The 57,671-nt window shown below is 61.1% G+C and carries 44 protein-coding genes and 4 pseudogenes (2 of these 48 cut by a window edge); 25 read left to right on the plus strand and 23 right to left on the minus strand.

Annotation, left to right across the window (positions count from 1 at the left end; all coding sequences use genetic code 11):
- Together ACIQAL_RS07145 and ACIQAL_RS07150 are read right to left on the minus strand one after the other, a co-directional pair.
- On the minus strand, positions 1–1,616 hold the 5' portion of the coding sequence (locus ACIQAL_RS07145; protein ID WP_401144025.1) for a multidrug ABC transporter permease/ATP-binding protein. 79 nt of this gene lie to the left of the window's left edge; only the first 1,616 of its 1,695 coding nucleotides appear in the window; the start codon lies at positions 1,614–1,616; the stop codon falls past the left edge of the window.
- A gap of 50 nt (positions 1,617–1,666) precedes the next feature.
- Entirely contained in the window at positions 1,667–2,140 is a 474-nt protein-coding gene (locus tag ACIQAL_RS07150; protein WP_401144027.1) for a sigma-70 family RNA polymerase sigma factor, read from the minus strand.
- 774 nt (positions 2,141–2,914) lie between these two features.
- On the opposite strand from ACIQAL_RS07150, the pseudogene ACIQAL_RS07155 reads away from it, so the two are divergent.
- A pseudogene (locus tag ACIQAL_RS07155) lies at positions 2,915–4,661 on the plus strand (OPT family oligopeptide transporter).
- A gap of 480 nt (positions 4,662–5,141) precedes the next feature.
- The gene (locus ACIQAL_RS07160) at positions 5,142–6,098 is read left to right on the plus strand and encodes an alpha/beta hydrolase (RefSeq protein WP_401144029.1); all 957 of its coding nucleotides are present in this window, start codon (positions 5,142–5,144) and stop codon (positions 6,096–6,098) included.
- Positions 6,099–6,385: 287 nt separating this feature from the next.
- On the opposite strand, the gene ACIQAL_RS07165 is transcribed toward ACIQAL_RS07160, so the two are convergent.
- Together ACIQAL_RS07165 and ACIQAL_RS07170 are read right to left on the minus strand one after the other, a co-directional pair.
- Positions 6,386–7,309, minus strand: coding sequence for a Gfo/Idh/MocA family protein (locus ACIQAL_RS07165; RefSeq protein ID WP_401144031.1), 924 nt, complete (start codon positions 7,307–7,309; stop codon positions 6,386–6,388).
- Between the two features lie 25 nt (positions 7,310–7,334).
- Positions 7,335–8,555: a XylR family transcriptional regulator gene (locus tag ACIQAL_RS07170; RefSeq protein WP_401144032.1), complete on the minus strand. Its 1,221-nt coding sequence runs from the start codon at positions 8,553–8,555 to the stop codon at positions 7,335–7,337.
- 164 nt (positions 8,556–8,719) lie between these two features.
- Here ACIQAL_RS07170 and xylA point away from each other — a divergent pair, with 164 nt between their 5' ends.
- From xylA to ACIQAL_RS07195, 5 genes are all read left to right on the plus strand, one after another.
- Positions 8,720–10,036: a xylose isomerase gene (xylA, locus tag ACIQAL_RS07175; RefSeq protein ID WP_401144034.1), complete on the plus strand. Its 1,317-nt coding sequence runs from the start codon at positions 8,720–8,722 to the stop codon at positions 10,034–10,036.
- Positions 10,037–10,296: 260 nt separating this feature from the next.
- Complete coding sequence (xylF, locus tag ACIQAL_RS07180) at positions 10,297–11,298, plus strand: D-xylose ABC transporter substrate-binding protein (protein WP_341963962.1); 1,002 nt, start codon at positions 10,297–10,299, stop codon at positions 11,296–11,298.
- Between the two features lie 194 nt (positions 11,299–11,492).
- A complete protein-coding gene (gene xylG, locus ACIQAL_RS07185; protein ID WP_401144036.1) occupies positions 11,493–13,067 on the plus strand; it encodes a D-xylose ABC transporter ATP-binding protein in 1,575 nt (524 codons plus the stop codon).
- Positions 13,064–14,200 (plus strand): sugar ABC transporter permease, encoded by a 1,137-nt coding sequence (locus ACIQAL_RS07190; RefSeq protein ID WP_166595157.1) that lies wholly within the window; start codon positions 13,064–13,066, stop codon positions 14,198–14,200. The genes xylG and ACIQAL_RS07190 overlap by 4 nt, the downstream gene beginning before the upstream one ends.
- Before the next feature lie 150 nt (positions 14,201–14,350).
- The gene (locus tag ACIQAL_RS07195; RefSeq protein WP_341963959.1) at positions 14,351–14,794 is read left to right on the plus strand and encodes a hypothetical protein; all 444 of its coding nucleotides are present in this window, start codon (positions 14,351–14,353) and stop codon (positions 14,792–14,794) included.
- A gap of 80 nt (positions 14,795–14,874) precedes the next feature.
- On the opposite strand, the gene dusA is transcribed toward ACIQAL_RS07195, so the two are convergent.
- Positions 14,875–15,876: a tRNA dihydrouridine(20/20a) synthase DusA gene (dusA, locus tag ACIQAL_RS07200; RefSeq protein WP_401144535.1), complete on the minus strand. Its 1,002-nt coding sequence runs from the start codon at positions 15,874–15,876 to the stop codon at positions 14,875–14,877.
- Positions 15,877–16,447: 571 nt separating this feature from the next.
- Between dusA and tal the strand changes: the two genes are divergently transcribed.
- Complete coding sequence (gene tal, locus ACIQAL_RS07205; protein ID WP_401144038.1) at positions 16,448–17,374, plus strand: transaldolase; 927 nt, start codon at positions 16,448–16,450, stop codon at positions 17,372–17,374.
- A 102-nt stretch (positions 17,375–17,476) separates the two neighbouring features.
- On the opposite strand, the gene rssC is transcribed toward tal, so the two are convergent.
- Both rssC and rssB read right to left on the minus strand, forming a co-directional pair.
- Positions 17,477–17,959, minus strand: coding sequence for an anti-sigma factor antagonist RssC (gene rssC / locus ACIQAL_RS07210; protein WP_037009276.1), 483 nt, complete (start codon positions 17,957–17,959; stop codon positions 17,477–17,479).
- Positions 17,959–19,140, minus strand: coding sequence for a two-component system response regulator RssB (gene rssB, locus ACIQAL_RS07215; protein ID WP_401144041.1), 1,182 nt, complete (start codon positions 19,138–19,140; stop codon positions 17,959–17,961). The genes rssC and rssB overlap by 1 nt, the downstream gene beginning before the upstream one ends.
- 266 nt (positions 19,141–19,406) lie before the next feature.
- Between rssB and ACIQAL_RS07220 the strand changes: the two genes are divergently transcribed.
- Positions 19,407–19,706: a PilZ domain-containing protein gene (locus ACIQAL_RS07220; protein ID WP_166595153.1), complete on the plus strand. Its 300-nt coding sequence runs from the start codon at positions 19,407–19,409 to the stop codon at positions 19,704–19,706.
- Positions 19,707–19,816: 110 nt separating this feature from the next.
- On the opposite strand, the gene ACIQAL_RS07225 is transcribed toward ACIQAL_RS07220, so the two are convergent.
- Positions 19,817–20,518, minus strand: a complete 702-nt coding sequence (locus tag ACIQAL_RS07225) for a VacJ family lipoprotein (RefSeq protein ID WP_166595152.1) — start codon at positions 20,516–20,518, stop codon at positions 19,817–19,819.
- A gap of 204 nt (positions 20,519–20,722) precedes the next feature.
- Here ACIQAL_RS07225 and ACIQAL_RS07230 point away from each other — a divergent pair, with 204 nt between their 5' ends.
- On the plus strand, positions 20,723–21,358 hold the full coding sequence (locus ACIQAL_RS07230) for an HAD family phosphatase (RefSeq protein WP_401144043.1): 636 nt from the start codon (positions 20,723–20,725) through the stop codon (positions 21,356–21,358).
- Positions 21,359–21,466: 108 nt separating this feature from the next.
- A complete protein-coding gene (locus ACIQAL_RS07235; RefSeq protein ID WP_166595150.1) occupies positions 21,467–21,730 on the plus strand; it encodes a DUF4404 family protein in 264 nt (87 codons plus the stop codon).
- A 144-nt stretch (positions 21,731–21,874) separates the two neighbouring features.
- Here ACIQAL_RS07235 and queF read toward each other — a convergent pair whose 3' ends face one another.
- Both queF and ACIQAL_RS07245 read right to left on the minus strand, forming a co-directional pair.
- Positions 21,875–22,705 carry an NADPH-dependent 7-cyano-7-deazaguanine reductase QueF gene (queF, locus tag ACIQAL_RS07240; RefSeq protein ID WP_401144045.1) on the minus strand — a complete coding sequence of 277 codons (831 nt, stop codon included), beginning with the start codon at positions 22,703–22,705 and terminating at the stop codon, positions 21,875–21,877.
- Positions 22,706–22,790: 85 nt separating this feature from the next.
- Positions 22,791–23,297, minus strand: coding sequence for a plastocyanin/azurin family copper-binding protein (locus ACIQAL_RS07245; RefSeq protein WP_401144047.1), 507 nt, complete (start codon positions 23,295–23,297; stop codon positions 22,791–22,793).
- 160 nt (positions 23,298–23,457) lie between these two features.
- Between ACIQAL_RS07245 and ACIQAL_RS07250 the strand changes: the two genes are divergently transcribed.
- A complete protein-coding gene (locus ACIQAL_RS07250) occupies positions 23,458–24,138 on the plus strand; it encodes a heavy metal response regulator transcription factor (protein WP_341963905.1) in 681 nt (226 codons plus the stop codon).
- Positions 24,138–25,496 carry a heavy metal sensor histidine kinase gene (locus tag ACIQAL_RS07255; protein WP_401144049.1) on the plus strand — a complete coding sequence of 453 codons (1,359 nt, stop codon included), beginning with the start codon at positions 24,138–24,140 and terminating at the stop codon, positions 25,494–25,496. Before ACIQAL_RS07250 ends, ACIQAL_RS07255 begins: the two co-directional genes overlap by 1 nt.
- Positions 25,497–25,672: 176 nt before the next feature.
- Here ACIQAL_RS07255 and ACIQAL_RS07260 read toward each other — a convergent pair whose 3' ends face one another.
- The 3 genes from ACIQAL_RS07260 to ACIQAL_RS07270 form a co-directional block, all read right to left on the minus strand.
- Positions 25,673–26,917, minus strand: a complete 1,245-nt coding sequence (locus ACIQAL_RS07260) for a lipoprotein-releasing ABC transporter permease subunit (protein WP_401144050.1) — start codon at positions 26,915–26,917, stop codon at positions 25,673–25,675.
- 65 nt (positions 26,918–26,982) lie between these two features.
- Positions 26,983–27,666 (minus strand): lipoprotein-releasing ABC transporter ATP-binding protein LolD, encoded by a 684-nt coding sequence (gene lolD / locus ACIQAL_RS07265; protein ID WP_166595144.1) that lies wholly within the window; start codon positions 27,664–27,666, stop codon positions 26,983–26,985.
- Between the two features lie 7 nt (positions 27,667–27,673).
- Positions 27,674–28,924 (minus strand): lipoprotein-releasing ABC transporter permease subunit, encoded by a 1,251-nt coding sequence (locus ACIQAL_RS07270; RefSeq protein WP_401144052.1) that lies wholly within the window; start codon positions 28,922–28,924, stop codon positions 27,674–27,676.
- Between the two features lie 126 nt (positions 28,925–29,050).
- Here ACIQAL_RS07270 and ACIQAL_RS07275 point away from each other — a divergent pair, with 126 nt between their 5' ends.
- Positions 29,051–29,638 (plus strand): PilZ domain-containing protein, encoded by a 588-nt coding sequence (locus ACIQAL_RS07275; protein ID WP_401144054.1) that lies wholly within the window; start codon positions 29,051–29,053, stop codon positions 29,636–29,638.
- 40 nt (positions 29,639–29,678) lie between these two features.
- Positions 29,679–30,401, plus strand: coding sequence for a glycerophosphodiester phosphodiesterase (locus ACIQAL_RS07280; RefSeq protein WP_401144056.1), 723 nt, complete (start codon positions 29,679–29,681; stop codon positions 30,399–30,401).
- 42 nt (positions 30,402–30,443) lie between these two features.
- Here the strand turns inward: ACIQAL_RS07280 and sthA are convergent, their stop codons facing one another.
- Positions 30,444–31,838 (minus strand): Si-specific NAD(P)(+) transhydrogenase, encoded by a 1,395-nt coding sequence (gene sthA, locus ACIQAL_RS07285; protein WP_401144057.1) that lies wholly within the window; start codon positions 31,836–31,838, stop codon positions 30,444–30,446.
- 507 nt (positions 31,839–32,345) lie between these two features.
- Here sthA and ACIQAL_RS07290 point away from each other — a divergent pair.
- The gene (locus ACIQAL_RS07290) at positions 32,346–32,912 is read left to right on the plus strand and encodes a chalcone isomerase family protein (protein ID WP_341963900.1); all 567 of its coding nucleotides are present in this window, start codon (positions 32,346–32,348) and stop codon (positions 32,910–32,912) included.
- 1 nt (position 32,913) lies between these two features.
- Here ACIQAL_RS07290 and ACIQAL_RS07295 read toward each other — a convergent pair whose 3' ends face one another.
- The gene (locus ACIQAL_RS07295) at positions 32,914–37,044 is read right to left on the minus strand and encodes a dermonecrotic toxin domain-containing protein (RefSeq protein ID WP_401144058.1); all 4,131 of its coding nucleotides are present in this window, start codon (positions 37,042–37,044) and stop codon (positions 32,914–32,916) included.
- A 372-nt stretch (positions 37,045–37,416) separates the two neighbouring features.
- On the opposite strand from ACIQAL_RS07295, the gene ACIQAL_RS07300 reads away from it, so the two are divergent.
- The gene (locus ACIQAL_RS07300) at positions 37,417–38,706 is read left to right on the plus strand and encodes an MFS transporter (RefSeq protein ID WP_166595137.1); all 1,290 of its coding nucleotides are present in this window, start codon (positions 37,417–37,419) and stop codon (positions 38,704–38,706) included.
- Positions 38,707–39,162: 456 nt separating this feature from the next.
- On the opposite strand, the gene ACIQAL_RS07305 is transcribed toward ACIQAL_RS07300, so the two are convergent.
- Positions 39,163–40,626 (minus strand): glyceraldehyde-3-phosphate dehydrogenase, encoded by a 1,464-nt coding sequence (locus ACIQAL_RS07305; RefSeq protein ID WP_401144060.1) that lies wholly within the window; start codon positions 40,624–40,626, stop codon positions 39,163–39,165.
- Between the two features lie 169 nt (positions 40,627–40,795).
- Between ACIQAL_RS07305 and mfd the strand changes: the two genes are divergently transcribed.
- The 4 genes and pseudogenes from mfd to ACIQAL_RS07325 form a co-directional block, all read left to right on the plus strand.
- A complete protein-coding gene (gene mfd, locus ACIQAL_RS07310; RefSeq protein ID WP_401144062.1) occupies positions 40,796–44,248 on the plus strand; it encodes a transcription-repair coupling factor in 3,453 nt (1,150 codons plus the stop codon).
- A 9-nt stretch (positions 44,249–44,257) separates the two neighbouring features.
- Positions 44,258–44,794, plus strand: coding sequence for a CsiV family protein (locus tag ACIQAL_RS07315; protein ID WP_401144064.1), 537 nt, complete (start codon positions 44,258–44,260; stop codon positions 44,792–44,794).
- 175 nt (positions 44,795–44,969) lie between these two features.
- Positions 44,970–45,338, plus strand: a pseudogene (locus ACIQAL_RS07320) (helicase); the annotation flags it as partial.
- Positions 45,339–45,371: 33 nt separating this feature from the next.
- A pseudogene (locus tag ACIQAL_RS07325) lies at positions 45,372–47,513 on the plus strand (DEAD/DEAH box helicase); the annotation flags it as partial.
- 159 nt (positions 47,514–47,672) lie between these two features.
- Here the strand turns inward: ACIQAL_RS07325 and ACIQAL_RS07330 are convergent.
- The gene (locus ACIQAL_RS07330) at positions 47,673–49,337 is read right to left on the minus strand and encodes a VRR-NUC domain-containing protein (RefSeq protein ID WP_401144066.1); all 1,665 of its coding nucleotides are present in this window, start codon (positions 49,335–49,337) and stop codon (positions 47,673–47,675) included.
- Positions 49,338–49,489: 152 nt separating this feature from the next.
- On the opposite strand from ACIQAL_RS07330, the gene ACIQAL_RS07335 reads away from it, so the two are divergent.
- Entirely contained in the window at positions 49,490–49,987 is a 498-nt protein-coding gene (locus tag ACIQAL_RS07335; protein ID WP_401144068.1) for a nucleoside 2-deoxyribosyltransferase, read from the plus strand.
- 306 nt (positions 49,988–50,293) lie between these two features.
- Here ACIQAL_RS07335 and ACIQAL_RS07340 read toward each other — a convergent pair whose 3' ends face one another.
- Both ACIQAL_RS07340 and ACIQAL_RS07345 read right to left on the minus strand, forming a co-directional pair.
- Complete coding sequence (locus ACIQAL_RS07340) at positions 50,294–50,500, minus strand: hypothetical protein (protein WP_166595130.1); 207 nt, start codon at positions 50,498–50,500, stop codon at positions 50,294–50,296.
- Positions 50,501–50,571: 71 nt separating this feature from the next.
- A complete protein-coding gene (locus ACIQAL_RS07345; RefSeq protein WP_166595129.1) occupies positions 50,572–51,474 on the minus strand; it encodes a LysR family transcriptional regulator in 903 nt (300 codons plus the stop codon).
- Between the two features lie 122 nt (positions 51,475–51,596).
- Between ACIQAL_RS07345 and ACIQAL_RS07350 the strand changes: the two genes are divergently transcribed.
- Positions 51,597–52,676, plus strand: a complete 1,080-nt coding sequence (locus tag ACIQAL_RS07350; protein ID WP_401144536.1) for an AbrB family transcriptional regulator — start codon at positions 51,597–51,599, stop codon at positions 52,674–52,676.
- 320 nt (positions 52,677–52,996) lie between these two features.
- On the opposite strand, the gene ACIQAL_RS07355 is transcribed toward ACIQAL_RS07350, so the two are convergent.
- The 4 genes and pseudogenes from ACIQAL_RS07355 to ACIQAL_RS07370 all read right to left on the minus strand — a co-directional run.
- A complete protein-coding gene (locus ACIQAL_RS07355; protein WP_401144071.1) occupies positions 52,997–53,614 on the minus strand; it encodes an LpxA family transferase in 618 nt (205 codons plus the stop codon).
- Positions 53,611–54,855 (minus strand): AGE family epimerase/isomerase, encoded by a 1,245-nt coding sequence (locus tag ACIQAL_RS07360; protein WP_401144073.1) that lies wholly within the window; start codon positions 54,853–54,855, stop codon positions 53,611–53,613. The genes ACIQAL_RS07355 and ACIQAL_RS07360 overlap by 4 nt, the downstream gene beginning before the upstream one ends.
- Positions 54,856–55,028: 173 nt before the next feature.
- Positions 55,029–55,892 (minus strand): methyl-accepting chemotaxis protein, encoded by an 864-nt coding sequence (locus ACIQAL_RS07365; RefSeq protein WP_401144538.1) that lies wholly within the window; start codon positions 55,890–55,892, stop codon positions 55,029–55,031.
- Positions 55,887–56,756 (minus strand): annotated as a pseudogene (locus ACIQAL_RS07370) (MCP four helix bundle domain-containing protein); the annotation flags it as partial. The gene ACIQAL_RS07365 and the pseudogene ACIQAL_RS07370, both read right to left, overlap by 6 nt.
- A gap of 80 nt (positions 56,757–56,836) precedes the next feature.
- Here ACIQAL_RS07370 and ACIQAL_RS07375 point away from each other — a divergent pair.
- Positions 56,837–57,325, plus strand: a complete 489-nt coding sequence (locus tag ACIQAL_RS07375; protein ID WP_401144074.1) for a GFA family protein — start codon at positions 56,837–56,839, stop codon at positions 57,323–57,325.
- 183 nt (positions 57,326–57,508) lie between these two features.
- Positions 57,509–57,671 carry the 5' end (the start) of an FAD-dependent oxidoreductase gene (locus tag ACIQAL_RS07380; protein WP_401144076.1) on the plus strand. It continues 1,391 nt past the right edge of the window, so only the first 163 of its 1,554 coding nucleotides appear in the window; it begins with the start codon at positions 57,509–57,511; its stop codon lies beyond the right edge, outside the window.

The following is a 57,671-nucleotide window of genomic DNA, read 5'->3' on the forward strand; positions in this document are numbered from 1 at the left end:
TCACCCTGCAATTCGCTGAGCTGACCGGACTCCATCTTCACCAGACGGTCTGCCAGATCGAAATACTGGTCGTCGTGACTGACGGCAAACACGGTGATCCCGGCCTGCTTGAACATCGGCAACAGCTCGCGGTAGAAGAAGCGGCGGAACAACGGGTCCTGGTCGGCGGCCCACTCGTCGAGCAAGAGAATGTCGCGTTTCTCCAGCACCGCCAGCAGCAGCGCCAGACGCTTGCGCTGCCCTTGGGAGAAGCGCGTGTCGAGCAGATGGCCGTTGCCGATCTGCACCTTGTGCTTCATGTGCAGTTGGTCGAGCCAGTGATCGATGTGCTCGGCAGCGGCGTTTTCGCCGTCGGCACCCAGCAGTTGCGAGAACAGATGAAAGTCAGTGAACACACTCGCAAACAGGTGCCGATAGGCGAGCCAGTCGTCCGAACCGATCACTTGGCCGTCGATCAGAATCGCCCCTGCCGAGGGGCGATACAGGCCGCTGAGCAGGCGCGCCAGGCTGGATTTTCCGCTGCCGTTGCCACCCATCAGGAACACCGTTTCGCCACGGCGCAACGTCAGGTTCACCGGGCCCACATCGAAACCGGGCTCATCGCCCTGCGCCGGGTAGTGGTATTCGACGTCGCGCAATTCGAGGGTTTGCCAGTGGCCGACAATGTGGCTCGGCGCGATCTCGAAGCTGTCGTGATGCTCGGCCAGCGCCAGGGATTCGACCTTGTCCAGCGCCACGCGGCCAGAGATTTGCGCCGGGATCGCGGCGACGGCCAGCACCAGCGGCGTGCGCATGAACAGCACGGTCAGCGCGTAGGTCGCGGCCACTTCGGTCGGTGCCCAGCCCAGGCCGTTGGCCAGGTAAAACGCCAGGCCGATGGTGCCGAGAACCATGATGTTTGCCCAGTTGCTCGCCAGGCCGTGGTAGCGGTCCGCGAGGGTGAAATGCTCGCGATAGCGCAAGGCGGCGGCGTCGAAGGTTTCTTCGTACAGACGACGTGCGCGGTCACGATTGAGGGTCAATTCCTTGCGCCCGTCAATCACGCCTTGATAGCTCTGGTACAGCTTGTCTTCGGACTCACGCAGCGCGCGGATGTGGGCGTTGAGTTTGCCCACCAGCAGCCAGCCGACGCCGAGGGTGAAGGCCATCCAGCACAGCGTGGTGATGAACAGCGACGGCGACAGCCAGGCCAGGTAACTGAAGGCGGCAACGCTCAACACGGTGCCGTAGATCAGGTCTGGCAACTGCACGAACGCCATGGTCACGGCACGAATGTCGCTGGACAGGCTGGCAAAGATTTTCGCCCCGCCGATGGCTTCGATGCGCTCGATGTTGGTGTCGAGCAGGCGCTTGACCATCACCCGACGCAGGCCGTAGACGAAACGATGGCCGAGCGCGGTCAGCGACAGCGACGCCCCGGATGCCAGCGCCAACAGCAGGACCAGCATCAGGCCGAACTGCCACAACGCGGTGCCCAGACCGTCGTGGGTGCTGATCATGCGCTGGTTGACGAAGGCGATCACACCCACGCTCAACAGGCCGCTGCTGATGCTCAACAGCAACACCATCGCGAGTGGCCAACGGTATTGCTGGAAGACCAGACGAACTAATTTCATGGATGACTCCGGGCAGTGAAAGCAGAAAACAAAGGGTGAAGCGTCGGCGGCTAAAGCTCGCCCAGCCGGGCGCGGCAATGGGACAGGGTGTCACGCAGCAGGAAGTTGACCATCGTCGGCGAGGTGCCGATCACCTTGGCCACATCGCGCTGGGTGTAGCCCTGAATCTGGCTGAGGTTGAAGACGATGCGCATGCGCTTGGGCAGTTCGTTGAGGGCGCCGACCAGTTGGTTCAGCGACTCGCGCCCGGCGAGTACGCGCTCGGGTGAGACCTCGAAACGCGGCGGCTCGTCCAGCTCGGTTTCGGCGCCGTGGTTGCGCTCCAGCCGCTGACGACGCAGGCGGTCGATGGCCAGGTTGCGCACCACGCGGAACATATAGCGGGCAGGCTCGATAGACGACAGATCGCTTTCGAGCATCTTCAGGAACGCGTCCTGCACGACGTCTTCGGCGCGGGCACGGCAGCCGAGGAATTTGGCGGCCAGCCGCAACAGCCCCTCGCGATGGGTGTTGTAAGTGCCCATCAGCGCGTCGAGACGAGGATCTATCGGGACACAAGCCCCGCCCACACAGGAGGAGCGAAGCCTTGTGGGCTGGCTCATTGCAGGTTGAAAACCCATCTTGTCTGGCATCCCTGGTGTCAAAGAGACGCGAAGGATAACGCAAACGATTCTCATTGCAACGTAAGAAATTTTACCGATTGGTGAAACTTTCGTTATAAGCACATGGTCGTTTTGTTGTTCGACAAGTGGCGGCGAAATGCTGGCAAACGCTTTTTAAAATTATGATTCAGAAGGATTTTTGTCGTTTAAAAAACGTTTTGATGGTCGCCTATTTCCTACGCGGCAGCAATTTTGGGGGCGTGAAAATCGTGTCATTGGCGACACATTTCATAGCGGACTTGCGACGGGTGTCGCATGCCCTCTGGGAGGAACACAGTCTTGCCTCTGCCCGAAGGGCGTAGGAGCTGGCTTGCCTGCGATCTGGCGCGCAGCGGCAGCAAGCCCGGTAAACGCGGTGCATCAGATTCACCGCGTTGTGTGGTTTTACGACTGCTGCGCAGCCGATCGCAGGCAAGCCAGCTCCTACGGCCTCCGGCCAGAATCAAGAGCTTGAACCGTGCCGCTAACTCGCTTCTGATCAGAGGGCGTGACTCACCATGGTAGTAAGCCACGCTCTCTGCGCAGCAGTCGCAAAACCTCAATGTGGTGCCTCTGACACACCGCAGACTCCACCACTGCTGAACCTTTCCCACCCCATGACGCTCATTAGTCCTGACACCGACCACAGGACGCTCCATGGGCCAATACGCCGCGACGCCCCCTTCTACCCTCCGCATCGAGCGTGAACTGAGCCTGCGTGCCGTGTTGACTGGCGCTGTGCTGGGCACTCTGCTGACGCCTTCGAACGTCTATGCCGGACTGAAAATCGGCTGGTCGTTCAACATGTCGATCATCGCGCTGCTGGTGGGTTTCGGAATCTGGCAAAGCCTCGCCCGTCGCAATCACCGGCAGCCGCCGTGGACCCTCCATGAGAGCAACATCAACCAGACCGTCGCCTCGGCCGCCGCGTCGATCATCTCGGGCGGGCTGGTGGCGCCGATCCCCGCGTACACCCTGCTGACCGGCCAGCAACTGGACCCTGTGCCGATGATGGAGTGGGTGTTTTCGGTCAGCTTTCTCGGCATCTGGATCGCGTGGTATTTGCGCCCCACCCTGCTCAACGACAACGGCCTGAAGTTTCCCGAGGGTATGGCGACGCTGGAAACCCTGCAGCACATTTATCGTCACGGGCAGGAGGCGGTGACCCGCATCAAAGTGTTGTTCGGCGCGGCGTTACTGTCGGGACTGGTGAAGTGGATCGACGGCTTCGTCTGGGCAATTCCGCGCTGGGCGCCCACTGCGCAACTGGAGCGGTTGACCTTCACCCTCGACCCTTCACTGCTGCTGATCGGCTTCGGCGGGATCATCGGCATTCGCGTCGGTGTGAGCCTGCTGATTGGCGCGTTGCTGGCGTGGGGGCGGATTGTCGCCATGGCTGCTCGATCACGGCTGGGTGATGCTGGCCCCCGACGCCACAGGTCCGCAGTTTGCCAAGCTCGTCGAATGGCTGCTGTGGCCGGGGGTCAGCCTGATGGTGTGCTCGACGCTGACAGCGTTGGGCATCCGCCTTTTCATTGGCCCCAAAACGGACCAAAGCCCCAAAGAAAAACGCGCCCGTGCACCCTTCTCTCCCGGCCCCGCCGTTGGCCTGGTGCTGTCGATTGCGCTGGTCGTCGGTCTTCAAGCCGCGCTGTTTGGGATCGACCTATGGATGGCGTTGTTGAGCATTCCGCTGGCGATCTGTCTGGCCGTCGTGGCCGCGCGGGTGGTCGGCGCCACGGGTATCGCGCCCATCGGCGCCATCGGCAAGCTGTCGCAATTGACGTTCGGCCTGATCGCGCCGGGCGAGGTGCCAATCAACCTGATGAGCGCCAACACGGCGGGCGGCGCGGCCGGGCAATCGACGGACCTGATGAACGACTTCAAGGTGGGCCTGGCCATCGGCGCGACCCCGAAAAAACAGGTCGTCGCCCAATGCATCGGCATCTTCATCGGCAGTGTGGTCGGCGTGCTGGTGTACCTCGCCCTGATTCCCGATCCCCAGCACATGCTGCTCACCGAGCAATGGCCCGCCCCTGCTGTCGCCACCTGGAAAGCCGTGGCCGAAACCCTGACCCATGGCCTGGGGTCGCTGACGCCGCAGATTCGCTGGGCGATCGTTGTCGGTGGGCTCTTCGGCGTGCTCCTGGGCGCGCTTGACACCCTGCTGCCTCAGCGTCTGGCGCGCTGGCTCCCCAGTTCAGCAGCTCTGGGCCTGGCGTTCGTCCTGCCGGCCTCGACGTCCTTGATGATGGGGATGGGCGCGGTGCTGACCTGGGCCGTGAGCCGTCGCTGGCCGAGCCTCACCGAACGGTTTGCGATCACCGCGGCCGCCGGGTTGATCGCGGGCGAGAGCATGACCGGCGTCGGGGCGTCGTTCTGGGAGATGTTTAAAAACCTGTAGAACACGGGCATGTATCGGACCTGACACACCCGCAAGCCGCGTTTCAAAGCCCTGGAGTATTGATTGTATCGATAGCGAACATCCACACGAACGCCGTTCATTTTTTGCGCGCAGATCGGGATCATGTCGGCATTGACCAAACTGAACAAGGATTTCACCCATGTCCATCAACATGTCCATTCTGCTGATGCTGATCGTTTCCTTCTCCATCGCGCTCGCGGGCGTCGGTCACTTCTGACCCTTCACGCGGTGTCCCTCCTGCGCCTGTAATCCCCGTCGCGTGCTGTCCTGCCTGATCGGGTTGGACAAGTCGTCTATCCAACGCTACACCTCTTGGGTTGTCGAGCACTCGCCGATCCGCATTGCCGCGCCCCGAACCCAGAACTGCGCCGCTCGTGCGGGCGCCCCTCGGTCGCTGCTCAGAATGGCCAATCCGTCAATCGGATCGCTCCGTCAATCGGACAGCAAGGACTCTTCTCCATGGACAGCTTCATTCTGAGTACCCGCAGCAAAGCCAACGGTGCTTTCGGCACAGACGTTGGCCCAGGCACCTACCTGAAAGTGCCGCCCGATGCGGCCGAGCCGTCGCCCATTCACAGCATCAATTCGGCCAAGCAATGGATGACCGCGATTCTCGAACAGGCCGCCCCGGCAAAGGGCACGGCGCTGGACGTGGTGTTTTTCGTGCACGGCTACAACACCAACTCAAAAGAAGCACTAACTCGACAACGGCTGATCGAACGCGAGCTGCGCGCCCGCAACTACCCGTGCATGGTGGTGGGGTTTGATTGGCCATCAGAAAGCAAAACCCTGCTGTACCTGGCGGATCGCGGCAAGGCGCAAGACTCCGCCGCGCTGCTGGTCAAACGCGGCATCGTCCCGTTCATGACCTTCTCGCTGCCCGAGTGCCCGATCAACGTCCACGTGATGGCCCACTCCATGGGTGCGTTTGTGGTGCGCGAAGCTTTTCGGTCGGTGGACAAAATGCGTGATTCGGGGCTGGCCAACGACTGGCGCATCGGCCAGATGGTGCTGTTTGGCGCTGACATTTCGTCGTCGTGCTTCGCGCTGGGCAACTCGGACATGATCCCGACGTTCAGCCATTGCGGGCGGCTGACGAACTATTTCAGCGGTTATGACGAAGCGCTGGCCGTTTCGAATGCCAAAAACATCGACACCAGCTCACGGGTCGGCCGGGTCGGCATGCCCGAGGACACTCCCGCCGACGACAAGGCGCTGGACGTCGATTGCGGTCCTCGCTATCTCGCTGTGAAAAACCGCAAGTTCGAAGTGATCGACGGGCTGGTGTCACATTCGTGGTACCTGGAAGACGCGAACTGGTACGACGATCTGGCCTACACGCTTCAGGGCGGGATTGACCGCAACTCCATCCCGAGCCGGACGCTGCGGATGAAGAATGATTTTGTGTTGAATTAAAGATTATGCTGCCGCATCGCGGCAGTCAGACCAGACACCCTGATGGTGTCAGGCACTTCGCGTCCATCGGGTTTGCGACTGCTGCGCAGCCGATCGCAGGCAAGCCAGCTCCCACGCCTTCGGCAGAAGCGGGATCGCGGCGCGATTTAGGCTTTAGATTCTGGCCGAAGGCCGTGGGAGCTGGCTTGCCTGCGATCTGCCGGGCACCGGCAGCGAAATTGGATTGCAGGGTTTGCCTGACACACCGAAGTCTCAGGGCCTCGGCCAGAATCGAGGGCGGTGTTCCATCACTCATAAAACGCCGGCACCGTCTCCTTGCTGCCCACAAAGAAACTGTCAGCCACGATCCTCAGTGGCTGCAAATCAAGATCACTGCGGCCCTCGGCGATCAATTGCGCGAAATGCCGGTACATCGCGGGGTACTCGCCCTCTTCCGACACGGCCTGCGCCACGCCATTGAGGCTGACCTCAGCCCCGCCCGAATCCAGACGCAGCACGCCACCATCGCTGTGCAACTCGATGCGCCACAGCTCATTCACGCTGTGGTCGAAATCGAACGCCGCCTTCACCGACACGTGCGCGTTGCGGATATTCAACGACGCGGCGATGGGGGACTGACAGTTGCTCGGCACGCTCAGCGCGGCGGACTCGACGAACAGCGCGCCCGGCAGCAAGTCAGTGACGATGGACAGCGCGTTGATCCCCGGATCGAAGACGCCCAGCCCGCCCGCCTGCCAGATCCAGGTCTGACCCGGATGCCACTTGCGCACCTGCTCTTTCCACTCGATGCGCACCTCGTTGAGCGTCGTGCCTGCAAGCCACGCCTTTGCAGTCGCCACGCCTGGCGCAAACCGTGAGTGCCAGGCGAACAAACCGCTCACCCCGGCCCGTTCGACGTGGTCGATCAGCGCAAACGCCTCACCCAACGTCGAGCACGGCGGCTTTTCCACCAGCACATGCTTGCCCGCATTCAGCGCTTCGTCGACCAGCGCGAAACGCCCCTGGGGCGGCGTGCAGAAGGCAATCGCGTCTACCTGAACGTCGCTGGCGAGCAATTCGGACAGCGACCCGAAGTTCTCGACACCTGGACAGTGCGGCCCCAACGTCGCCACCGCTACCAGTTCGAATTGCGGGTTGGCGCGGATCGCCGGCACGTGCTGGTCCTGTGCGATCTTGCCGTAACCCACCAGCCCTAAACGAATCGGATGCATCGATGACTCCTGTGATCGTGACGTGTCATGTAAAGACGCGCTCCGCAGAACGCGTATGAGAATCGAATGAATGAACGGCGCTTTGCTGGTATTCCCGAGGCGTGCAGCCGAACTCGCGGCGAAACACCGTGTGCAGATATTGCGCGGATTTGAAGCCGCAGTGCTGGGCAATGTCGGCAATGGCCGAATCACTGTTCTGTAGCCGTGAAGCCGCCGCCGCGAGCTTGAACCCGAGGATCTCGTCGTGCACGGTGCAGCTGCGTTCCTTGCGGAAATGCGCTTCCAGTGACGACCGGGAGATACCGACATAGCCCGCGACCTGGGCCGTCTTGATGCCCTGGCAGGCGTACTGCCGGATGAAATGCAGCGCCTGCATCACATACGGATTGCCCAGCGGCTGATGAAGGCTCGATGCCTGGACGTTGATCGCCTCGGGCGGCACGAGAATCTGATGGGTCGTGGACGGCATGCCGTGGAGCATCTGGTGCAGCATGTGCGCCGCCATCCGCCCCATGCTTTGCGTGCCCTGAATCACCGAGCTCAACGGCACGCGAGTCAGGGTGCGGGTCAGTGGGTCGTTGTCGATGCCGATCAGCGCCACTTGCTCCGGCACCGCGATGCCCGCGGTCAGGCACGCCTGAAGCAACTGCCGGGCACGGGCGTCGCTGACGGCAATGATGCCGATGGGCTTGGGCAGGCGTTGCAGCCAGGCGATCTGCTGCTCCACCGCGCTGTCCCACAACGGCGCACTGGTGCTCAAGCCGCGATAGACCTCACCACGCACGCCATCGCGCTTGAGCAGGCTACGAAAGGCGTTTTCCCGCTCCTGGGCCCAGCGATTGCTCTGCGCCTCGGGCAGGCTGAAGCAGGCGAATCGGGTCAGCCCCGCTTCGATCAGGTGCTCGTACGCCATTTTGATCAAGCCGACATTGTCGGTGGCGACATAAGGGATGTTTTTCGGGTAGGCGTCGGGGTCGGCGTAGGAGCCACCCACCGCCACCACCGGCAGCGTGCTGTGCGCCAATGCTTCGCCGATCAGCGGGTCGTCGAAATCGGCAATGATCCCGTCGCCTTGCCAGCGCTCGATGCCTTTCAAACGGCAGAGGAAATCCTCCTCAAGGAACAGGTCCCAGGACGCGCGCGTGCTGCTGAGGTAATCGCCAATGCCGGTGATGATGCCGCGATCATAGATTTTGCCGCCGTTGAACAACAGCGCGATACGGTGCACGGGCGGGACGGTTTTCATTGTTTTTCTCCCGGGCCTGCCAAACAGGTGGGCACAGACTAGGCCTGCCGAGAGGGAATCTCAACACTCAAAATCGAACACCGAGTTGGTGATTTTCGTAATCGGAAGGCCCAAGGCCGTTGCTAGTATCGGGGCAACGCCAAGAACAATAAGGAAATACTTCGATGCCCTGCTTCCCCGAAATCGACACCATTCGCTACGAAGGCCCGCACAGCGAATCCCCCCTTGCCTTTCGCCATTACGACGCCGACAAGCTGATCCTCGGCAAGCCGATGCGCGAGCACCTGCGCATGGCGGCCTGTTACTGGCACACCTTCGTCTGGCCGGGAGCCGACATGTTCGGCGTCGGCACGTTCAAGCGACCCTGGATCAAGACGGGGGATGCCATGGAGGTGGCGCGCTTCAAAGCCGACGCGGCGTTCGAGTTCTTCTCCAAGCTGGGCATCGACTACTACAGTTTCCACGACACCGATGTCGCCCCCGAAGGCGCGAGCCTCAAGGAATACACCCGCAACTTCGCCCAGATGGTCGATGAGCTCGAACGCCACCAGGCCCGTACCGGCCTGAAACTGCTGTGGGGCACCGCGAACTGCTTCAGCAATCCGCGCTTTGCCGCAGGCGCTGCGAGCAACCCGGACCCTGAGGTGTTCGCCTTCGCTGCCGCCCAGGTGTTCAACGCGATGAACGCCACGCAGCGCCTCAACGGTTCGAACTACGTGCTCTGGGGCGGTCGCGAAGGCTATGAAACCCTGCTCAACACCGACCTCAAGCGCGAGCGCGAACAGCTCGGACGGTTCATGGCCATGGTGGTCGAGCACAAGCACGCCATTGGCTTCAAGGGCGACTTGCTGATCGAGCCCAAACCCCAGGAGCCGACCAAGCACCAGTACGATTACGACAGCGCCACGGTCTTCGGTTTTCTGCAGCAGTTCGGTCTGGAAAAGGAGATCAAGGTCAACATCGAAGCCAACCACGCGACCCTCGCCGGGCACAGCTTTCACCACGAAATCGCCACGGCGGCCTCCCTCGGTATTTTCGGCAGCATCGACGCCAATCGTGGCGACCCCCAGAACGGCTGGGACACCGACCAGTTCCCCAATAGCGTCGAAGAGCTGACCCTCGCCACCTACGAAATCCTCAAGGCGGGCGGCTTCCAGAATGGTGGTTTCAATTTCGATTCGAAGGTGCGTCGCCAGAGTCTCGATGAGGTTGACCTGTTCTACGGCCATGTGGCGGCGATGGATGTGCTCGCCCTGTCCCTCGAACGCGCCGCCGCGATGGTGGAGAACGATGTCCTGCAGCAGTTCAAGACCCAACGTTATGCCGGGTGGGACCAGCCCTTCGGTCGCGCCGTGCAGACAGGCGAATTCAGCCTCGAATCCCTCGCCCGACATGCGCTGGAACATGACCTGAACCCGCAGGCAGTCAGCGGCCGACAGGAGATGCTCGAAGGCGTTGTGAGCCGGTTTATCTACCGCTGACGGCATTCACCGGGAATTGAATCTGTGGGAGCCGGCTTGCTGGCGAAAGCGTCCGGTCAGTGACAGTGAGGTGGCTGATTCACCGCCTTCGCCAGCAAGCCGGCTCCCTCAGGTTGAGTGAGTTGCCGGCGAGTTCCAACCAAAATGTGGTGACAAACTCGCGACAATTCTCTGCATCACGTCGCCACTGAAGTCTCTACAGTTTCCTCCGCGACACGCTCATGAAGTGCCTCTAAACAACAATAAAAGGACGCACCACAATGAAGAACCTGAAACGCACCTTGCTCGCCTCTGCCCTCGCCTTGCTCAGTCTGCCGGTCATGGCGGATGCGGCTCATCCGAAAATCGGCTTTTCCATCGACGACCTGCGCCTCGAACGCTGGTCCCGGGACCGTGACTACTTCGTCGCGGCGGCCGAAAAAATGGACGCCAAGGTGTTCGTGCAATCGGCGGACGCCAACGAGCAGAAGCAGATTTCCCAGATCGAAAACCTGATCTCTCGTGGCGTCGACGTGATCGTCATCGTGCCGTTCAATGCCACCGTGCTGACCAACGCCGTGGCCGAAGCGAAGAAGGCGGGGATCAAGGTCGTGTCGTATGACCGGCTGATTCTCAACGCCGACATCGACGCCTACATCTCCTTCGATAACGAAAAAGTCGGCGAAATGCAGGCTTCAGGGGTCTTGAAGGCGCAGCCCAAAGGCAATTATTTCCTGCTCGGCGGCGCGCCCACCGACAACAACGCCAAGGTGCTGCGCGAAGGCCAGATGAAAGTGCTGCAACCGGCCATCGACAAGGGCGACATAAAGATTGTCGGCCAGCAGTGGGTCAAGGAATGGAACCCGACCGAAGCCCTGAGCATCGTCGAAAACGCCCTGACCAAGAACAGCAACAAGATCGACGGCATCGTCGCCTCCAACGACGCCACGGCCGGTGGCGCGATCCAGGCCCTGGCGGCGCAGAAACTCGCCGGCAAGGTGCCGATCTCTGGCCAGGACGCCGACTTGGCCGCCGTCAAACGGGTGATCGACGGCACCCAGACCATGACCGTGTACAAGCCGCTCAAACTCATCGCTTCGGAAGCCGCCAAGCTCTCCGTGCAACTGGCGCGCAACGAAAAACCGGCCTTCAGCTCGCAATATGACAACGGCACCAAAAAGGTCGACACCATCCTGCTGACGCCGACGCCATTGACCAAGGACAACATCGACGTGCTGGAGAAGGACGGTTTCTACACGAAGGATCAGATAGCGGGGAAATAACGGATCGCGTTGAACAGACCCGATCGGCTGCCGTGACGCGCAACCTGTGGGACCGAATTCATTCGGGAGGGGCCGGTACATCCGGCATGGATGTATCGCCTGATACGACGTTTCCCGAATGAATTCGGTCCCACAGGGTATTGCGCAAACCGGCAGCGTTGCACCCGCCTCTGGCTTTTGTGTGAGACCCCGCAATGTCCGACTACCTGCTGCAAATGAACGGCATCGTCAAAACCTTTGGCGGTGTCAAAGCCCTCAATGGCATCGACATCACGGTGCGCCCCGGTGAATGCGTCGGCCTGTGTGGCGAAAACGGCGCAGGCAAATCAACGCTGATGAAAGTGCTGTCGGCGGTCTACCCCTACGGCACCTGGGAGGGGGAAATCGTCTGGGACGGCCAGCCCTTGGAAGCGCACTCCATCGCCGAAACCGAGGCCGCCGGGATCGTCATCATTCATCAGGAACTGACCCTCGTCCCCGACCTTTCGGTGGCGGAAAACATCTTCATGGGCCACGAGCTGACACTGCCCGGCGGGCGCATGAACTATCCCGCCATGATCCACCGCGCCGAAGCGCTGATGCGCGAGCTCAAGGTGCCGGACATGAACGTCTCGTTGCCGGTGTCGCAATACGGCGGCGGGCATCAGCAACTGGTGGAAATCGCCAAAGCGCTGAACAAGCAGGCCCGCTTGCTGATCCTCGACGAGCCCTCTTCAGCCCTGACCCGCTCGGAAATCGAGGTGCTGCTAGACATCATTCGTGACCTCAAGGCCAAGGGCGTGGCCTGCGTCTACATCTCTCACAAGCTCGATGAGGTGGCGGCGGTCTGTGACACCATTTCGGTGATTCGCGACGGCAAACACATCGCGACCACGGCCATGGCCGACATGGACATCGCCAGGATCATCACTCAGATGGTTGGCCGCGAAATGAGCAACCTCTACCCCACCGAGCCCCACGACGTCGGCGAAGTGGTTTTCGAAGCACGCCATGTCACCTGTTACGACATCGACAATCCGAAACGCAAACGCGTCGACGACGTCTCGTTCTCCCTTCGGCGCGGGGAAATCCTCGGCATCGCCGGGCTGGTGGGTGCAGGCAGGACCGAGCTCGTGTCAGCGTTGTTCGGTGCCTACCCCGGTCGCTACGAAGCAGAGGTCTGGCTGGAGGGTAAACCCGTCGACACGCGCACGCCGCTGAAATCCATTCGCGCCGGGCTGTGCATGGTCCCTGAAGACCGCAAACGCCAAGGCATCATTCCCGACCTGGGGGTCGGCCAGAACATCACCCTTGCCGTACTCGACAGCTTTTCGCGCCTGACCCGCATCGACGCCGAAGCCGAGCTGGGCAGCATCGACAAAGAAATCGCGCGCATGCACCTCAAGACCGCAAGCCCGTTCCTGCCGATCACCAGCCTCTCCGGTGGCAATCAGCAAAAGGCGGTGCTGGCGAAAATGCTGCTGACCCAACCCCGCGTGCTGATCCTCGACGAGCCCACCCGAGGCGTCGATGTGGGTGCGAAATACGAGATCTACAAGCTGATGGGCGCCCTGGCCGCCCGTGGTGTATCGATCATCATGGTGTCGTCGGAGCTGGCTGAAGTCCTGGGCGTGTCTGACCGCGTGCTGGTGATCGGCGAAGGCCAGTTGCGTGGCGACTTCATCAATCAGGGCCTGACCCAAGAGCAGGTGCTGGCGGCGGCCCTGCACCCCGCTGGCGCCAATCACAATAACGATCAGCCCCGTGATGCGAGGGAAACGCGTACATGAATCAGCTCAAACACTTGTTCACCCGCTACAAGATGCTCGCGCTGGTCATCGCCATCGCGGTGATCTGGCTGTTCTTCAGTTGGCAAACCGAAGGCGGCTTTATAACCCCGCGCAACCTCTCCAATCTGCTGCGGCAAATGTCCATCACCGGCATTCTTGCCTGCGGCATGGTGCTGGTGATCATCAGCGGGGAAATCGACCTGTCGGTCGGTTCGTTGCTAGGTTTGCTGGGGGGCGTTGCGGCGATTCTCGATGTGGTTTATCACGTACCGCTGATCCTGAACCTGGGCGTCGTTGCATTGTGCGGCCTGGCGATCGGGCTGGCCAACGGCTGCATGACCGCTTACCTGCGCATCCCGTCCTTTATTGTCGGTCTGGGCGGCATGCTGGCGTTTCGCGGGATTTTGCTGGGGATCACAGGCGGGACCACCATTGCGCCGGTTTCCCCACAGCTGGTGTATGTCGGCCAGGGTTATCTGCCGCCGTTGGTGGGCGTCGTACTGGGCGTTTTGCTGTTTGCCCTGACGCTGTTCCTCACTTGGCGCCAGCGTCGTAACCGCGCGCTGCACGGCCTCGCGGCTCACGCGTTGGTGCGAGACATTCTGCGGGTGCTCGCCATTGGCGCGGTTCTCGCCGGTTTCGTCTACACCCTCAACAGTTACGACGGTATTCCAGTCCCGGTGCTGCTGCTGTTGGTATTGCTCGGCGTGTTCAGCTACATCACCAGCCAGACCGTGTTCGGTCGCCGCATTTATTCGGTGGGCAGCAACATGGAAGCCACGCGCCTGTCCGGCATCAACGTGCAGGCAGTGAAACTGTGGATCTTCGGCATCATGGGCGTGATGTGCGCCCTTGCCGGGCTGGTCAACACGGCGCGACTGGCCGCAGGCTCACCGTCGGCAGGCAACATGGGCGAACTGGACGCCATCGCGGCCTGCTTCATCGGCGGCACCTCCATGCGTGGCGGATCGGGCACGGTGTATGGCGCGCTGCTGGGTGCTCTGGTGATCACCAGCCTGGACAACGGCATGTCGATGCTCGACGTGGACAGCTACTGGCAGATGATCGTCAAGGGCAGCATTCTGGTACTGGCCGTGTGGGTCGATGTCAGCACGCGCACCGGGAGGCGCTAGCGGCGGGCGCGAATACCGGCTTCACGCATCGCTCAAGCACCTGAAAACTTGTAGGATGCGTGTCGCAAGACGCTTCACAGGCCTCACTGATGTGCGCCTCGGACACCTCGGGCGCAGACCATTCCAGACAGGAAGTACGGAGCAAATGGCATGACACAGCCGTTCGTCATGATTGTGGCAAAACGCATCACCCTCACCCTGCTCGCCGCCGCGGCCTTGCAGGGTTGCGCATCCAACCCGACAGGCCGTCAGTGCCTCGACAACTTCCGCACCGATGGCAACATCCTCGTCGGCAAAAGCTTCAGCACCTACGGCTACCTGCCCGACACGCCCTACAAAAGAGCCTTCAAGAACGTCAACAATATCCTCACGACCGAGGGTTTTCAGATGAAGGTTTCCAACCCTGAAAGCGGCATCATCAACGTCTACCAGCAGGTCGGCGCCAGCAAGGTCGCGCCGCTGAATGCGCTGGTGGAGAAGTCAGGCAGCGGCTCGAAAGTGACCATGACGTTCGTCACACAGGCAGGTCTGTACACCCCCGAGGATGAGGCGAAGAAGCATTTTTGCGATTATCTGGACCGGGCGGCGAAGTAATGCCCGGGGCCGCGCGACGTGGGAGGTCGGTCCCCTGATGGACAGGACCGAATGGCATTCACGCGTTTCAGGCGGGGTGTCTAACGCCCTTCCAGCAACGCCCCGGCCTTGTCCAGCAAACCCAGCGGGTCGTCGGTCTTGTGAATGTCCACTGACAGCAGTTGACGGAATTTGCGCGCGCCGGGGAAGCCGGTGCCCAGGCCCAGCACGTGACGGGTGATGTGATGCATCGAGCCGCCGTCGCGCAAATGGGCTTCGACGTAAGGCCGTAGTTGCGCCAAGGCTTCGGCGCGGGTGATCGGCGGCGCGTCACCGCCAAACAGCTCGCGGTCCACTTCGGCCAGCAGATACGGATTGTGATAGGCCTCGCGGCCCAGCATCACGCCGTCGAAGGTCTTCAGGTGTTCCCGGCAGTCTTCCAGGGTTTTGATGCCGCCGTTGAGAATGATCTCAAGGTCGGGGAAATCCTGCTTCAACTGAGCCACCACGTCGTAACGCAGCGGCGGAATGTCGCGGTTTTCCTTGGGCGACAGGCCTTCGAGGATCGCGATGCGGGCGTGGACGGTGAAACTGGTGCAACCGGCGTCGCGCACGGTGCCGACGAACTCACAAAGTTGCGCGTAGCTGTCCCGCCCATTGATGCCGATGCGGTGCTTGACCGTCACCGGTATCGAGACCGCGTCGCGCATGGCTTTCACGCAGTCGGCGACCAATTGCGGGTGTCCCATCAACACCGCGCCGATCATGTTGTTCTGAACCCGGTCGCTTGGGCAACCCACATTCAGGTTAACCTCGTCGTACCCTGCTGCCTGGGCCAGACGCGCACTGGCCGCGAGGTCCGCCGGGTTGCTCCCGCCCAATTGCAGGGCCAACGGATGTTCGCTCTGATCGTGGCGCAGGAAACGTTCGCTGTCGCCATGCAGCAGCGCGCCGGTGGTGACCATCTCGGTGTAGAGCAGCGCGTTTTTGGAGAGCAGACGCAGGAAGAACCGGCAATGGCGATCCGTCCAGTCCATCATCGGGGCCACGGAGAAACGGCGAGAAGGTGCGTCGGGCTGGGTGGCGGTGCGCGGGGCGGTCATTGGCAACATGTGAGCGATCAGGCGGGTCGGGCGTAATGGGCGCACAGTTTACCAGTTCGCGCGGGGCGAAGTGTCCGGACAAGAAAAAACCCGCCGAAGCGGGTTGTTTTCAGGTCATGGCCATTCCAACATCCTGTCGGTAGCGCTCCGCGCAATGGCTGATCGTCCGTGATCTCCGAAGCGGTTCCTTTGCTTCAGTTCATGGATCCAATGTAATCCTCGGCGTGTGGCTTTGGAAGGGCGTTTTCGCTGGATGGCGTGTAAGCCTTTCGCTATGGCATCAGGACGAAAAACGCCTGATGACCCATTCCATTGAGGCCCGCGCAAGGAACGACTGCCGCCCTTCGTGCTCCAACCAGTCTGGATCGAGTCTCCGCCCTTCTCGGGAACCGACGAACATGAACCCTACAGACCGAAAAACGTCTGCGTGTACCCGGTTCGTGGCTGGTGTACAGGCCTGCTGTTTGCGCAAACGCAGGCCTCTAAATCAGCGTCTCTGAAGCGGTTTACGCCCTTGAGTGACCGGCGGCGCTCGGGTAATGTCATCAAACCCACAGGACAGAGCACGCTCATGACTTCCAAGCTGGAACAACTCAAAAAAATCACCACCGTCGTTGCCGATACCGGCGATTTCGCTGCGATTGAAAAGCTCAAGCCGGTGGACGCCACCACCAACCCTTCCCTGCTGCTGAAAGCCGCGTCGAGCGACAGCAACGCCGACCGCCTGAAAGAAGCGTTTAGCGGCGCCAAGGATGACATCGGCCTGGCAAGCGACCGTTTTGCCGTTGCTATAGGCCAAGAGATTCTGAAAGTGGTGCCAGGCCGCGTTTCCACTGAAGTGGACGCCCGCATTTCCTTCGACACCAACGCCTGCATCGAACGCGCCGAGCGTCTGGTCGAGCTGTATGACAAGGCTGGCATTGGCCGCGATCGCATCCTGATCAAACTGGCTTCGACCTGGGAAGGCATCCGTGCTGCCGAGCAGCTGGAAAAGAAAGGCATCCAGTGCAACCTGACCCTGCTGTTCTCATTCGCTCAGGCACAGGCCTGCGCTGACGCCGGTGTGTTCCTGATTTCACCGTTCGTGGGCCGCATCTACGATTGGTACAAGAAGGCAGAAGGCAAGGACTACGTCGGTGCGGAAGACCCGGGCGTGAAGTCCGTGACCCGCATTTACAACTACTACAAGGCCAATGACTACAAGACCGTGGTCATGGGCGCCAGCTTCCGCAACCTGAGCCAGATCGAAGAACTGGCCGGCTGCGACCGCCTGACCATCAGCCCGGACCTGCTGCAAAAGCTGTCCGAAGACAACGGCACGCTGACGCAGAAGCTCAAGCCAGGCAATGGCGGCGAACCGCGTCAGACCCTGAACGAAAGCCAATTCCGCTGGGCGTCCAACGAAGACGCCATGGCCACCGAGAAACTGGCCGAAGGCATTCGTCAGTTCGCCCGTGACCAGGAAAAGCTTGAGGCACTGCTGCGCGCCAAGGCTTAAGCACCGGCCACGCAGTCACAAAAAGGCGGCACCCTTCAGGGTGCCGCCTTTTTTATACCTCAGTTATGGAAAGTTTTGGCCTGAGCAGGCACTCAAAAACGCTTATTGGTGTTCGAGCGCATTCACCAGATCACGAAAGGCTTCGCGATTGGAGTCATTCAAACCCATCAGAATCTTGTGCGCTTCCAGCACCTTGGCTTTCACCACATCCTCGCACTGATCCTGCGACGGCAAATCGCTCAGCGCTTCGGGACGGGGAATTGGACGACCGACGATGTTGAACACCTGATCGAAGCCCATCGACTGCAACAGGCGCGTGATGTCCTCGTGAGTGGTCACGACGGTGGGCAACAGGCCCGCTTTCTGACGTGACAGGATCGACAACTTGGCCAACAGGCCGAGAGTCGTGCTGTCAATGCTGCGCGTTTCGGTCAGATCGATCACCACCGTCGAAAAATTCATCGAGGTGAAGATCCGCTCAATCGTCGCATCCAACGCCGAACAGAGGGTCAGGCGCACTTCTCCCACGAACTTCAGGACGAAGGTGCCATCTTGCTCGGCAAACTGGATTCTACCGGTACTCATTAAAGGTTCCTGCTCAACACTAACAAGGCGATATCATCCGGCATCTCCCCGAGCGTGGCCAATCCAAACTTACGACGCAGACCATCCAGGCTGCCGCCCGCCGACTTCACCAATTCAGGCAAGTTGGCCTCTTTCTCTTTGAGTGTATCACCTGGCAACAGGTCCAGAATGCCATCAGACAGCAGGGTCAGACTAAAGGACTCCGGCAGGTCCAGCACATGGTCCGAATACGTTGCTTCGTTGAACAACCCCACCGGCAGGCCGCGCCCTTCAAGGTAGCGGGTTTCTGTCGGCGTATACAGCACCGGCAAAGGCAAATGTCCGCCGACGCTGTAAGTCAATTTACCGCTTTGCTCGTCGATCACGCCGCCCACCATCGTCACGTGCTTGCCCAGCTTGCAGCTGATCAGACCCCGGTTGATGTGGCCCAAGACCTCGGAAGGCTTGAACTCGGGCAGCGTGCCGCCGCGCTTGGACTCGAACAACAGGCGCGTGGTCATGAACTTCAACAACACGGTGATGAAAGCCGATGACGCACCATGGCCCGACACGTCGGCGAGATAGAACGCAACGCGGCGCTCATCGACGCGGAAATAATCGACGAAGTCGCCGGACAGGTACAGGGACGGGATGATTTCGTGTTCGAATTCGAACGAGTCAATCGCCCACGGGTTGGTCGGCAGCATGTTCATCTGAACCTGGCGACCGGCATCCTGGTCTTCCTGCAGCAGATGCAGGCTGGCTTCGAGTTCGCGGTTGGCGGTCTCAAGCTTTTGACGGTAGAGCTTGTTTTCCTGAAGGAGGCGCGCGCGATCCAGTGCCCGCTTGACCGAGTGCTCAAGCACTGCAAGGTCTTCCAGCGGTTTGATCAGGTAGTCGGCCGCGCCAAGACGCAATGCTTCGACAGCATCGCTCATGACACCCGCGCCGGAGACCACGATCACCGGGGTGTCGGGCGATAGGCTGGTGACCTGACGAATCAGCTCCAGGCCTCCAACTTGAGGCATGCGAAGATCGCAGATCACGAGATCAGGCGTGTTTTTCTCGAAGGATTCCAGACCTTGCGTGCCATTGCTGGCCTGCAAGACGCTGAACCCACTGTCTTCCAAGTAGGCCGCGAGGCTCGCGCGCACCACTTCGTCGTCATCGATAATCAGCAGCGTGGCACTGGTTTTTTGCATGTGGGCAAACGGCGCCAGATCAGGTTGGCGTAAGCGGTCGGATTCTGTCAGGCCGCTTACTGGATTCGCTTCTAGCCTCTCTGTACGGTGGCAGCGGACTTTTGGTCAAACGCTTCAGTCGTCAGAGGTGCCCTTCAAGGCGCAGACGGTACTCCCATCCGCCGGGCGTTTCAAGCTCGCTCCAGCGGTCGGCCGGCGTCTTTACATCTCAAATCGCCCGGAGTTATAAGAACCCCTAAATCAGCAACAAAAATGAAGGATGCACCATGGGTCAGATCGATCGCGACTATGCAGAGAAACGAGACTACATCCGCATGCGTGTCGACGCGGACATCAGCCTGATCTACGCAGGCCAGATCATCCCCGCCGTGTGCGTGGATTTATCCAGCTCCGGCATGCAGATACAGGCGCCTCGGTCGTTCAAGGTCGGTGACCGAATCAGCGTCCGAATCGAGTCCGAACACGCCGCGCTCAAAGGCCTGGAAGCCGACACTGAGGTGGTCTGGATCGCCGACGTCGAAGGTGACGAGCAGAAACTGGGGCTGACCATTTTGACCATGAAGTGATATCAAAACGGAACCACTTCACAGATTCGGCAAAAAGAATTACGAAAAAATACGAAAAAAAGGCGACTCGGAAGTCGCCTTTTTTGCATCTGCGCAACAGTCAGCCGCGATTAAAAATCGTCGACGACCTTGCCATCCTTGACCTTGAACTCGCGGTTTTGCAAGTAGGCGTTACGGATGAAGATGTATTTGTCGCCGTTGACCAGTTTTTCAGCCGACAGCAGGCTCGCACGGGTGTCCACCACGCTCACGCCAAACGCCGTGTTGCGGGTCGGCACGTGATCGATGTAACGGTACGGCATGGTGTAGGTGTCAGGGTATTTAGCGAAGGCATCACGCACGGTGCTCGGACCGAAGAACGGCAGCATCACGAAAGGCCCGCTGCCCACACCCCAGTGACCCAGGGTCTGGCCGAAATCTTCGTCGTTGCGTTGCAGGCCCATCTTGGTGCCGACGTCGAAGAAGCCCAGCAGACCGAAGGTGGTGTTGATGATCAAGCGCGCTGTGTCCACGCCTGCCGCGTGCGGTTTGGCCTGCAGCACATCGTTGGCGAAGTTGGTGACCTCACCGACGTTCTTGAACATGTTATGGATGCCGTCTTCGAGAAACTGCGGCGTGATGAAGTCATAGCCTTGGGCGATGGGCTTCAGCGCGTAGGTGTCGACAGTGTCGTTGAAACGGAAGATCGCACGGTTGACGCCTTCCCACGGATCATCTTCAGCGGCCTGAGCGGCCATCGGCACCAGGGCCAGACTGGCCCAGAAACACGTTCGAGCCAGACGATTGATAAAGCCTGCACCGGTCACGGGCATAGCAAAGACTCCCAGTCAAAAGTGATGAAGCGGGCGCTACGCCCCCCAATCAAAGGCGAGAGTATAAAGCCTTCTGTGACTATTTACGTCGCCGAACACTGACGGAATGTGCTGTTCTTTAAACATCCGCTCACAATGTCACCCGTTGGTCATCGCACTGTCATGAAACTCCCTTAGCGTCTTGGGCATTTGAGAGGGAATTTCATGCTTGCCCCGGTCGCCGTGCCCGCCCCTTCGTTCACCGCCGTGCTCTTTGGTCTGAGCGGCTGTCTGGTCGACTTCGGCGCTCAGGTGCGGACCCTGCGCAGCCGCGACGGCCAGTCGTTCGACTCACACGACGCCACGCCCTTCTCCCACCCCACTCCCGGCGCGATGGTGGCCCTGCGAAACCTCAAGCAGCAAGGCATCCCCTGCGCGTGGATCGATGAATACCCCGCCGCGATCACCGAGCAGTTGGCGTCTCCACTCGCCGGTCTGGTGCACCCCACCCCAAGCCCGAACAACCACTGGCCTGCGCCGGACGCCTGCTGGCAGGCCCTGATGAGCCTGAATGTTGCCCAGCTCGACGGCTGCGTGCTGGTCAGCGGCGACCCCCGCCTGCTCACGGCCGGGCTCAACGCGGGCTTGTGGACCGTGGGCCTCGCGTCCTGTGGACCGTTGTGCGGGCTGTCACCGGCGCACTGGGACGCTTTGAGCGACCTGGAGCGTGAGCGCCTGCGAGGCCGCGCCACCCTGGAGCTGTACGCGACGGGCGCGCACTCGGTGATCGATCATCTGGCCGATCTGGAATCCTGCCTGGCAGACATCACGCTGCGCCGCATGAAGGCCGAAAAGCCCTGATTGATCAGGGTCATGCAGAAAGGCCCAGTGTGGATTAGTCTTAGCGACAAAGGACCTTTGCCGAGGCGCTGAGGTCCATGCAGAGACTATTCACAAAGGGAGCACCCTATGCCCGCCCGCGAACTGCAAGAACAACTCGATACCTTGCGCGAGCAACTGGAACAGAACCCGCCGCTGACCCAAGAAGAACGCGAAGACCTGCATGCACTGATGGCGCAGATCGAGGCCGAGATTGCCGTCGAAAACGCCACCCCCGACAACAATCTGGCCGATGGTGTGAACCTGGCAGTCGAACGCTTCGAAGTCGAACACCCCACCATCGCCGGCACGTTGCGCAACATTGTGCTGACGTTGGGGAATATCGGGATTTAAGTCGAATCGACTGATGCAGGAACACCTGTGGGAGCGAATTCATTGGCGAAGGGGCGCTACGGCCAATACATCTCCATCGCCTGAACCCCTTTTCGCGAATGAATTCGCTCCCACAGGGACATTGGTCAGCGCCCCAACATCGGGCTATTGCCGCGCCAACCGCCCATTCTCCAGCGTCAGCGTCTCAGTGCTGCGGTACGGGTTGATGTCCAGCCCGCCACGACGCACGTAACGCGCGGAGACCGTCAGCTTTTCCGGTTTTAGCAGCCTTTGCAGGTCCATGAAGATGCGTTCGACGCACTGCTCGTGGAAGTCCGAGTGCTGGCGGAAGCTGACGATGTAGGCCAGGAAGCTGGCGTGATCCAGCGCTGCACCGCGATAGGCCACGGCAACGCTGCCCCAGTCCGGCTGGCTGGTGACCGGGCAGTTGGATTTCAGCAGGTGGCTGTGCAGCGATTCTTCGACCAACCGCGACTCGTCGCAACGCAGCAATTCAGGCTGCGGGCGGTCGTAGCTGTTGATGCTCACGTCCAGATCGTCGACGCAGACGCCCGGCACCGCCACGATGCCCTCGGCTTCGATGTCCTTCAGGGAACGGATGCGCACGCCCACCGGCTTGCCAGCGGCGGCCGACAGGTCTTTCTCCAGCACACTGACCAAATCGTCCTGCGACGCGAACGGCGTCTGGTTCAGCGAGTTGAGGTAGAGCTTGAAGGATTTGGATTCTATGATGTTCGGCGAATCGGCGGGAATGCAGAACTCGCCAATCGCTACCACCGGTTTGCCCGGCGGCAGCAACCACGACAGTTCGTAGCAATTCCAGAAATCGACACCCTGATACGGCAGCGTCTCGGCGGTCAGCCCCAGCTCGGCCCACTTGGCGGTGCGCGGAATGGGAAACAGCAGGGACGGCGTGTAGGTGGCGATGTATTCACTGGACTTGCCCAGCGGCGAGTGTTCGGCTGCGGGATGCATGGCGGGACCTGAAAACGTATAAAAAGAAGGCGGAAGTGAAATCCTGACCGCCGAGTTTATAGGTTTTGTCCCGCTTTTTCAGCGATTACTCGGCGATCGATACCTTGCCGACCATGCCCGCCTGATAGTGACCCGGCAGATTGCAGGCGAATTCCAGGTTGGTGGCCTTGGCGAACGTCCACGTCAACTCCGCCGTCTTGCCCGGCTCCACCAGCACGCTGTTGGCGTCGTCGTGCTTCATCGCACTGTGATCCATCCCGGCCATGTCATGCTTCATGCCGGTCGACGTCAACATGCCGCTGGCGACCATCTTGAGCATTTCCTGCTGATGCGCCGCGTGCATGGCGGCGTCACCCAGATTGAATTCGTGAAGCAGTTGGCCCTTGTTCACCAGCACGAAGTGCACGGTCTCGCCTTCTTTGACGTCGAGGGCCTTGGGTTCGAAATACATGTCGCCCAGCGTCAGCTCGACAGTGCGGGTCGCCTGATCGGGCTTGGCCGGGTGACCAAAATCAAAATGCTCGCCGGGGGAGGCCTGAGACGAAAGGCTCACACCCAGCAATACGGCGGCAACGACAAAACGAGCGAACATGGGAATCTCCAGTCAACGACAATCGATGACCTTAAGGTAGGCTCCCGCCACTGGCAATCAGCTGACCGCAAGATTACAACTTTGTAAGCTTGGCCCCTGCTCGCCCCGCTCACGTTATAAAGCGTGACGAATGAGCGTCACTGGAAGCGACCGATCACCCATGAAATTACTGATCATCGAAGATCAAGCGAAAACCGGCCATTACCTGCGCCAGGGCCTGTCCGAAGCCGGGTTCACCACGGAACTGGTCGCCGACGGCACCAGCGGTCAGCATCTGGCGCTGACCGGGGACTACGCGCTGCTGATTCTGGACGTCATGCTGCCGGGGCGGGATGGCTGGCAAATCCTGCAGGCTGTGCGCAGCGCGGGCCTCGACACGCCGGTGCTGTTCCTGACCGCCCGCGACGCTGTCGAAGACCGGGTGCGCGGCCTGGAACTGGGCGCGGATGATTATCTGGTGAAGCCTTTCGCCTTCTCCGAACTGCTGGCCCGAGTGCGCAGCCTGTTGCGCCGGGGCGGCAGCGCCAGCCCGGAAACCCACCTGCAGCTGGCCGACCTGCGACTGGACCTGTTACGCCGTCGCGTCGAGCGCAATGGCCAGCGCATCGACCTCACCGCCAAGGAGTTCGCCCTGCTGGAGCTGATGCTTCGACGCCAGGGCGAAGTGCTGCCCAAATCGCTGATCGCCTCACAGGTCTGGGACATGAACTTCGACAGCGACACCAACGTGATCGAGGTCGCCATCCGCCGCCTGCGCCTGAAAGTCGATGACGATTACCCGAACAAGCTCATCCACACCGTGCGCGGCATGGGTTACGTCCTCGAAGAGCGCAGCCTGTGATGTTCAGGCGCATTTCTCTGGGCAGCCGACTGGCCCTGCTGTTTGCTGCCTGCACGGCGGTGGTGTCATTGACGGCGGGCGTGCTGTTCAACCAGGCCAGTGAAAGCCATTTCATGGAGCTGGATCAGCAACTGCTGGACAGTAAACTGCCAACAGTGCGCGATGTGCTGATGGATGTATCCAGCGCGGAGCAACTGAACCAGCGCCGTCCGACGTTGATGAGGGAGCTGGCCCACTCGCCGGACCTGGCCTTGCAGGTTCGCAGCCCTGATGGCGCGCTATGGTTTGACAGCCTTTCCCCTTCAATCCCGACACCTGCAGCCCATGAAGGTCTGCACACCCTGACCGACAACGGCACCGCTTACCGCGCCTACACCGTGCCCCTGCAACCCGATCAGCCAGGCACGCCGCAACTGACCCTGCTGCTGGACATCACCCATCACCAGCACTTTCTGGAACGCATGCAACACCTGATCTGGCTCACCGTCGGCCTGTCAGCGCTGGCCACCGCCCTGCTGGGCGCCTGGGCGGCACGCAGCGGTCTGCGGCCCTTGCGTCGAATGAGTGAGGTCGCGGCCAGCGTTTCCGCCAGCTCGCTGACGACACGCCTGCCGCACGCCGAGATGCCCAGCGAGCTGGCCGAACTGAGTCAGGCTTTCAACGCCATGCTGGGTCGTCTCGATGATGCGTTTCAGCGCTTGTCTGCGTTTTCCGCCGACATCGCCCATGAACTGCGCACGCCTCTGTCGAATCTGCTGACCCACACGCAGGTCACCCTCACCCGCCCCCGCGATGTGGCGGAGTACCGCGAAGCGTTGCTGGGCAATCTGGAGGAGCTGCAAGGGATGGCGCAGATGGTCAACGACATGCTGTTTCTCGCCAAGGCCGAGCATGGGTTATTGAACCCGAACCGCGAACGTCTGGCGCTGGGGGAAGACGTCGATGCCTTGCTGGAGTTTTTCCTGCCTGTCGCCGAGGACGCGCACGTGGCGCTGAGCCGTGAGGGCGAGGCCGTGGTGAAAGGCGACCGACACATGCTGCGCCGCGCCCTGTCCAACCTGCTGGACAATGCACTGCGCTTCACCCCTGTTCAGGGTCAGGTGTCGGTGAAACTGGAATCGTCTGTCCAGCGCGTGCGAATTGGCATAGAAAACACAGGCCCGACCATTCCGGCGGAGGTGCTGCCACGGCTGTTCGACCGGTTTTATCGCGCTGACCCGGCACGTCATGTGGGCAGCCGTGAACATGCGGGGTTGGGACTGGCGATCACCCAGTCGATCATCAAGGCCCATGGCGGGACGATCCGCTGTGAATCGCGGGAGGGCGTGACGCGTTTTTTGATTGAATTGCCCGTTTGAGACCTGTCACCCGCCCCAAACGCACCACGGTGTAACTGGGTAAATACAGCTCTCCTGTGGGAGCGAATTCATTCGCGAGGGGGCCTCCCGACCGATGCCTCTCTATCGGCAGAAAGACTTTCGCGAATGAATTCGCTCCCACAGATTATGCGTACGCCTAAGCCAACGAGGCAGACCTATTCATACCGCAGCGCATGGGCCGGCTGAATCTGCGAGGCGCGATACGCTGGGTAGATCGTCGCCAGAAAGCTCAGGATCAACCCCGCCGCACAGATCATCACCACGTCACTGCCTTCCAGTTGCGATGGCAGGTTGCTGATGAAGTACACGTCCGAGGTGAAAATGTGCTGGCCGGTGACGCGCTCGACCCAGCCCACCAACTGACTGACGTTGATCGCGGCGATCACGCCCAATACGCCGCCGATGATCGTGCCGATCACGCCGATCACCGAGCCTTGCACCATGAAGATGGTCATGATCTGACGAGGCGTCGCGCCGATGGTGCGCAGGATTGCGATGTCAGCGCCCTTGTCGTTCACCACCATGATCAGCGTGGCGATGATGTTGAAGGCCGCGACAGCGACGATCATCAGCAACAACAGGCCGATCATGGTCTTTTCCATTTTCATCGCGCTGAACAGGCTGCCCTGTGTGTGGGTCCAGTCATCGGCCTTGTAGTCCGCGCCCAAACTGCCCGCGATGGCGGTCGAAACCTGCGGTGCCGCGTACAGGTCGGTCAGCGCCAGGCGCACGCCCTGCACCTGATTCGGCTGCCAGCGCTGGATCGTCGCGGCATCGGCCACGTTGACCAGCGCCATGGAGCCGTCAAGCTCGGCGCCGACCTTGAACACGCCGACCACGGTCAGGCGTTGCAGGCGCGGGGTGATACCGCCCGGATCGCTGCTGATTTCCGGGACGATCAGGGTGATTTTGTCGCCCACGTTCAGGCGGAAGCGCCGCGCCGTGATTTCACCGATGACCACGCCAAACTCGCCAGCCTTCAAGTCCTGCAGGCGGCCCTGAACGATGTGCTGGGTGACGATGGAGACCTGGGATTCCAGCGCCGGGTCCACGCCGTTGATCTCGATCGGCTGCATCGACCCCTTGTACGAGAGCATGCCGTCCATTTGCGTGAATGGCACGGCCGCCGTGACTTGGGGGTTCTTCAACGCGGCGTCCGCAGCAGGTTTCCAGTCGTCCAGCGGCTTGACCCCGTCGATGACCGCGTGGGGCACCATGCCGAGAATCCGCGAACTCATTTCCTTCTGAAAGCCGTTCATCACGGACAGCACGACGATCATCGCCAGCACGCCCAGCGCCAGCCCGATCATCGAGGTCATCGAAATGAACGAGATGAAGTGGTTGCGCCGCTTGGCCCGCGTGTAGCGCGTGCCGATGAAGATGGATAACGGTCTGAACATTCGTGGAGCACCGTAGCTAAATAGGAACACCCCGACGCCATGAAGCGGGCGTCGGGTTCAATGCATCACGCCTCGACGAGACGGCCTTCTTCCAGACGCCACACGCGGTCCATCTGGCGAGCCAGCGACAGGTCGTGGGTCACCACCAGAAACGCGGTGCGCGACGAGGTGCTGAGCTCCAGCATCAGGTCCTGAATGCCTTGGGCCGTGTGGGAATCGAGGTTGCCAGTCGGCTCGTCGAGCATCACCAGACCCGGCTGATTCACCAACGCCCGGGCAATGGCCACCCGCTGGCGTTCGCCACCGGACAGCTCGGACGGTTTGTGCGCCAGACGGTGCTTGAGCCCAACCCGTTCCAGCAACGCGGTGGCGCGCTGACGGGCTTCCGGGATCGGGGTCTTGCCGATCAGGAGCGGCATGCAGACGTTCTCCAGCGCGGTGAACTCTGGCAGCAAATGGTGAAACTGATACACGAAACCCAGCGCCCGGTTGCGAAGCAGGCCACGGGCCTTTTCGTTCAACGCGGACAGCTCTTCGCCAGCCAGCCATACGCTGCCCTCGGTCGGCGTGTCCAGGCCGCCCAACAGGTTGAGCAAGGTACTTTTGCCGGAGCCGGAACTGCCGACAATCGCGACGCGTTCGCCAGGGTGCAACTCCAGTTGCAGGCCCGACAGCACGACCACGGATTCCGGGCCTTCCTCGTAGGATTTGCCCAGGTTGCGGCAACTCAGTACAGCTTTATCACTCATGCGCGACTCACTCATAACGTAGCGCCTCCGCCGGCTGGGTGCGCGCGGCACGCCAGGCGGGATACAAGGTGGCGAGGAAACTCAGGACCAGCGCCGCGCCGCATACCATCAGCACGTCACTGGTCATCAATTGCGAAGGCAGATAGTCGATGAAATAGACATCTGCATTGAGAAACTTGTGCCCGATCAGGCCTTCCAGCGCCGAGATCGCGGCACTGACGTTCAGCGCTGCAAGGATGCCCACCGCCGCGCCGATCGCCGTGCCGACCACACCGATCACCGTGCCCTGCACCATGAAGATCGCCATGATCTGCCCTGGCGTCGCCCCCAGCGTGCGCAAGATCGCGATGTCGCCACGCTTGTCGTTGACCACCATCACCAGCGTCGAAATGATGTTGAACGCCGCCACCGCCACGATCAGCAGCAAGAGCAGGCCAATGATGGATTTCTCCATGCCGATGGCCTGGTACAGGTTGCCGTGGGTGCGGGTCCAGTCACGAGAATAGTACTGATGATCGCCGAGGCTCTGCGCGATGTCGTAAGCCGTGCGCGGCGCCTTGAACAGGTCGGTGAATTTCAGCCGCAGCCCCTGCACCTGATCAGGCTTCCAGCGGTGCAGACGGGCCAGGTCCTGAAGGTTGGTCACGCCGAGGTAGCCGTCGAGTTCGCCTGCGCCGACGTGGAAGATGCCAACCACGGTGAAGCGCTTCATGCGCGGGAACATCCCAGCGGGTGTGACCGTGACCTCAGGCGAGACGAAAGTGACTTTGTCGCCGATCCCCACGCCCAGCTTGGTCGCGGCCTTGTCGCCGATGACTACGCCGAAGCCGCCTGACACCAGGTCGTCAAGTCGGCCCTGTTTCATGAAGCCATCGATAATCGAAACTTTGCGTTCCTGAACCGGGTCGATGGCATTGAGCAGGATTTTCTGCACATTGCCGTTGTTGGTCAGCAGGCCCTGCATCTGGGTGAACGGCGCAATGGCTTCGACCTGAGGGTTCTGCTTGACCTTCGCCGCGAGGCTTTGCCAGTCGTTGATCGGCTCGCCGGATTCGATGGTCGCGTGGGGCACCATGCCGAGGACGCGGGTGCGCATCTCATGATCGAAACCGTTCATGACCGATAACACGACTATCATCACCACTACGCCCAGGGCGAGACCGATCATCGACGTCAGGGAAATGAAGGAGACAAAATGATTACGGCGTTTTGCACGGGTGTAACGCGTGCCGATAAATACAAAAAGAGGTCTGAACATGTGGGGGCTTGTTCGGAGGAATGGGAACGTCCTTGTGGCGGGCCTGGGCCTGCGGCTTTACACTCGAATCGCTGAGTCGCAAATGAGAGCAATCACTCTGACAACCGCCGCTACCATGGGTTCGCCATGTCGACATTAGATGAAGAAGAACGCCGCGAATACTACCGTATCGAGGACAGCGTCGCACTGGAAATTCAACGCATTCCAGCGTCCGGCTCGGTCGATGAGCTCGCTCATCGGGACACCTCGACGCTTTTCGATCTGCTGAGCGAGTTGCACGTCGCCGAGTTCGAATCGCAGCATCTGCTGCGCCAGCTCGACGACCGCGACCGTACCACCAACAGCTTCCTGCGGGCCATGAGCAAACGCATCGATTTGCTCGGTCAAGTGGTGGCTCAGACGGTTCTAGGCAAGCTCGGGGCTCCGCAAAAAGTGATCATGTCCGAGGGCGGCCTGCAATTCAACGCTCACCAGCCCTTCCCCGTCGGCAGCCTGTTGTCGGTCAAAATGGTGCTCATGCCCCAGGCGTCCGGGATGATGCTGCGGGCCAAGGTCACCCAATCCCAGTCCCTCACCCTTGGCGATTTCGAGATCGGCACCGAGTGGGTCGAGCTGAGCGATGCCCAGCGACAGCTCCTGGCCAGACACATCCTGCAACGACAAGCCGCGCAACGACGCCTGGCCCGAGAGCAAAACACCCCTGATCCATCCTGACTTTGAGCCTGTAGGCGCCTTCGTAATTCAAGGAGTATTTGTGACCCTAATCTATGGCCACCGCGGCGCTAAAGGCGAAGCACCGGAAAACACCCTCACCAGCTTTCAGGAATGCCTGAAGCACGGGGTCAAGCGTTGTGAACTGGACCTGCACCTGTCCCGTGACGGCGAACTGATGGTCATCCACGACCCGACCCTGAAACGCACCACCGACCGGCGCGGCAAAGTGGTCGAGCATGATGCGAAGGATCTGGTGACCTACGACGCGCGCAGGGGCGGCCCGGGCTGGGTCAATCCGTGCCCGATTCCGCGTCTGGAAGAGCTGTTCGAGAAATGCGATTTCGACCACTGGCAACTGGAAGTCAAGAGCGCGTCACGCACCCGGGCGGCCACGACCGTATTGGCGATCCGCGAAATGGCGCAGCGTCATGGCCTGCTGGACAGGGTCACCATTACCTCGAGTTCGCGGGAAGTGCTCAAGGCGGCGCTGGAGCTGACCCCGGACCTGTCGCGAGGGCTGGTGGCCGAATACGCGTGGCTCGACCCGTTGAAGGTCGCCACGAGTTACGGCTGCGAGATTCTGGCGCTGAACTGGACGCACTGCACGCCCGAGCGCCTGAAGAAAGCCCAGACCCTGGGCCTGCATGTGTCCGTCTGGACCGTCAACGAGCCCGCGCTGATGCGCAGACTCGCCGACTTCGGCGTTGACAGCCTGATTACAGACTTTCCCGGTTTGGCCAGCGCCACCCTCGGGAATTACTGAAATCGGTCTCCCCGGCCGGCTCAGGCCACCGGCCGGAGCCGCTCAAAAAAGCCGGTTGAGGCCGTCGTACGCCGCGACCCGATAGGCTTCGGCCATGGTCGGATAGTTGAACGTGGTATTGACGAAATACTTGAGGGTATTCGCCTCACCCGGCTGGCTCATGATCGCCTGACCGATGTGCACGATCTCCGACGCCTGGTCGCCGAAGCAATGCACGCCGAGAATCTGCAGAGTTTCGCGGTGGAACAGGATCTTCAACATGCCCACCGGCTCGTTGGAGATCTGCGCGCGAGCCATGCTTTTGAAGAACGCCTTGCCCACTTCGTACGGCACTTTGGCCTGGGTCAGGTCGTGTTCGTTCTGACCGATCGAGCTGATTTCCGGGATGGTGTAAATGCCGGTCGGCACGTCGTTGACGAAGCGCCAGGTGCCGTTGTCCACCGCTTTGCCCGACGCCGAACGCCCTTGGTCATACGCTGCACTCGCTAGACTCGGCCAGCCAATCACGTCGCCAGCGCCGAAAATGTTGGGCTTGCTGGTGCGGTATTCCTCATCCACTTCGATCTGGCCACGGCCATTGGCCTTGATGCCGACATTTTCCAGACCCAGTTTGTCGGTGTTGCCGGTCCGGCCGTTGCACCACAGCAAGGCGTCGGCCTTCACTTTCTTGCCGGACTTCAGGTGCAGAATCACGCCGCTTTCGAGGCCTTCGACGCGCTCGTACTCTTCGTTGTGGCGCACCATCACGTTGTTGTTGCTGAAGTGATAGCTCAGGCCTTGGGAGATTTCGGCGTCGAGGAAGCTGAGCAGTTGGTCACGGTTGTCGATCAGCTCGACGTCCACGCCCAGACCGCTGAAGATCGACGCGTATTCGCAGCCGATCACGCCAGCCCCATAAATGATCAGCTTGCGCGGGGTGTGGCTGATGCTGAGGATGGTGTCGCTGTCGTAGATACGCTTGTGGGAAAAGTCGATATCCGCTGGGCGATAAGGCCGTGAGCCGGTGGCGATGATGATCTGGTTGGCGACCAGTTTTTCCACGACGCCGGTGTTGCAGACCACATCGACGGTGCGCTCGTCGGCGAAACTGCCGGTGCCGAAGAACACGTCGACGCGGTTACGGGCGTAGTAGCCAGTGCGGGACGCGACCTGTTTATTGATGACTTTTTCAGCGCTTTTCAGCACGTCCGGGAACGAAAACCAGCGCGGCTCGCCAATGGCCCGGAACATCGGGTTGGTGTTGAACTGGATGATCTGCTTGACCGAGTGACGCAACGCCTTGGACGGGATCGTGCCCAAGTGGGTGCAGTTGCCGCCGACCTGCCGACGGCTGTCGACCATGGCTACCTTGCGCCCAGCCTTGGCGGCGTTCATTGCCGCGCCTTCTCCAGCTGGGCCGGAACCCAGTACCACTACGTCGTAGTTGTAGACAGCCATGCGTACTCCTTAGAACAGGCCGAGGCGCCACTCTGGCGTCTCTGGCTAACCCATGCCGCGCCTGGCGGCATGAAGAATCGAAACTCGCGGCGCAGTCTAATCGTCCGGCGTCGCGGGGAACATTAACCCTTGGTCGCGTCGCAGGCCAATTTTGTCTGCGTTGCGTGACACTCGTCACCTTGGTGAGGCGCGGAAAATGCCCAATGGGTGCGGATGATAAATGTGTTGGTGGGGGGAATCCCAATAAAAGCTGCATTTTTTGTGGGGTTGAGCCGTGGAGGGCGTTTTTTGCCGTACAACGACAGGGATTCGACGGCACGACTCGGCATCAGGCAGGACGCGGTCTTCACTTTGGGAGCGAATTTATTCGCGAAAAATCTATCGGTCGCTGGAGATGCACCGCCATGTCTGTGCGAATAGCGTAGGCCGTTTGCATACCCCGCTGCACCGCGCACCGCTAAAAATGTCATACCCTTACCTCAACCCCTCGCCACAGAAGACACCCTCATGCGCCACCGCCTCATTCACTGGATGCTCCTGCTTGCCGCGTTCGCCAGCCCGATGGCCATGGCGTCTCAGGCGGACTTGCTCAAGCAGGCCAACTTCCCTGCCCGGCTCGACGGCCATTCCCCGGCGCTGGAGCGCAAGAACCAGGCGATCCTCACCTACCTCTGGACCGACGTTTACGCCGCCGCCTTTTATGCCGAGCCTTCAATCAGCGCCAAACAGGCTGCGTTCACCCAGTCACCCCAGAAACTCGAGCTGTATTATTTTCGGGACATCGACCGCCAGGACGTGATCAAGGCAGCCAATGCGGCCCTCGAAAAACAACAGCCGCAAGACACCCTCGTTCGCTTGAAACCCGAACTCGACCGCCTGCACCAAAGCTTCCAGAACATCGTCAAAGGCGACCGTTACGACCTGACCTGGGACCGCACCGATGGCTTGAACCTGACGCGCAATGGCAAGGTGATCTTTGCCAGCCCCGACCCCGAGCTGGCAAAGGTGTATTTTGCGATCTGGCTGGCACCGGACGGCCTGTCGACTGACCTGCGCGAGGCCCTCCTTAAATAAGCTAGCCCGCGAGGCTCAGAAACAACCGCTGCGCGATCTCCTTGCCGATGGCGCTGCGGTACACCCGGATCACTTCCTTGTTGTCTTTTGCCGCCTTGACCTGGGCCTTATAGCCCACGAACCGTTGCTCCGGGAGTTTAAGGTGCGCCGCGGTAAAGCTTTCCGCCGCCGCGCTTTCGCTGGCGTAATGAAAATGCGCCCACCACAACACATGCTGATGCTTGTCACGAATCACGTACTCCTGCAGAAAATCGTTTCGCTTGGCCCCTGACAAGTTCTTGCGGCCGTCGAAGCGGGCGATATCCACCTCTCCCTCCTGTGCCAGCCACGCCAGACGCCCCGCCGTGGGTGGCTGAGCCTTGATCATCGCAATCCGCAACGTGCGCCCCTCTTCCACCAGCCGCGCCGCTGCTGCGCGCAAAGCGCTCACATGTTCCTGAGCCATTTCGTCGCTGCCAGCGGCGCTTGCCAGCTTATCGGCCAACGCCGTTAGCCTGTCCGCTCTTTGCGTCAGGATGTCCTGCATATCAGCCGGCTCATCCGCTCTTCTGGACTGACGGCGGGCATTAGTGATATCTGCGTCGACACGTTGCAGCACTGTGACGGCCTGACGCTTGAGGTCCGCCAGCACGACGACAGGTACGGGCTTGTCGGGCTGCGCCGCCACGACTGTCTCGACTTCGACCCACTCCCCGTTCTCATGCAGGTGGTACGTCTCGATCACGGTTTTGCCCATGGATTGCGTGACATCGACCACCGCACCCGGCATGTCGGGTTCGCCTTCGCGCAACTGTCCCACCAGCGTGCGATGGGCGCGGGTCTTGAACACCCGCTTGCGCGGCTGCCGGACGCGTGGCGCGTAATCCACAGGACGCGCCATCGGTTCGGTGCTCTCGCGGATCAGATCCGACAAGCGCGTCTCCGCACGGTCCGCTATCCAGCCGAACTCCTCCAGAAAACGGGCGAATCGCACCGGGTCGAACGCTTCCGGTACGCTTTGTTGCGCACAGGTGGCGATCAGGATTCCCCGGTCATACTCCCGTAACGAGCTTTCCAGCACGTCGATCTGCTCGGCGAGGGTGTAATCGTTGGGTTTTTCCAGCTCGATCTGCGAACTGACGGCCGCGTGGAGACGGTCGTCCGTGCGCAATGACTTGAGTTCCAGGCTGCCCTGCCTCGACAAAATCACGTCCTTGCTGAAACTCAGTTCCAACAGCGACCATAGGCGCGTCGCCCGCCAGTCCAACTGGGTGAACACATTGCTGCGGACCAGATCCAGCACCTCGTCATGCCAGATTTTTTCGCCCACCTTGGGCACGTCACGCAGACGCTGCCACAGGTCTTCTCTCAGTGCGGACCACGTCGCGCCTCGCTCTTCAATCAACAACATGTCTTCGAACAGCGCGACGTAACCCTCCACGTTCTCTCGCGTCAACGCCGACACTGAAACCGCTTCAAGCCGGTCCATTTGGTTGCGCGCCAGCTTGACGAGGTTTTGCAGCAGCACCCCCTCATAAAACGCGATACGCCGGACCAGCGCCTGGAGGTCTTTGGCCACGGTCGGTTCGGACGCCCGGTCGGCGGGTCGCAAGGAAACCTGTAAGCGCTGGCGTTCCTCAACGATGGCTTTCAGTTCGTTCAGGTCGGTTTCGATCAGGTCATACAGAGTGCCGGGCAGTTGCGCTTTCGCACCCCGGCAGGTTTTGTTCCAGCCGACGAACCGTTGAAACAGCACGACCTGGTGCTGATCCAGCACCGCTTCACGCTCCGTCACCGCCTTGAGCTTCGCCGCGTTTTCCAGGGCAACCTGTCGAGCGTTACGTTTCGGCCCCCCGCCTCGCAGGCCGAGAGACAGATCCAGTGTCCAACGCCCGCCTGTGCGCCGTAGCCTGGGACCCACTATTGCCGAGGACCGAGGGTCGATCACTCGCACGTCTTCATCCCTGAACGCCACGCGGTACACGCCGCTGTCCAGCCGGGCGTGCCACTGTCCGTCGTGCAAGTAAAGGCCTTCCCTGCCCGGTTCCGCCGACGGCGCACTCAAGTCCGGTTCAGGCATGACTTTCAGACGTTCAAGGTCTCGGGCCTGTGCCGGTGTCAGCCGATGCCGCACGCTGGACCAGGAAAAATCCAGCAAGGGTGTCAGGACAGTCGCCTGCGACTCGCCGTCCACCGTCTCCGGCGCTTCGGTGGGCCCATGCCCTGCCCGCGTCGCCTCCCCCTCCGCGACTTCGGCTGGGGGCGTTCGCAGGCGGGGCACGAATCCTTCGTGCATAAGCATCATGGACACCGTCAGCAACAGCGCCGTCCACGCTTGCCGCTCCGGGTGACCGACCGCACGCTTGCGCGCCACCAGCACTTGATCCACGGCACTCATCAGCTGCACGAGCCACAACGCATTGCCGACCGAGCCCGACAGAAAAGGCATCACCACGTCCAGCCCGAGCCAGCCTGCCCGCTGAATCATGGCCCAGCGGCTTTCTGCGTTGGAGACTGACTCACGATCCGCGAGCTCCACCAGTGCCCGGGCGTTCGCATTGAACAGCGCAACGAGCACGTCACCGTCCACTTTGGCGACACTTAATTGCGCCGGTGCGGGGTCCTCGATCAGCGTAAAGTCGGAGCCCAGCCCGAAACGGACGATGTGAGGCTGATCGAAGCCGCCGTTGGCGTAGCGCTGCCGCCCATGATCGGTCATCCAGTCGAGCGCGTCGTCTTGCAGTTCGTCTGTCGTGGCAATGGCTCTGCGCAGTTCCGGCCACGTGGCAAACTCCATCAGCGGCATCGGCGCCAAGGGTCGATACAACACGAACGGGCCAACGGTGGTATCCAACGCGCCGATCGCGAACTGGTTGCAGACGTCATCCGCGACAGCCCCCGGCTGCGCAACCCACGCCAGCGGGCGCAACACCGTGTCGCTGCCAGCGTGTGCAGCAGAACGCTCAAACAGCGAACAGACCCGCCGATAGCCCGCGTCCGTCAGCCCACCTTCGCCCCGGAGTTTCTGCTCCAGCACCTTCAGCGGCAGTTGCACACGCAGTTGATCGCCGAACAGCAGTTGCCGTCGCGACACCTCCACGGGGTCTGTCATCAAATACTGACGCACCAACGTCGGATACGCGCGGCCGATGTCAGCCCGCACCACCAACTGCTTGAGGTAGTTGATCGTCAGCCACCGCGGCAGCGGTCCTCCATCGCGCAACGACAATACGATTGTGCCGCTGGGAACACTGCACAGGTTGCCCAACGCAAAGTGGGCCACGCTCATGCGCTGATGTTCGATGCTGCCAATGGGAATGAACTGCCCCGCCGACGGCACAGGGACGGCTACCACCTTGTCGATGTGCACCGTGACATCGTCCAGTGTCAGCCAGGTGACGTCCGGGTGATCGCCACGCATCAGGTCTTGCAGGGTCTTGCGCGCGTAATCGAGCAGCGGCGGCACGTCGTCGTCCCAGGAGCGTCCCGCCGCTCGCGCGTTCACGACCGCCAACGCCGCGAGTCGGCGGCTGAAATCGAGACGATCGGCGGACGAGGCACGGCTCAGCCAGTCCGGCAGTTGCTCGAACCGCGACAGGTGCCGGGCAATCGCGGCGTCTTGTGCGTCGCTCAGCCACGGCAGGATGTCAGTGGTCTTGGCCACGTAGCGCTCGATCTCGTCGAAGTCATTCAGGCCAAGCGAGGGAATGGCCTGAAGATCGGCGAGTTGCGCATCCAGTATCGCCAGCGCCTGCTGCTCGAAAACGCTCGCGTCAGTGTTTTCCGGGCGCCGCTGAGCCAAGGCGTCGGCCAAACGGGCACAGGGCGTGGCGCCGTCTGCACCCGCACGCTCCCAAAAAGCGATCAAGGACCCGGTGAAATCATCGAGCAGACCCAGAGAGACCGTGTCGACGAGGATGGCCAGCGCCTCCATGTCGATGTCAGGAACGGCGACAAGTGAGAAGGCTGGATCGACGACCAGCGCATCGGCCCCGTTCTTCCAGCGGGGTGTCTGGCCGCGGGCGAAAAATCTTCGTAAACAGGCCATCAGCGTAGCGGCCGTTTGCCCGCCGTTCGCGGTCGGCGTGGTGATGACGGTCACGTCGGGATCGAGCGAGAGATGGGGATAATCCGCGACAAGAGCGGCTTTCAAGGAGTCGCTCGCTTGCCGTGAGAGAGAGGGTCTGTGGGAAAAAATATCGATCAGATCAAGCTTGATGGTCATGGTGCTTTCAACTCGCAAGAAAGGGGCGGTGAGCCGCGCAGGAAGGTGGCGGTCACGGCAGAACAGGTCAGGCGAGTTAAAGGCAGACGCGAGGGCGCGGTGACATATACAAATATTGCGAAGCACCGCCCAGGGCAGACGCTCGAAAAGCCCGATACAAGGCTTCTGATTGCCATCCGCCACTTTTACACATATCGTTACAAATCTGTGCAGTGCGAGGCCAAGCTCGTACCGCGCGGCAGAGGACGTATAAATACAACGGATTCCCCCCAGCTAGACAGCCTAAGTGAGTAATTCCAAATGGCCTCGACCACAGGCAAAGGCAAAGCGATTTTTCGCGTTGTCAGCGGCAACTTCCTTGAAATGTTTGACTTTATGGTCTATGGCTTCTACGCCACAGCCATCGCCAAAACCTTCTTCCCGGCCGACAGCGAATTCGCATCCCTGATGCTGTCGCTGGCCACCTTCGGCGCAGGCTTTCTCATGCGTCCATTGGGTGCCATCTTCCTCGGCGCCTATATCGACCACCATGGCCGTAAGAAAGGTCTGATCATCACCCTGGCCATGATGGCGATGGGTACGATACTGATCGCTTGCGTTCCGGGTTACGCCACGCTGGGCGTTGCCGCGCCGTTGCTCGTGTTGATCGGTCGTCTGCTGCAAGGCTTCTCCGCCGGTGTGGAACTGGGCGGTGTGTCGGTGTACCTGGCTGAGATCTCGACGCCGGGCCGCAAAGGCTTCTTCGTCAGTTGGCAGTCCGCAAGCCAACAGGCAGCGGTGGTGTTCGCAGGCCTCTTGGGTGTTGGCCTCAACCACTGGCTGAGCCCGGAAGAGATGGGCCAATGGGGCTGGCGTGTGCCGTTCCTCGTAGGCTGCGCGATCGTTCCGGCGATCTTCATCATCCGTCGTTCGCTGGAAGAAACCCCTGAGTTCGAAGCCCGTGCACGCAAACACCGTCCAACCATGGGCGAAGTGATGAAGTCCATCGGCTCGAACTTCGGCATCGTCATCGCCGGCATGGCGCTGGTGGTCATGACCACCGTGTCGTTCTACCTGATCACCGCGTACACGCCGACCTTCGGCAAAAACGAACTGCACCTGTCCGACCTGGACAGCCTGTTGGTGACCGTCTGCGTCGGTATCTCGAACTTCATCTGGCTGCCGGTGATGGGCGCGGTGTCTGACAAGATCGGTCGCAAACCCCTACTGCTGGCGGCGACCATTCTGGCCATCGTCACGGCGTACCCTGCCCTGTCCTGGCTGACCGCCAACCCGAGCTTCGGTAACCTGCTGATGGTCGAGTTGTGGTTGTCCTTCCTGTACGGCTCCTACAACGGCGCGATGGTGGTCTCCCTGACCGAAATCATGCCCGTCGAAGTGCGTACCACCGGTTTCTCCCTGGCCTACAGCCTGGCAACCGCAACCTTCGGTGGCTTCACTCCAGCGGCCTGTACTTACCTGATCCATGAGCTGAACAACAAGGCTGCTCCGGGCATCTGGCTGAGCGGCGCTGCCGTGCTGGGCCTGATCGCCACGCTGGTGCTGTTCCGCAAAGGCGGTCATGCGCACGTGGAAGCGGTCACGAGCTAAAGGCTGCAAGCTGCAAGCTGCAAGCTGCAAGCTGCAAGCTGCAAGCTGCAAGCTGCAAGCTGCAAGCTGCAAGCTGCAAGCTGCAAGCTGCAAATGGAAACGCAAACGCCCTGACTGGTTCAGGGCGTTTTTTGTTGGGCGGTCTATGAACATTTTTCTGCAACGCCGACGACATCCGTTTTGACACCACTCCCCTGTGGGAGCGAATTCATTCGCGATGGGCGTTACAGCCGATACACCTTTGCCGCCTGACGCGTTTTTCGCGAATGAATTCGCTCCCACAGGGAATCCGCCGAGGCTCGGAGTTTGGCCGGACTCAACCCCCACAAACAAAAACGCCACGACCGGATGCTCCGGTCGTGGCGTTTTTTAGTGGGTTTGCGGCTTGCAACTCGTGACTCGTCGCCACTTTAGCAGCTTGTAGCTTCTAACTTGCCGCTCGCCGCTGCTTCTACCTTATTTAGGGAAAGCAGGCGGGTTGACCCCGGCCATGTCTTCCATCACGCGGACCACCTGGCAGCTGTAACCGAATTCGTTGTCGTACCAGACGTACAGCACGACGCGGTTGTCGTTGACGATGGTGGCTTCGGCGTCGACCACACCGGCGTGGCGCGAGCCGACGAAGTCGGTGGAGACCACTTCCTGCGAGGCCACGAAGTCGATCTGCTTGTGCAGGTCCGAGTACAGCGCGGTGTGGCGCAGGTATTCGTTGACTTCTTCACGGGTCGTTTCAGTGCCCAGGTTCAGGTTCAGGATCGCCATCGACACGTTCGGCGTCGGAACACGGATCGCGTTGCCGGTCAGCTTGCCGGCCAGCTCAGGCAACGCCTTCGCGGCCGCGGTAGCAGCGCCGGTTTCGGTGATGACCATGTTCAACGCGGCGCTACGGCCACGGCGATCGCCTTTGTGGAAGTTGTCGATCAGGTTCTGGTCGTTGGTGTACGAGTGCACCGTTTCAACGTGACCGTTGACGATACCGAACTTGTCGTTGATGGCTTTGAGGACCGGCACAATGGCGTTGGTGGTGCAGGACGCAGCCGAGATGATCTTGTCATCGGCGGTGATCTGCTGGTGGTTGATGCCGTGAACGATGTTCTTCAGCTTGCCTTTGCCCGGCGCGGTCAGCACGACGCGGTCGATGCCAGGGCATTGCAGATGCTGGCCCAGGCCGTCGGCATCACGCCATACGCCGGTGTTGTCGACCAGCAGTGCGTCCTTGATGCCGTACTGGGTGTAGTCGACCTCAGTCGGGGTCTTGGCGTAGATCACCTGAATAAGGTTGCCGTTGGCGCTGATGGTGTTGTTCGCTTCGTCGATGGTGATGGTGCCGTCGAACGGGCCGTGAACCGAGTCACGGCGCAGGAGGCTTGCACGCTTGACCAGATCGTTCTCGGCGCCTTTGCGCACGACGATAGCACGCAGACGCAGGCCGTCGCCGCCACCGGTTTTTTCGATCAGGATCCGTGCCAGCAGACGACCGATACGGCCGAAACCGTACAGCACGACGTCGGTGCCCTTACGGTCGCCGGAATTCTGTTGGCCAACGATTTCGGCCATTTCTTCGCGGACGAACTGCTCGGCCGTGCGGCCATTGGCTTCGGCCTTGTATTTGACGGCCAGCTTGCCCAGGTCCACCGAAGCGGCACCCAGTTTGAGCTCGCTCATCGCTTTGATGAGCGGGAAAGTTTCGTGTACGGACAACTCGGTCGCGTCGGCTTGACGATGACGCGCAAAGCGGTGTGCTTTGAGAATCGCAATCACTGAACGATTGATCAGGGTGCGGCCATAGATCGAACTCACCACATTGTTATTGCGGTAGAGCTGACCGATAAGCGGGATCATCGCCTCGGCGAGCGCTTCACGATCGATCCATTCACCAAGACACTGGTCGGGCTTCTGAGTCACGGGAACCTTCCACATGTAGGGGCTGAAAAAAGGGACTACATTATGCCCAAGCCTTTGTTTATGAGCAATCCGGAGTTTTGAACATCCCCGGCACTACATAATTCGGCGAGCACAAAACTGACAGCGGATTCCCGATTTAGTTACAATCCCCGGCTTTGCCGCAACGCCTGGAGCTTTATCTTCCGTGCCCGTTCTGCGCCTACCGATTCTTCCTGCTGCCGCAGGCAAACAACATTGGGGCAACCTGCCCGGTGCCGCTCAAAGTCTGGCCATCGCCGAGGCTGCAAGCGCCGCGAAACGCTTCACCCTGCTTTTGACCGCCGACAGCCAAAGTGCCGAGCGACTGGAACAGGAACTGAAGTTTTTCGCCCCCGATCTCCCGGTGTTGCATTTCCCTGACTGGGAAACCCTGCCCTACGATCTGTTCTCGCCCCATCAGGACATCATCTCCCAGCGCATCGCCAGCCTGTACCGGCTGCCGGAGCTGGTGCATGGCGTGCTGGTGGTGCCGATCACCACGGCCCTGCATCGCCTGGCGCCGACCAAGTTCCTGCTGGGGAGCAGCCTGGTGCTGGATGTCGGCCAGAAGCTCGACGTCGAAGCCATGCGCACGCGGCTCGAAGCGACCGGTTACCGCTACGTCGACACGGTCTACGAGCACGGCGAATTCACGGTGCGCGGCGCGCTGATCGACCTGTTCCCCATGGGCAGCAAACTGCCCTACCGGATCGACCTGTTCGACGATGAAATCGAAACCCTGCGCACCTTCGAGCCGGAAACCCAGCGCTCCATCGACAAGGTCGATTCGGTGCGTCTGCTGCCCGCCAAGGAATTCCCGCTGCAGAAAGAAGCGGTCACCCGTTTCAAGGCCCGTTTCCGCGAGCGCTTCGACGTCGATTTCCGCCGCAGCCCGATCTTCCAGGACCTGAACAGCGGCATCACCCCGGCAGGCATCGAGTACTACATCCCGCTGTTCTTCGACGAAACCTCCACGCTGTTCGACTACCTGCCTCAGGACACGCAGGTGTTCTCGCTGCCGGGCATCGAAGCGGCGGCGGAAACCTTCTGGAAGGACGTGCGTAACCGCTACGAAGAGCGCCGCGTCGACCCCGACCGTCCGCTGCTGCCGCCCGCTGAATTGTTTCTGCCGGTCGAAGACTGTTTTGCCCGCCTCAAAAGCTGGCCCCGCGTGGTCGCCAGCCAGGACGACGTTGAAACCGGCATCGGTCGCGAACGCTTTCCGGCGCTGGCACTGCCAAATCTGGCCATCGAAGCGAAGGCCAGCCAGCCGCTTGCGGCACTCTCGACCTTCCTCGACGAATTCCCCGGTCGCGTACTGTTCACTGCCGAATCCGCCGGTCGTCGCGAGGTGCTGCTGGAGTTGCTGGAGCGCCTGAAACTGCGGCCGAAAAACCTCGACAGCTGGCAGGAATTCGTCGACAGCAAAGAGCGGCTGGCGATCACCATCGCGCCGCTGGACGAGGGTCTGGTGCTTGAACAGCCAGCCCTGGCGCTGGTCGCCGAAAGCCCGCTGTTCGGTCAGCGGGTCATGCAACGCCGCCGTCGCGAAAAGCGCATGGACGGCCACTCCAGCGACGCGGTGATCAAGAACCTCGCTGAGCTGCGCGAAGGTGCGCCGGTGGTGCACATCGACCACGGCGTGGGCCGCTACCTTGGGCTGGCGACGCTGGAAGTGGAAAATCAGGTCGCCGAATTCCTGATGCTGGCCTACGCCGAGGACGCCAAGCTGTACGTCCCGGTGGCCAACCTGCACCTGATCGCCCGCTACACCGGCAGCGATGACGAACTCGCGCCGTTGCACCGCCTAGGTTCCGAGGCCTGGCAGAAAGCCAAGCGCAAGGCGGCCGAACAGGTGCGCGACGTCGCCGCCGAACTGCTCGACATCTATGCCCGCCGCGCCGCCCGCGAAGGTTACGCGTTTGCCGATCCGAAGCTGGATTACGAAACGTTCAGCGCCGGGTTCCCGTTCGAAGAGACCCCGGACCAACAGACCACCATCGAAGCCGTGCGCCACGACATGCTCGCGCCGAAACCGATGGACCGTCTGGTCTGTGGCGACGTGGGGTTCGGCAAGACCGAAGTGGCCATGCGCGCGGCGTTCATCGCCGTGCACGGCGGCAAGCAAGTGGCGATTCTGGTGCCGACCACCCTGCTCGCCCAGCAGCACTACAACAGTTTCCGCGACCGCTTCGCCGACTGGCCGGTGACGGTCGAGGTGATGAGCCGCTTCAAGTCCGCCAAGGAAATCAACGCCGCCGTGGCCGACCTGGCCGAGGGCAAGATCGACATCGTCATCGGCACCCACAAGCTGTTGCAGGATGACGTCAAGATCAAGAACCTGGGCCTGGTGATCATCGACGAAGAACACCGTTTCGGTGTGCGCCAGAAAGAACAGCTCAAGGCCCTGCGCAGCGAGGTCGACATTCTGACCCTCACCGCCACGCCGATCCCGCGCACCCTGAACATGGCCGTGGCCGGCATGCGCGACCTGTCGATCATCGCCACCCCGCCCGCCCGACGTCTGTCGGTGCGCACATTCGTCATGGAGCAGAACAAGCCCACGGTGAAAGAAGCGCTGCTGCGTGAACTGCTGCGCGGCGGTCAGGTGTACTACCTGCACAACGACGTGAAGACCATCGAGAAATGCGCCGCCGACCTCGCCGAACTGGTGCCGGAAGCGCGGATCGGCATCGGTCACGGGCAGATGCACGAACGCGATCTTGAACAGGTGATGAGCGACTTCTACCACAAGCGCTTCAACGTGCTGATCGCCTCGACCATCATCGAAACCGGCATCGACGTGCCGAGCGCCAACACCATCATCATCGAACGGGCTGACAAGTTCGGTCTGGCCCAGTTGCACCAGTTGCGCGGTCGGGTCGGTCGCAGTCACCACCAGGCGTACGCTTACCTCCTGACGCCGCCGCGCAAGCAGATCACGCCGGACGCCGAGAAGCGTCTGGAAGCCATCGCCAACACCCAGGACCTCGGCGCAGGCTTTGTGCTCGCCACCAATGACCTGGAAATCCGTGGTGCGGGCGAGCTGCTGGGCGAAGGCCAGAGCGGGCAGATTCAGGCGGTGGGTTTTACCCTCTATATGGAAATGCTCGAACGCGCGGTGAAGTCGATCCGCAAGGGCGAGCAGCCGAACCTGGACCAGCCGCTGGGTGGCGGTCCGGAGGTCAATCTGCGGGTGCCTGGGCTGATTCCCGAGGATTACCTGCCGGACGTCCACGCGCGGCTGATTCTCTACAAGCGCATCGCCAACGCTGCCGACGAAGAAGGCCTCAAGGACTTGCAAGTGGAGATGATCGACCGCTTCGGCCTGCTGCCGGAGCCGACCAAGAACCTGGTGCGCATGACGTCGCTCAAGCTCAAGGCCGAGCAGTTGGGCATCAAGAAAGTCGATGCCGGCCCTCAGGGTGGACGAATCGAATTTGCCGCCGATACGCCGGTAGAACCCTTGACGCTGATCAAGCTGATTCAGGGCCAACCGAAACGCTACAAATTCGAAGGTGCCACGCTGTTCAAGTTCACGGTGCCGATGGAACGTCCCGAGGAGCGTTTCAATACGATCGAAGCGCTGTTCGAGCGCCTGACCCCGACATCTGCCTAAGGACTCACCATGCGTGTGCTTCGCTCGCTCACCCTGCTCCTGGTGCTGATCGCCCCGGCAGCCTTCGCCGATGGCATTTATCAGGTGGAGCTGATTCTCTTCCGTCAGAACGGTGAACCTGCGGCCACCAATCAGGCGGCTCCGGAAGATTGGGCTGCGGGTGCGCAACCCTTGGGCGCCGACAACCAGACCTCCACCGGGCTGGACGCGTTGGTGAGCAAGCTTGAATCCAGCGACACCTATAAAGTGCTGCTGCACCGCGCCTGGCAACAACCCCTGAGCGCGACGCCAGGCAAGGTGGCGATCAGCAGCGGCCAGGAACAGTTCGGCCATTACCCCATCGAGGGCACGGTGAGCCTGGGCCTGGCGCGCTTCACGGACATCGACGCCAACTTCTGGGTCAATCAGCTCGACGAGCATGGCGTGCTGGTCACCAGCGAACGCATGCGTCAGGCAACCCGGGTCAGGAACGGCGAACTGACCTACATGGATAACGGGAGTCTGGCCATGTTGATCAAGGTCACTCCTCTTCAAGCACCGCGTTGACGTAGGAAAAGACGTGTCATCCCTATTGGAAAAAGTCCTGGCCCTGCCATGGGAACCCCTGTTCAAAGCACAAAGCGTGGAGCGCGGGCTTGAGTATGCCCAGCAGAAACGTGTGGCCGTCGAACACCTCAGCGGCGACCTTGTGCGCACGGTTTGCCGGGGTTCGGGCCTCGAAATGTACACCCAGACCTTGATGTTCAAGGACCCCGAGCGCACGCGCACGTTCGTGATCGGCAAATGCACCTGCCCGGTCCGCACCAACTGCAAGCATTGTGCGGCAGCGCTGTTCTACCTGCAGGCGCCGGAAAACCAGCCGGACATACTGGCCGTCGTCAACCGCCAGTCCACCGACCGCGCCACCGTTGTCCAGCCGAAGCACAACCTGCCTGAAAAGCTGGAAAAAAACATCAAGCCCAAGCCTCGGCTGATCCTCGCCAGCTTCGAATTCAGCGCCTACGAACCGCGCAACGGCAAGATGCAGCGGCACATCCAGCACCGCGCCGCGCTGGCCTTCCGTTATCGCGAACTGTACGCCTCGGGCACCCCAAGCCCTGGCCGTTCCAGCGATCTGCTCTGGCACCTGAAAACCGAAACCCTGCGCATCCGGCGGCATCTGGAGGTCGAAGCGCAGTTCCGCAGGCAGTTGCAGGACCTCGGCTTTCGCATCGCCACCCGCCAGAGCAAAGCCTTGCCGGACAGTGCCGGGGAAATGTTCGAACTGCCCACCGACAAGGCCTGGCTGAGCTTCATCCTCGAAGAACTGCCCAAGCTGCGGGACAAAGGCTGGCAGGTCGAAATGAACGACGATTTCGGTTTTGACGTCACAGCCGTGGACGACTGGTACGCGGTGGTCGACGACGAGCCGGAGCGCGACTGGTTCGACCTGGAACTGGGTATCATCGTCAACGGTGAACGCCTGAGCCTGCTGCCGATTCTGATCAATCTGCTGCGTACCCACCCGGAATTGATGACCGCGGCGGGCATCGCCAAACGTCGGGACGACGAGCAACTGCTGGTGCAGCTCAACCACTTCACCCAGCGCGGTGGCGTGCCGATTCAAGTGGCGCTGCCCTATGGCCGCCTGAAAACCGTGCTGGCGACCCTCGGCGATTTCTACTGGCGCGAAGACGGCAATAACGCCATCCGCCTGAGTACCGCCGACGCCGCCCGCCTCAAGCACCTCGACGAACTGCCGCTGGTGTGGCAAGGCGGCGACCGGCTGCGGGAGTTTTCCGAACGGCTGGTCAACATCAAGGACGCACCGGTCACTGCACCGGAAGGGCTGAACGCCACACTCCGGCCTTACCAGCTGGAGGGTCTGAGCTGGATGCAGGCCCTGCGCGAGCTGGAAGTCGGCGGTGTGCTGGCCGACGACATGGGCCTGGGCAAGACCCTGCAAACCCTGGCGCACTTGCTGATGGAGAAACAGGCCGGACGGCTGGATCGCCCGGCGCTGGTGGTGATGCCCACCAGCCTGATCCCCAACTGGGTGGACGAGGCGAAACACTTCACCCCGCAGCTCAACGTACTGGCGTTGTACGGCGCGAATCGACATCAGGACTACGATCGCCTTGAGGAATATGACCTGATCCTCACCACCTACGCCCTGCTGCCCAGGGACGTCGAGCTGTTGAGCAAACAGCTGTTGCACGTGCTGGTACTGGATGAAGCGCAGTACATCAAAAACCCCAACAGCAAGGCGGCGCAGGCCGCGCGTCAACTGAACGCCCGCCAGCGTCTGTGCCTGAGTGGCACGCCGCTGGAAAACCACTTGGGCGAGTTGTGGTCGTTGTTCCACTTCCTGATGCCGGGCTGGCTGGGAGATGCCAAACAGTTCGGCAGCAACTACCGCACGCCCATCGAAAAGCTCGGAGACGGCGCCCGGTTGCAGCACCTGAATGCGCGGATCAAGCCGTTCCTGCTGCGCCGCACCAAGGAAGAGGTCGCCACCGAGTTGCCGCCGAAAACCGAGATTGTGCACTGGGTCGAACTCAACGACGCTCAACGCGACGTGTACGAGACCATGCGGCTGGCGATGGACAAAAAGGTTCGTGATGAAATCACGCGCAAGGGCGCGGCGCGCAGTCAGATCATTATTCTCGAAGCCTTGCTCAAATTGCGGCAGGTCTGTTGCGACTTGCGTCTGGTCAACAGCGCGCCCCTCAGCGCCCGTCAGTCCAGTTCGGCCAAGCTGGAAAGCCTGATGGACATGCTGGAAGAACTCTTGGCGGAGAATCGCAAGATCCTGCTGTTCTCGCAGTTCACGTCGATGCTGGGGCTGATCGAAGCAGAATTGACCCAGCGCGGCATCGAATACGCCCTGCTGACCGGCCAGACCAAGGATCGCCGCACGCCGGTGCAGGAGTTCCAGAGCGGCAAGCGTTCGATCTTCCTCATCAGCCTCAAGGCCGGGGGCACGGGGTTGAACCTGACAGCGGCAGACACCGTGATTCACTACGACCCGTGGTGGAACCCGGCGGCGGAAAACCAGGCGACGGACCGGGCCTATCGCATCGGCCAGGAGAAGCCGGTGTTCGTCTACAAGATGATCGCCCGGGGCACCGTGGAAGAGAAAATCCAGCAGTTGCAGCACGAGAAATCAGCGCTGGCGGCGGGTGTGCTGGATGGCCGAATGTCGGGAGACTGGCGACTGCAGGACGACGACATCGAAGCGCTGTTCGCGCCATTGCCCCTGCCGCCGAAGCGGGTGAAGCGGTAATCCCGGACGGTAAGCGACCCTCCCGTGGGAGCGAATTCATTCTGGGCGGCATTCCGACGAAAAATGGAACAGGCGATTGAAGGTGTCGACGACACGATCCCTTCGCGAATGAATTCGCTCCCACAGGTCAGCACAGGGTTCCCGGCAACCGAACGGTTGCTACAGGGAACTGACCTCAATCGGGCCGTGCGCCCACTGCACATAACACACCACCACTGGCATCTCATGCTCGGCGCAGAAGTCCAGCCAGCGCAGTTGGTTGTCCTGCAAGCGGTCGCCCGGCCCTTTCACCTCGATCATCCGGTAGCGGCGCTGTCCGGGGTAGAACTGGATCAGGTCGGGCATACCGGTGCGGTTGGCCTTGATGTCTTGCAGCAGACGCCGGAACCAGCGTTTGAGGTGGCTGGAAGGCAGACAATGCAGCGCTTGTTCCAACAGCTCTGGCGTGAGCGTGCCCCAGAACACGAACGGTGATTGCAGGCCGAACTTGTTCACATAGGTGTCGCGGATGACCGTCAGATAACGCTCATCGTCCAGTTGCGACAGGCACTCCTCGAACAACGCCGCCCGGCGCTGATAAAAGTCGGGGCTGTACAGGTCGCTCGGCGCGCTGTGGAACGGGTGGAAGAACGCACCCGGCAGCGGCGCGAAAATCGCCGGCCAGCACAGCAACCCGAACAGCGAATTGACCAGCGCATTCTCGACGTAGTGCACCTCGCTGCCCTCTTCGGCCAAGTGCTGCTGGATCAGCCGCTCGACACTGTGGTCGGGCAGCGGCGTCACACTCAGGTCCAGCCGCGTGACTGTCCGCGCCTTGCGTTTCACCCCTCCGCCCTGCCCCAGCTTCTTTAATAGCCGTGGTCGAATCCGCAGCAGGTGCTGAATTTCTTCGTCGTTTTCAGGCGTGGCTTGAGCCTCTTGCAACAGGGCCATGGCCTCGGCGTACTGCTCGCCACGTTCCAGCACCCGAACCCTGCGCACCCGTGCGCCGGGGTAGCTGGACTGGGCGTAAACGCTCAGCGCCAGCGGCCATGCCTGTTGGCGCTCGGCTTGCTGGCCAATCTGGAACAGCAGCTTGGCCCGGCGCATCGACAGCCACGGATTGAGGGTCTGGATCGCCAGGGCCTGAGTCGCCAGCTCTTCCAATTGCTCCGCTTCGTCCAGCGCCTGCCGACAGCTGTGCAGATTCAGGCAGATGTCGATGTCTTCGCGCTGACTGATGCCTCGCGATTCAAGGGAAAACTCGACCTTTTCATAACGGTAAATCCCCAGGTCCGCGAGCACGAATTCGGACCACTCCTGATAGAGATTGCCGAAATACAGCAAACGCAACCGGTCGCACAGCGGCATGACCTGCAAGGCAAAAATCACCTCATCGACGTCTGAAAACCAGTGATCCAGCGGCTGAACGTGTTCGAAAACCGGCAGCAGACGTGCCAGCAGATCGGCTTTTTTCTCAGTGGCTTTGATGCCATGGGCCTTGAAGCACTGACTCAGTTCGTCCTTGCGCAACAGGGCGAACAGCGCTGAAAGGTCGAGATGTGGCTGATCGTCAACCCAGCCACACGCCAGCAACGGCGCGACAGCCTCGCGGGCGTCACCGATTTCCGCGTAGGTCAGCTTGCTGGCGCGAAACAGCACGCCCTTGCGCATGACCATCCGCACTAGCAAGGCCTGCGCAGGCTGTGGCAGTTGGGCGAAGTCGTCGATGAACGTGCGTTCTTCCTCGTTGAGCAGGTCGTCGTAACGCTGGCCGATCCAGCCCAGCACCTGGCGAAAGTTCTCCAGGTAATAGAACGGATTGTCGAGGGGGGAAGTGCTCACGGCGCGGTCACGTTACGGCTGACGGAAAGGCGTCAGGATACTGGTTATCCGTACAGATTCCAGCCCCACCGATGAGGATTTTACCTTGGACCGATCAACGGCAACCGAGCGAGGGGCTACACTCGGGCCACTGTTTTTGCGAGGGGCCTGTGATGCCTTCCCTTTCCACACCGCGTATTTATCTGGCCGGTTTCGATGTCTTTCGCGCCGATGCCATTGAACACGGGCGCTACCTTAAAATGCTGTGCGAGGCCCACGGTCTGGAAGGCCTGTATCCATTCGACAACGAGGTCGAACAGGGACTGTCGCCCCAGGACACCGCCAAACGGATCTGCCACGCCAACATCGACATGATCGAACGCTGCGACGCCGTGCTGGCGAATCTCAACCCCTTCCGGGGAATCGAGCCGGACTCCGGAACGGCGTTCGAAGTGGGCATGGCCGTGGCGCTGGGCAAGCCGGTCTGGGCCTACTTCGAAGACGCCCGGCCCCTGCGCGAACAGATTGACCACGATGTCGACGGATTTGATGCGCAGGGGTATCAAGTGGAGGATTTTCAGCTGCCGAAGAACCTGATGCTGGCGTGCACGTGGGCGGGGTTCAGCGGGACGGTGGAAGTGGCCGTTGCGGCGTTGGCGGCGCATCTGTAGCGATCACATCTGAGTCGCTTCTTCCAAAGGCCTAGGACGCCCGGGGTGACGTCCCATCTTGCCTGCGATCCATTGCGCAGCAGTCGCAAATCCTGCCTATGCGGTACACCTGACACCTTGTGCACTCAGTATTGGCTGCCAGTTTCTGGCAGATCGCAGGCAAGCCAGCTCCCACGCCTGCGGCAGAAGCGAGACCGCGTTTTTTGATAAACCGGGCCATAGGTCGTTGACCTCAACCATAGAATCTCCCACGGCCTGCGGCCAGAATCAAAAGCCTGGACCGCGAAATGGTCCGACTCGCAGAACTCACCCCAACGTCGAAGACCCGATGTCCAGCTTGTCCGCATCCTCGAACTCGTCCAGCCGCAAATCCCCCAGGTCCAGGTCGCCTTCCGGGTCGCTGTCTTCGTCCGCGTCGGCGTCGTTGAGGGGCGATTGATCGCCGCCAAAATGCTGGTCTTCGTGGTTCATGAAATACGGAATCCGGGTGTATTCGTGTGGCTGTGCCTGCATGCTTCTGGCCTCCAAATGGCTGTTCACTGTGGTTGCTGTCTGTTTCAAGGCTACTCCCGAACGCCTCGGGATTACACCCAACTGAAAAACGAGCCCCCGTCGTCGCGCAGCATTTGCACCATCGCGTGGGCCGCGGGCGAGAGGTAGCCCTCGCGGCGCAGAATGACGCAGATGGTCCGCGTCATGGTCGTAGCTTCCAGCGGCACCTCCCGCAGATATTGCATGTTCTTGCCATATTCGAGGGTTTCCCGGGCGATGAAGCTCAACAGGCTCGTCTGGGCGATCAGCCTCGGCAACAGCGAAATGGAATTGGCCTCGATCTGCACCACGGGCAAAGGCAGGTGATGACGGGTGAACGCCTCATCGACCCAGATCCGCGACGACACCCCCAACGGCGGCAACACCCAGCGGTAGTTGCACAGGTCGCTCATCTGGTAGGGGGCGTTGAAGATCGGGTGATTGCGGCTGGCGATGACCACCGCTTCGTCGGTGAGGATCGGGTAGGCAGTGAATTCGTCTTCGATGCCGCGTTGGGAACAGATGATCATGTCCAGATGCCCTGAGCGCAGTTGCTCGCGCAGCATGTCGTCCTGACCGATGACCAGCTTCAGGGTGATGTCCGGAGCCCGTTTGAGCAACGCATTGGTCAGCTCGGGCAGCAGGTATTCGGCCATCGTCGCCGCACAACCCAAGCGGATTTCCCCGACGGCACCGCTGGCGAAATCCCGCACCTCGCGCTGGGTCTGGGCGATGCTCTGCTGCAACATCTTGCCCCGTGCCTGCAACAGCTCGCCCACCGGGGTCAGCTTGATCCTGCGCCCGTCGCGCTGAAACAGCTTGGTGCCAAACGACTCTTCCAGCCGCTGAATGCTTTTGGTCAACGCGGGCTGGCTACGATTGAGCTTTTCAGCAGCTCGACCGAGGTGACCGAGTTCGGCGATGGTTTCGAAATAGGTGAGGTCCCGCAGGTCCATATATCAACCAAAGTTATCGATTCATGATTATTAGAAAATAGACTTGATCAATTGAAGTGTCGATAATTTTGCGCATTGGACAGAACTCCATCAGGAAACCGCCCATGCTCTGGAGATCCTCGTTGTCGCGCCCCACCCCGTTTTCCCTCGACACCCTGCACCCGCTTTTGCAATGGCTGCTGCTCATCCTTCTCGCCGGCAGCGCCGGCCAACTGTTCCGCTACTTCCACGTTCCTGCTGCGCTGTTTCTCGGCCCGATGCTGGTTGCGATTGGCTTTGGTGTGTCCGGTGCGTCGATCCGGATCAACAAACATGTGTTCCGTCTGGGACAAGGCTCGGTGGGGGTGCTGGTCGCGCACTCCATGACCATGGGTGTGTTGCTCACGGCGATGCATTCGTGGCACGTGATGGTGTTCGCCACCGTGCTGACGATCGCGCTGAGTGCCGTGGTAGGCATCGGGTTGGCGCGCTGGGGCGGGATTCAGGGCAGCACGGCGGCCTGGGGCACTTCGCCGGGGGCGGCGTCGGCGATGGTGGCGATGTCCGAAGATTACGGCGCCGACTCGCGGGTGGTCGCGACCATGCAATACGTGCGGGTGGTGTGTGTGGTGATGGTCGGCGCACTGGTGAGCCGAGTGATTGGCGCCGACGTCGGCGGCACCGATGCGCACAGCACCAACGCGATGCTGCAAGGGGTGAACCTCCTGAGCCTGGGCCTGACCGTGCTGACCATTGTGGTCGGCGTGACCCTCGGCGCTCGGGTGCCGGCAGGCGCACTGCTAGTCCCGCTCCTGTTGGGCGGCGCACTGCAATTGAGCGGCATTTTGCAGATCACCATGCCGACCTGGCTGCTGGCGATTGCCTACGGCGCCATCGGCAGCTACATCGGCCTGCGGTTTGACCGGGTGACGATCAACTATGTCTGGCGTCGCCTCCCCGCGATGATCCTCGGGGCGCTGCTGTTGATCCTGCTGTGCGCCCTCTCGGCCTGGGTGATCGCCGAAATGATGGGCAAGGACTTCCTCTCGGTGTACCTCGCTACCAGCCCCGGCGGCCTCGACGCCATGGCAATCATCGCCATCGACACCCACTCGGATGTCGGCTTCGTGCTGGCCATGCAGACCCTGCGCCTGTTCGGCGTGATCGTCACCGGCGCCTACATCGCGCGACAAGTGATTCGCGTGACCCAACGGTTGGCTTGAGGGACCGCCGCATGCGGTACACCTACCCGTAGGAGTTGGCTTGCCTACGATCCATTGCGCAGCGATGGCAAATCCGGCGTGCGCGGTGTGTCAGGCGAATGACGTTGTCAGGTTTTACCGCCGCTTCGCGCCAGATCGCAGGCAAGCCAGCTCCTACGCCTTCGGCAGAAGCAGACTGCGGTGCGGTCGAGGCCTTGATTCTGACCGTAGGCGTTGGCTTGCCTACGATCCATTGCGCAGCGATGGCAAATCCGGTGCACGCGGTGGAGCGGTGGCACAGGGGCTGGCTGACCTGATGCCACCGCAGGCAAGCCGTGCGGCTACAACGGCTTGCTTTCTGCGTCAAACACCTCACCGCGCCGGATGATGGTCGCCTTGGCCAGCAACGCCCCCGGCGCCAGCACGGCGTTGGCGCCGATGCGGCTGCGGTCGCCGATCAGCGCGCCGAACTTCTCGCAGCCCGTAGCACGCAGACGGCCGTCGATGCGCACGCGAACTTCCTTGTCGTCGCGCTCGTTGCGGTAATTGCAGACGATGCTGCCCGCCTCCAGATTCACCCCCGCCCCCAACACCGAATCCCCCACAAAATTGAAGTGCGCGAGCTTGGTGCCATCAAAGACGAACGAGGTTTTCAGCTCCGCGCCGGGACCGAAGATGCAGCGCTCACCCACCCAGCAACCACCCCGCAGATACGCGCCGCTGGCGACGAAGCACTCAGGGCCAATGATCAATGGCCCTTTGAGCACCGCCCCCTCCTCGACCACCACCGTTTTGTGCACGGCGATATCGCCCCGGATTTCGTAGTCTTCGCCCAGCGTCACCAGCAATTCGCGAACGATTTCAGGGGCACGGCTGACCAGTTCCCACGGCGTGAGCGAGGCCCAGCGCGACAGGGCTGAGGTGTCCAGCGATTCGATGAAATCGCCGATGCGGATCATTGCAAACGCTCCAGCGCCGTGGCGAGGCTTTGCGCCAGCGGCAAGACGGGCAACAACGTCGCCTGATACGCGTGATACAGGTCAGGTTTGCCCGGCCAGATATCAGTGCTCGGCTGATTCTGCGGATTCAGCTCATGGCGCCAGCTGCCGTGCTCGCGGTCGATGAACAGGGTTTCGTTGAATTCCCAGAAGGTCCGATACCAGGTTTCGTATTGCTGCTCGCCGGTGCGCTGAAGCAAGGCGGCCGACGAGGCGGCGGCTTCGGCGTGGGTCCAGTGCAGACGATGACGCACCACCGGGCGATTATCCCAGTCCAGCGTGTACACGATGCCCTTCGCGCCATCGACGTCCCAGCCAAAGCGGCAGGCGTTTTCGAACAGCAGCCGTGCGTCCTCCAGTAGCCAGGCCGGGGTGTCCAGTTTCGCCGCCTGACGCGCCGCTTCCAGGTGCAGCACCAGCCGCGCCCATTCGAAGGCGTGGCCCGGCGTCGTGCCATAGGGGCGGAAGCCGTCGTCCGGCTTGTCGGCGTTGTACTCCGGCACTGGCTGCCATTGCAGGGTGAAATGCTCGATGACTTGATGATGATTGGCGGCGGCGTGCTGATGAATCACCCGCTCGACAATGCTCAGCGCCCGGTCCAGCCAGCGCGCATCGCCGGTGACATCGGCCAGGGCCAGAAACGCCTCGGTGCTGTGCATGTTGCTGTTGGCGCCGCGGTAGGCTTCTTCGTCGCTCCAGTCCCGGGCGAAGGACTCGCGCATGGCGCCTTCTTCTTCGCTCCAGAAGTGCTGGCTGATGACCTGGATCGCCTGATCGAGCAAAGCCTTGGCGCCAGGGCGCTGTGCAACGACAGCCGAGGAAGCGGCCAGCGCAACGAAGGCATGCAGATACGCGGCTTTGCCCGTGCTGCCGCCTTTATCGAGGGGCTTGTCGAACCAACCGCCATGCTCGGCATCCCGCAGCGGTCCCGCCAGCGCCGCAACGCCGTGGTCGACCAGCTCGGCGCAACCAGGAATGCCATTGATGTGAGCGAGGGCAAAGCTATGGGTCATGCGGGCAGTGTTCATGGTTTCCGCAACGGCGTCGGCAGGCAACCGTCCCTGCTCGTCCAGATTGCCAAAGCCCTGAGGCAGCGTGGCCGCCCTGGCGAACCCCAACAGGCGATTGCCCTCCTGTGCCAGCCACGCCTTGTGTCCGGGCGCGCGCAACCAACTGCTGAAACCGCGATTCACATCATCCATTGCCTTGTCACCTATCTGCTCGGCAGGTTCAGCCCGCCAGGAATTATTAGACGGGGAGAATCATGCAAGCCAACGCCGGGTCAGGCAAGTGAATGAGGTGAATCCTTTAAGCAACGTCTGACCGGGAGGACGCTGGCATGCGCCAAACCGCAGCGGCGACATCAGCAATCAGATCACACGCGAAACCGCGTCACCACCTGATTCAACTCCCCCGCCAGGCGCGACAGCTCAGTACTGGACGCGCTGATCTGGTTGGCACCGGAGGACGACTGTTGCGACAGGTCGCGGATGTTGACGATGTTGCGGTCCACTTCCCGCGCCACTTGCGCCTGTTCTTCGGCGGCGCTGGCGATGACCAGGTTGCGTTCGGAAATCTGGTTGATCGACGAGGTGATGCGGGTCAGCGACGCCCCCGCGCCTTGCGCCAGCTCCAGCGTTTCCGTGGCCCGCGTGCGGCTGACCAACATGGACGCCAGCGCGTCGCTGGAACCGCTGCGCATGGTCGAGACCATCTTGTCGATTTCCAGCGTCGATTGTTGGGTGCGATGGGCCAGTGCGCGCACCTCATCGGCAACTACTGCAAAGCCGCGCCCTGACTCCCCGGCGCGTGCGGCCTCGATGGCGGCGTTCAGCGCAAGCAGATTGGTTTGCTCCGCGATGGAACGAATCACGTCCAGCACCTTGCCGATGTCTTGGGACTGATCGGCCAGGGTCTGCACCAGCATCGAGGTGTGTTGCACGTTGCTGGAGAGGTTCTGGATCGAGGTCACGGTTTCAATCACCCGCGCCTGACCGTCTTGCGCCGCGTCGTTGGATTCGCTGGACGCCTGGGACGTGGACACTGCGTTACGCGCCACTTCTTCCACGGCAGAGGTCATTTCGTTGACCGCCGTCGCGGCCTGTTCGATTTCCGCGTTCTGCCGATTGAGCCCGCGATGGCTGTCTTCGGTGACCGTATTGAGGGCGGTGGCGGCCGAGGCCAATTGGCTGGCAGAACTGCCGATCAGGCTCAGGGTGCCCCGCAGATTGGTTTGCATCAGACGCAGCGCGGTCAGCAGTCGCGTGACCTCATCCTTGCCTTCGACGCGAATGTCGTGGGTCAGATCGCCCTTGGCGACGAATTCCGCCGCCGTGACCGCTTCTTCCAGCGGCTGGATGATGCTGCGGGTCAGCCACAGGGCCAGGATGACGGTCGCCAGCGCCGCGATCAGCACAAACACCAATACAACATTGCGCGACGCGCTGTACTGAGACTCTGCAGCCTTGCCTTCCTGTTCGACCTGCTGCGAATAGAAGTCCGTCAGGTCGCCGAGTTGCGCGCCCGAATTGTCGACGGCGGTTTTCATGTCCACCAGCAGCAACGTGTTCATGGCCTTCGTATCACCGCTTTCCGCCAATACGAATGACTGGCTCAGGCCGCGTTGGTAATCGGCCAGCGTACTGCGGAATTTGTCGTACAACACCTTCTCTTCAGGGGTGTCGATGAACGTGTCGAGGGTCCCCAGTTTGTCGTTCAGCACCTTGACCCGCGCGTCCATCTGGCCCTTATAGGTGCCGACGCTCTTGGGGTCGGTGTCCAGCGCCATGCGCAGCGAAATCGTGCGGATGCGCAACATGGCTTCGCGAATCTCGCTAACCAGCCGCATGCTCGGCATCCAGTTGCTCTCGACGGCCACCTCGCTCTGACGAATGGTGGACATCTGGCTCAGTGCAAACCAGCCCAGCAACGCGACAAGCAGGGAAATCAGGGTAAAACCGAGGCCCGCACGTCGGGCAATGGTGAGGTTGCGTAGGTTCATGACCGTAGGCTCATTATTGTGGTGGCAGTGATCGCAGTTGTCGTACGACCTCTGCTTATCGACGTGCATCGGGGCTTCTTTAGCGAACACTTCATGAAACATCCGATCGAACCTTCGGGAAACCTTGGGCCAGTGCGAGGTCTAGACCTATGAGTCGACCCCAGTGAGAACGGAGGCCCATCATGCATCTGGAAGGTTCCTGCCATTGCGGCGCGGTGGAGTTCAGCCTGAACAGCGCCCACCCCTACCCCTATCAACGCTGCTATTGCTCGATCTGCCGCAAGACTCAAGGCGGAGGCGGCTATGCCATCAATCTCGGTGGCGATGCCAAAAGCCTGAAGGTCAAAGGCAAAAGCAGCATCGCCATCTACCACGCAAAAATGCGCGATGATGAACACAAACACGTGCACACCAGCAGCGCCGAGCGGCATTTCTGTCAGCAGTGCGGCAGTGCATTGTGGCTGTTCAGCCCGGAGTGGCCGGAGCTGATTCATCCGTTCGCCTCCGCCATCGACACGCCCCTGCCCACCCCGCCCGAGCACACGCACCTATTGCTGGATTCAAAGGCGTCGTGGGTCGAAGTCCAGGCCGGGCCGAAGGATCAGCAGTTCGAACAGTACCCGGAAGAGTCAATTGCCGGCTGGCATCAACGCCTGGGTTTAGAGCGGTGAGTGCCGAGCTGCAAGCGGCAAGCTAAAAGCAGCGCTCAAGATGCTCACGATTGCGTTTTTGCTTGCAGCTTGTAGCTTGCTGCTCGTAGCTGGCACCTTGCCGCTCGAAGCCTGCAGCTGAAAAATCGGTGAACCTCTATCGAGCCCGCTGACTCCCAACAGAAAGCCTGGGAGGAATTGAACATGGCAATGCATCGAGTCGCGAGCCTGGCCGATCTTCGTCGAGATCGCGGGATTCAGGTTGAAGCAGGCGAGAAAAAAGTCGTACTGGTGCGTCATGGCGATGAGGTTCGCGCTTATCAGGCGGAGTGCCCCCACGCAGGCGCGCCCCTGGCCGACGGTGCGG

Origin of the sequence: Pseudomonas sp. NPDC088368, from assembly GCF_044753445.1 — a bacterium.
GTDB classification, from domain to species: domain Bacteria; phylum Pseudomonadota; class Gammaproteobacteria; order Pseudomonadales; family Pseudomonadaceae; genus Aquipseudomonas; species Aquipseudomonas bambusae.

Excerpts from the sequence above, each read along its gene's own strand:
- tal (WP_401144038.1), top strand. The coding sequence starts at position 16,448 with ATGACTTCCAAGCTGGAACAACTCAAAAAAATCACCACCGTCGTTGCC.
- ACIQAL_RS07150 (WP_401144027.1), bottom strand. The coding sequence starts at position 2,140 with ATGGGCACTTACAACACCCATCGCGAGGGGCTGTTGCGGCTGGCCGCC.
- ACIQAL_RS07355 (WP_401144071.1), bottom strand. The coding sequence starts at position 53,614 with ATGATCCGCATCGGCGATTTCATCGAATCGCTGGACACCTCAGCCCTG.
- ACIQAL_RS07270 (WP_401144052.1), bottom strand. The coding sequence starts at position 28,924 with ATGTTCAGACCTCTTTTTGTATTTATCGGCACGCGTTACACCCGTGCA.
- ACIQAL_RS07255 (WP_401144049.1), top strand. The coding sequence starts at position 24,138 with ATGTTCAGGCGCATTTCTCTGGGCAGCCGACTGGCCCTGCTGTTTGCT.
- xylA (WP_401144034.1), top strand. The coding sequence starts at position 8,720 with ATGCCCTGCTTCCCCGAAATCGACACCATTCGCTACGAAGGCCCGCAC.
- ACIQAL_RS07250 (WP_341963905.1), top strand. The coding sequence starts at position 23,458 with ATGAAATTACTGATCATCGAAGATCAAGCGAAAACCGGCCATTACCTG.
- ACIQAL_RS07170 (WP_401144032.1), bottom strand. The coding sequence starts at position 8,555 with ATGAAAACCGTCCCGCCCGTGCACCGTATCGCGCTGTTGTTCAACGGC.
- ACIQAL_RS07365 (WP_401144538.1), bottom strand. The coding sequence starts at position 55,892 with ATGCAAACCAATCTGCGGGGCACCCTGAGCCTGATCGGCAGTTCTGCC.
- lolD (WP_166595144.1), bottom strand. The coding sequence starts at position 27,666 with ATGAGTGATAAAGCTGTACTGAGTTGCCGCAACCTGGGCAAATCCTAC.
- ACIQAL_RS07225 (WP_166595152.1), bottom strand. The coding sequence starts at position 20,518 with ATGCCCGTGACCGGTGCAGGCTTTATCAATCGTCTGGCTCGAACGTGT.
- sthA (WP_401144057.1), bottom strand. The coding sequence starts at position 31,838 with ATGGCTGTCTACAACTACGACGTAGTGGTACTGGGTTCCGGCCCAGCT.
- ACIQAL_RS07300 (WP_166595137.1), top strand. The coding sequence starts at position 37,417 with ATGGCCTCGACCACAGGCAAAGGCAAAGCGATTTTTCGCGTTGTCAGC.
- ACIQAL_RS07340 (WP_166595130.1), bottom strand. The coding sequence starts at position 50,500 with ATGCAGGCACAGCCACACGAATACACCCGGATTCCGTATTTCATGAAC.
- queF (WP_401144045.1), bottom strand. The coding sequence starts at position 22,705 with ATGCATCCCGCAGCCGAACACTCGCCGCTGGGCAAGTCCAGTGAATAC.
- ACIQAL_RS07315 (WP_401144064.1), top strand. The coding sequence starts at position 44,258 with ATGCGTGTGCTTCGCTCGCTCACCCTGCTCCTGGTGCTGATCGCCCCG.
- xylF (WP_341963962.1), top strand. The coding sequence starts at position 10,297 with ATGAAGAACCTGAAACGCACCTTGCTCGCCTCTGCCCTCGCCTTGCTC.
- ACIQAL_RS07220 (WP_166595153.1), top strand. The coding sequence starts at position 19,407 with ATGGGTCAGATCGATCGCGACTATGCAGAGAAACGAGACTACATCCGC.
- dusA (WP_401144535.1), bottom strand. The coding sequence starts at position 15,876 with ATGACCGCCCCGCGCACCGCCACCCAGCCCGACGCACCTTCTCGCCGT.
- ACIQAL_RS07345 (WP_166595129.1), bottom strand. The coding sequence starts at position 51,474 with ATGGACCTGCGGGACCTCACCTATTTCGAAACCATCGCCGAACTCGGT.
- xylG (WP_401144036.1), top strand. The coding sequence starts at position 11,493 with ATGTCCGACTACCTGCTGCAAATGAACGGCATCGTCAAAACCTTTGGC.
- ACIQAL_RS07275 (WP_401144054.1), top strand. The coding sequence starts at position 29,051 with ATGTCGACATTAGATGAAGAAGAACGCCGCGAATACTACCGTATCGAG.
- ACIQAL_RS07235 (WP_166595150.1), top strand. The coding sequence starts at position 21,467 with ATGCCCGCCCGCGAACTGCAAGAACAACTCGATACCTTGCGCGAGCAA.
- ACIQAL_RS07290 (WP_341963900.1), top strand. The coding sequence starts at position 32,346 with ATGCGCCACCGCCTCATTCACTGGATGCTCCTGCTTGCCGCGTTCGCC.
- ACIQAL_RS07375 (WP_401144074.1), top strand. The coding sequence starts at position 56,837 with ATGCATCTGGAAGGTTCCTGCCATTGCGGCGCGGTGGAGTTCAGCCTG.
- ACIQAL_RS07260 (WP_401144050.1), bottom strand. The coding sequence starts at position 26,917 with ATGTTCAGACCGTTATCCATCTTCATCGGCACGCGCTACACGCGGGCC.
- ACIQAL_RS07335 (WP_401144068.1), top strand. The coding sequence starts at position 49,490 with ATGCCTTCCCTTTCCACACCGCGTATTTATCTGGCCGGTTTCGATGTC.
- rssC (WP_037009276.1), bottom strand. The coding sequence starts at position 17,959 with ATGAGTACCGGTAGAATCCAGTTTGCCGAGCAAGATGGCACCTTCGTC.
- ACIQAL_RS07305 (WP_401144060.1), bottom strand. The coding sequence starts at position 40,626 with ATGTGGAAGGTTCCCGTGACTCAGAAGCCCGACCAGTGTCTTGGTGAA.
- ACIQAL_RS07165 (WP_401144031.1), bottom strand. The coding sequence starts at position 7,309 with ATGCATCCGATTCGTTTAGGGCTGGTGGGTTACGGCAAGATCGCACAG.
- ACIQAL_RS07190 (WP_166595157.1), top strand. The coding sequence starts at position 13,064 with ATGAATCAGCTCAAACACTTGTTCACCCGCTACAAGATGCTCGCGCTG.
- ACIQAL_RS07160 (WP_401144029.1), top strand. The coding sequence starts at position 5,142 with ATGGACAGCTTCATTCTGAGTACCCGCAGCAAAGCCAACGGTGCTTTC.
- rssB (WP_401144041.1), bottom strand. The coding sequence starts at position 19,140 with ATGCAAAAAACCAGTGCCACGCTGCTGATTATCGATGACGACGAAGTG.
- ACIQAL_RS07245 (WP_401144047.1), bottom strand. The coding sequence starts at position 23,297 with ATGTTCGCTCGTTTTGTCGTTGCCGCCGTATTGCTGGGTGTGAGCCTT.
- ACIQAL_RS07230 (WP_401144043.1), top strand. The coding sequence starts at position 20,723 with ATGCTTGCCCCGGTCGCCGTGCCCGCCCCTTCGTTCACCGCCGTGCTC.
- ACIQAL_RS07360 (WP_401144073.1), bottom strand. The coding sequence starts at position 54,855 with ATGGATGATGTGAATCGCGGTTTCAGCAGTTGGTTGCGCGCGCCCGGA.
- ACIQAL_RS07195 (WP_341963959.1), top strand. The coding sequence starts at position 14,351 with ATGACACAGCCGTTCGTCATGATTGTGGCAAAACGCATCACCCTCACC.